Origin of the sequence: Nocardia abscessus NBRC 100374, from assembly GCF_000308455.1 — a bacterium.
GTDB lineage: Bacteria > Actinomycetota > Actinomycetes > Mycobacteriales > Mycobacteriaceae > Nocardia > Nocardia abscessus.
Map to the genome: position 1 here is coordinate 1 of NZ_BAFP01000142.1, position 56,027 is coordinate 56,027.

Sequence of the window (56,027 nt, forward strand, 5' to 3'; positions counted from 1 at the left end):
CGGCGACGGCTACGCCTCGGTCGCCGGGCGCAGCTCGCTGCGTTGCTCGCTCGGCTTCAACGGCACCGACCGCAACGGCAACACGGTGAACATCACCGCGGGCCACTGCAACCCCGACATCCCGTCCGCGGGCAGCGGCAACGCCGCCGGTGTCTACGAGATGAACGGCGAGCGCCTCGGCGCGCAGCTCGGCGTCTTCCAGAAGTCGGTGCTCGGCGAGCAGGACTACTCGATCATCCGGGTCAGCGACCAGGCCAAGGACCGCTTCGCCAACAACGGCGTCCGGGCGCCCGGCGCGGCTCCGATCGCGGTCGACGGCGTGGCGACCCCGGTCGTCGGCGCTCCGGTGTGCAAGTCCGGTGCGCGCACCGGCTTCAGCTGCGGCGTGGTCAACGCCGTCGACCAGACCGTGCAGGTCGGCGACCGGGAACTCACCCAGAGCTTCTCGGCCAACATCTGCGCGCTGCCCGGCGACAGCGGCGGCCCGATCGTCACCGGCCGCCTGGCGCTCGGCATCTCCAGCGCGTCGTCGGTGGCGGACTACCCGATCTGCGAGATCCCGAATCTGATCGGCGCTCTGACGGGTAACGTGCCGCAGCTGTTCGCGCAGCCGGTGCACGTGGTGCTCTCCGACAACCCGGGGCTGCGCGTACGCACCAACTGACAGCAGGAACGCGACAAGGCCGACAGCCGTTGAGCTGTCGGCCTTTTCGCCGTCTCAGGGGCTTTCCACTGCCCTTACGCGGCCCCCTGCGCGGGAAAGGCCGTATGCGGGGCGGTACCGGTCGGGCATGCTGGTCGGCATGTGTTTGGTGTTGATCGGCTGGCGCGCACACCCGGAGTACCGGTTGATCGTGGCGGCCAACCGGGACGAGTTCTATACCCGGCCGACCGAGTCCATGCGCTGGTGGCCGGAAGCGCCCGGTCTGCTGGCCGGACGCGATACCGGTGCCGTCGGCCGTGCCGCGGGCGAGCCTCCCGGCACCTGGCTGGGGCTGAGCACCCACCCGCACGGCGACAATCGCTTCGCCGCGGTCACGAATGTGCGCGATCCCGCCGATCAACGCCTCGACGCTCGTTCCAGGGGCGCGCTACTGATGGACTTCCTGCGCGGAGCCTCCGACCGCGGTCCGGCAGGCGAGTTCCCCGGGCCGGAGAAGTACGTCCTCGACGTCGCCACCGCGCCCGACGACTACAACGGCTACAACCTGGTGGTCTCCGACCTGCGCACGCTGTGGTGGCATTCCAATCGCAGTGCCGCCGAACCACGCGAGTTGTCTCCGGGCTTCCACGGGCTCTCCAACGGCACGTTCGTCACGTCCGGACCTCCTACCCTGGCGGGAGCGAATTTGGCCGCGCCACAGCCCATCTGGCCCAAAGTACGGGCCGGGGTGACGCAACTGCGCGAGGTTGTGCGGACCGAGCCCGGTGCGGTGGACCGCTACTTCGAGGTGCTGGCCGACCGCACCGAAGCCCCCGACGAGCTGTTGCCGCGGACCGGGGTTCCGGACGACATGGAGCGGGCGCTCTCGGCGAGGTTCATCGCGCACACCGTGCACGGCACCAGAGCGAGCACGGTGCTGGTCGTCCGCGAGGACGGGGCGTTCGAGATGGTCGAGCGCTCGTTCGGCAGGCTGGGCGAGGAGCTGGGTGAGGTCGTCGTGCGCGGCCTGCTCGATCTCGCCGGGTAAACGAACGGCGGCCCGCCCTCCGAGGAGAGCGGGCCGCCGATGATCCGACGAGCAGGTCGAAGACTTACTTCGGCTTGTCCGCCCACTTCGTGGTGCCTTCCGGCGCCTGCAGCGTGTTGATCAGGTCGATGCCCGCGACGGCCAGCATCGGGCCACCGACGGCCACCGTGCCGAGGATGCCGCCGATACCCGCGCCCGCGATCGCGGCCGGGATGCAGCCGACACCGAGGAACGGCAGGCCGAGGATGCAGCCGATCACGGCGCCGCCGATGACGCCGATGGCGGTGCCGACGAAGCCGCCGACGGCGGTCGCGATGCCGAACTGGCTGGCGAACTCGTTCTGCGCGCGCTGGTTCTCGATCGGCGAGGCGATCGGCTGCGCGACGACGTTGACCGCGTTGGCCGGCTTGTCCCTGGGGACCTCGACACTCTGGTCAGGCGTGAGTTCGAGGACCGTGGCGTCTTCCTTCACGACCGGCTTCACCGGGACGACGGTCCCGGCGACCTTGAAGGCGATCGGCAGCGTGAGGACCGCGTTGCCCTGCGAGTCCTTGATCCGGTAGACGTCGTCTTCCTTGACGTCCTCGGAGGACTTCGCCAGTTCGAACGTGCCCCCCTTGAGCGTCGTCACGACGGTCTTCTCCACCAGCTTCACCGAGTACCGGATGGGGTCGGCGGCCGGCTCGGCATCGGCATGGGCTGTACCGAGTCCGATGGTCATCGCACCGATGACCATCGCGGCCGCCGCGGTGGTTCTACGGAATTTCATTCAGTTTCCAATCCATCATCAGGTCGTACGTTGCCGCTGGTCCTCAGCACGCGAGAGCTCTATCCAGCAAATCCGGGTGGTCGACTCCGGATCCTCCCCGAGCAGTGTGAAGACGGTCGCAGCTAACAGAACGTCGTGAGCCTAATAGAAGGCCGCGTTTTAAGCGAGATCCCTTATCAGCCATGGGGACTAAGCCAATCCTTACCGACTGGACGGAATGCTTGGACGTTTACGGTGGTGATCGGCCACCCACCAGCGGGATCGGAAGAATTTACTGTGAGATTGATCACAGCTAAATAGGGGGTCAAGCCCCAGCATATGGGGCTATAGCCCAAAAGCCGATCGTACGATGGACATGGTTGTTACTGGCGGGTAACTTACCTCCAGTTAGGATACGAGCGAACCGAGGCGGTAGCCGAACGCAGCCGCACCCGGGGTGCCTCTAAAAGAAAGGTCGCGACATGAATGCCCTGACAGTGACGCTGGGCACGATTGGGGCGGCGCTCAGCCTTCTGTGTTGGGCGTCGTTCATCGGCGGCGTCCGCAATATCGCGCGCGCCATCATGATCGGACAGCCGGCGCCGGACCGTTGGCGGCCCTTCTTCCCGCGCTTCAAGCAGATGATCGTGGAATTTCTCGCGCACACGCGCATGAACAAGTTCCGCACCGTCGGCTGGGCGCACTGGCTGGTGATGATCGGCTTCATCGGCGGCGCCATGCTGTGGTTCGAGGCGTACGGGCAGACGTTCGACCCGGCGTTCCACTGGCCGATCATCGGCAACCTGGCGATCTACCACCTGTGGGACGAGATCCTCGGCATCGGCACCGTGGTCGGCATCCTCGCGCTGATCGTGCTGCGCCAGCTCAACCACCCGCGGTTGCCGGAGCGCCTTTCCCGGTTCAGCGGTTCCAAGTTCGGCCCGGCCTACGTCATCGAGGCGATCGTGCTGCTCGAGGGTCTGGGCATGATCTTCGTGAAGGCGGGCAAGATCGCCGCCTACGGTCACTCCGACCCGGCCACCGACTTCTTCACCATGCAGGTGGCGAAGCTGCTGCCCGCGAACACCACCATGGTGGCGCTGTTCGCCTTCGTGAAGCTGATGTCCGGCATGGCGTTCTTGTACTTCGTCGGCCGCAACGTCACCTGGGGCGTGGCCTGGCACCGCTTCTCGGCGTTCCCGAACATCTACTTCAAGCGGGAGGAAGACGGCGGCGTCGCGCTGGGCCCGGCCAAGCCGATGATGTCGAAGGGCAAGCCGGTCGACATGGAGACCGCCGACCCGGACACCGACACCTTCGGTGCAGGCCGGATCGAGGACTTCTCCTGGAAGGGCTGGCTGGACTTCACCACCTGCACCGAGTGCGGACGCTGCCAGTCGCAGTGCCCCGCCTGGAACACCGGCAAGCCGCTGTCGCCGAAGCTGCTGATCATGTCGCTGCGCGACCACGGCTACGCCAAGGCCCCCTACCTGCTGGCCGGCGGCCGCAAGGATATGGGCGGCGACGAGATCGGCCTGGTCGACGGCGAGGGCAAGCCGGACGAGGCCGAGCTGGCCAAGATCTCCGAAGCCGCCAAAGCCGAGGCGGAGCGCCCGCTGGTGGGTGGCGCGGAGGTCAACGGCATCATCGATCCCGAGGTGCTGTGGAGCTGCACCACCTGTGGCGCGTGCGTCGAGCAGTGCCCGGTGGACATCGAGCACGTCGACCACATCATCGACATGCGCCGCTACCAGGTGCTGATCGAGTCGGAGTTCCCCTCCGAGCTCGCGGGCCTGTTCAAGAACCTGGAGAACAAGGGCAACCCCTGGGGCCAGAACGCCAAGGACCGCCTCAACTGGATCAACGAGCTCGATTTCCAGGTCCCGGTCTTCGGTCAGGATGCCGACAGCTTCGACGGCTACGAGTACCTGTTCTGGGTCGGCTGCGCGGGCGCCTACGAGGATCGCGCCAAGAAGACCACCAAGGCGGTTGCCGAGCTGCTGGCCACCGCGGGGGTGAAGTTCATGGTGCTCGGCGCGGAGGAGACCTGCACCGGTGACTCCGCTCGCCGCGCGGGCAACGAGTTCCTGTTCCAGCAGCTGGCGCAGCAGAACATCGAGCTGCTGAACTCGGTGTTCGAAGGCGTCGAGGATCGCAAGAAGAAGATCGTCGTCACCTGTGCGCACTGCTTCAACGCGTTGAACAACGAGTACCCGCAGGTCGGCGGCAGCTACGAGGTCGTGCACCACACCCAGCTGCTCAACCGCCTGGTGCGGCAGAAGCAGCTGATCCCGGTGGCCTCGGTGTCGCAGAACGTCACCTACCACGACCCCTGCTACCTGGGCAGGCACAACAAGATCTACAACGCGCCGCGTGAGCTGATGGCCGCGTCCGGCTCGAACCTGGTCGAGATGCCGCGTCACGGCGAGCGATCCATGTGCTGTGGCGCCGGTGGCGCGCGGATGTGGATGGAAGAGCAACTCGGCAAGCGCGTCAATATCGACCGGGTGGAAGAGGGATTGAGCACCCTCGCCGCGCCTTCTGGTCGCTCCGCAGGCTCCGCTCCTGGGAAGATCGCCACCGGCTGCCCGTTCTGCCGCGTGATGCTCACCGACGGCGTCACCGCGCGCCAGGAGAAGGGCGAGGGCGAAGGCGTCGAGGTGGTGGACGTCGCGCAGCTGATGCTGGACGCCATCGAACGCGTCGAGCCCGCGGTGCTGACCGAGAACCTGACCGTCATCCAGGAGCCGAAGGCGCCCGTGGCGGAACCCGAGCCGGAGCCCGAACCCGCCCCGGCCGCCGAGGCCCCCGCACCGGCCAAGGCCGCGCCGACCGGTGGCGGTCTGGCCATGAAAGGCCCGGCGAAAGCGCCCGGCGGCGGTCTGGCCATGAAGGGCGCCAGGGCGCCCGGCGGCGGCGGTCTCGGCATGAAGGGCGCCGCCAAGGCGCCCGGCGCGAAGGCTCCGGCCGCGGAACCGGCGGAGGCCGAGGCCACCTCGGCACCTGCCGCTCCGGTCAAGGGTCTCGCCATGAAGGGTCCGGCGAAGGCTCCCGGTGGTCTGGGGATGAAGGGCGCGGCGAAGGCGCCCGGCGCCAAGGCCGCCGCGGCCCCAGCCGCCGAATCCACGGCCGAGGCTCCGGCTGCCGAAGCTCCCGAGGCCAAGCCGGTCAAGGGTCTGGGCATGAAGGGTGGCGCGAAAGCGCCCGGTGGTGGTCTCGCCATGAAGGGCGCGGCCAAGGCGCCCGGCGCCAAGGCTCCGGCAGCGTCCACGGCCCCGGCCGCCGAAGCAGCACCCGCCGCCGAGACGGCTGCGCAACCGGCTGACGCCCAGCCGACCGAGACGAAGCCGACCGTGCCCGCCAAGGGACTGGCCATGAAGTCCGGCTTCAAGCGGCCCGGCCCCAAGGCCCCCGGCAAAGCGGCCCCGGCCCCCGCCGAACCGGCCTCGGACAAGGCTCCCGCTGCGGAAACGCCCGCGGCGTCGGCCGAACCCGCCGCCGAGCCCGACCAGGTCACCAACGGCGCGAACGGTAACGGCGCGGCCGAAGTCGCACCCCCGGCCGCCAAGCCCGGCGGTCTCGGATTCAAGTCCGGTGCGAAGGCGCCGGGCCGGAAGAACTGAATACGAAGCAAGAACTAAGAGCCCGGGTCCTTCAGGACCCGGGCTCTTTCATCGATCGGACATGATCGCCGCCCTCACCGCCCAACGCGATGTCGGCGGGATCGCCGCCCCCGCCGATATCGGCGCACTCGCCCCGACGCTGATCGGGACCGCGCATCTGCTGTTCGCCGACCGGGAGGCAGGCCCGCCCAGGCGCGAAGCGGTCGGCGTAGTCGCCGCGCCGCTCGCAGCAACGGAGGGCAGCGCGGTGGTCGCGTCCTGCGCCGCTACGAGCCGCCCCGGCTGATTCACCTGGGCCGAGTCAGCGGGCGGGCTTCACTACCTGGTCAGCGCCGCGTACCGCGCGAGATGCTCGTCGGGGGAGCCGAATTCGTGCTCGACCACGGTGAGCCGCTTGAAGTAGTGGCCGATGGCCAGCTCCTCGGTCATGCCCATCGCGCCGTGCAGTTGCACGGCGTTCTGCCCGATGAACCGCGCCGCCCTGGCGACGGTGACCTTCGCCGCCGAGACCGCGCGGGCCCGCTCCTCGGCTGGGGCGCCCAGCGAATGGACGGCCAGATGCACCGCCGCGATGGCCTGTTCGAGTTCGATGTACATGTCGACCATGCGGTGCTGCAGTACCTGGAAACTACCGATCGGCTGACCGAACTGCCGGCGCTGCTTGGCGTAGTCGATGGTGTCGGCGAGCACTTTCCGCATGCAGCCGACCGCCTCGGCGCAGATCGCCGCGGTCGCCTCCGCGATGGTCGGCTCGATGACGGTCCAGCCGTCCGACTCCGCGCCGAGCAGCGCGTCGGCGGGCAGGCGCAGGCCGGTGAACACGAGATCGGATGCGGTCCGGTCGTCGATGGTGCGGTAGGAATGCACTTCCACTCCGGGCGGGGGATCGCCCGCGTCGAATTCGAGCTGGAACAGCGAGATGCCCGCCCTGTCCCGTCGTTCACCGGACGTCCGCGCGGTGATCAGCAGGTGGGTGGCCAGCGGGGCGCCGGTCACGACGGTCTTCGCGCCGTCGAGCACCCAGGCGTCGCCGTCCCGGCGGGCGGTGGTCGTCACGTCGTGCAGCGCGTGCCCGGAGGTCGGCTCCAGCGCGGCGAACGCGATGCGCGCGTCGCCGGATACGATCCGCCGCAGCACGGCGTCGGCCTGTGCACCACCGGAACGCTCGAGCAGTCCGGCGCCGATCACGACCGTGTCGACGAACGGCTCGACCACCAGCGCCCGGCCGAGTTCCTCGGCGATCACCATGAGCTCGACCGGGCCGCCGCCGGTGCCGTCCACCCGCTCGGGCAGGGTCGCGCCGAGAATGCCCAGCTCGTCGGCGAAGCCGCGCCAGACGGCGGGCTGCCAGCCGGTCTCCGATTTCGCCGCGGCGCGGCTCTTCTCCAGGTCGTAGCGGGCGCCGAGGTATCCGGCGATCGCGGAGCGGAGCATTTCCTGCTCGTCGGTAAGCGTGAAGTCCATCAGAGCCCCAATGCTGCTTTGGCGAGGATGTTTCGCTGAATCTCGTTGCTGCCCGCGTAGATCGAGCCCGCTCGGTCGTTGAAGTACCGCAGCGGAGCGACGGCCTGCCAGTCCGCGCCACTGTGATAACCGTCGGCAGGCGGCGCGAACTGGGCGATCGGCCCGCCCGGCATCGTGGCGTGCGGCTGGTACACGCGACCGCTCGGACCCGCGGCCTCCAGCGCCAGTTCGGTGAGCTTCTGGCTGAGTTCGGTGGCGAGGATCTTGAGCATGGACGACGCCGGTCCGGCGTTCTTGCCCTGCGCCATCGCGGAAATCGTGCGGAATTCGAGAATTTCCAGCACCTCGGTGCGAATCCGCAGGTCCGCCAGCTTCGCCGCGAACGCGCGGTCGTCGAGCAGTGGATTGCCGTCCGGCCCCGGCTGCCGCGCCGCCGCGGTCGCGATGTCCTGGGCCATGACCTGCAGCCACGGCGCCGCCGCGCCGCCGCGCTCGTGCACCAGCAAATACTTCGCGACGGTCCACCCGTCATCGATCCGACCGAGCACGTTGGCCTTGGGCACCCGCACATTGTCGAAGAAGACCTGGTTCTGCACCTGCTCGCCCGAGGTCATCACCAGCGGCCGGATCTCGACGCCGGGGGAGGTCATGTCGATCAGCAGGAACGTGATGCCCTGCTGTTTCTTGCCGGTGCGTGAGGTGCGCACGAGACAGAAGATCCAATTCGCCTCGGTGGCGTGGGTGGTCCAGATCTTGCTGCCGGTGCACACGAAGTCCTCGCCGTCGTCGACGGCGGCCATGGTGAGCGCGGCCAGGTCCGATCCGGCCTCCGGCTCGGAGTAACCCTGGCAGAAGAAGACCTCGCCGGTGAGGATGCGCGGCAGATAGAACGCCTTCTGCTCTTGCGTGCCGAACGCGATGATCGCGGGCGCCACCATCTTGATGCCCATCGGCGACAGCGCGGGCGCGCCTGCCAGCGCCGATTCCCGCTGGAAGATGTAGTGCTTGGTCAGGCTCCAGTCGCATCCGCCGTGTTCCACCGGCCACGCGGGCGCCGCCCAGCCGCGCTCGTGCAGGATGTGCTGCCACTCCATGCTCGCCTCGTGGTCGGGATACACGCTCGTCGCCAAGCGCCCGGCTCGCCGCAATTCCGGCGTCCGCTTCGCGGCGAGGAACTCACGCACCTCGTCCCGGAACGCCAGATCCCCCGCTGACCAGTCGTATTCCATCTGCCCTCCCAGAGGGTGTGCACCGTTGCTTCGATGGCGAACATCCCGCCACCACGAGACAGAATGTACGGCCGCTTCTCTCAGCGAGTCAAACTGACGTCACGCGCCCGCAGATCCGCTCAGCAGTCCTCGAAGAAGGCTTTCGCGTAGCCCACGGATTGGTAGGCGTAGTCGTATGCCCAGCGGGGGATGGACAGGTTGGGTTCGGGGTCGGTGAAGAGGAGCTCTCCGTCCCAGCACTTGCTCAGGATGTAGCGGGCTCGGGAGATATGGGGAGTGAAGGTGACGACGATGACTCGGCGCCAATTGTGGGTGCGGGCGAGGCGGGCGAGTTCGCGGCCCTCACCTCGGGTGGTGCGCGGCGACGGGTCGAAGCACAGGACCTCGAAGCTGTAGCCGCCGTGACAGATGCGGTTCAGCATGGGGCTGTTCTCATAGGGGTTGGAGAACACCACGCGAGGCGCATACCCCTCGTGGGCCAGCCGCAGACCCAGTTGTTCGCGTCCGTCGTGCGCCCCGCCCAGGACGAGAACGGCATCCGCTCGCGCGGGCGGCTCGGTTCGCGGACGCACATAGACCGGCCACAGCGCGATCGTGGCGACGACGACCGTCAGACCGGCGCCGAGCGCGCTCAGAGCCCACCGATGACGTCGCACCACGCCGATGCTAGCCGGGCGTCACGAACATTCCGCCAGGTCAGCACGCCCGCTCCGGCTATGTCGCCGCATGTACATCTGCTGTTGCCCGGACCCTTGCCTCGCTGACGTGGCGCGGCCATCGGCGGGGCTTACCAATCGATCATGCGATGCACAGTCTTCGGAACCGGGTATCTCGGGGCCACGCACGCGGCGTGCATGGCCGAACTCGGGCACGACGTCATCGGGGTGGACGTGGACCCGGGCAAGGTCGCGAAGCTGTCCGACGGAGTGGTGCCGTTCTACGAACCGGGCCTCGAGGATGTGCTGCGTCGCAACCTCGACGCGGGTCGGTTGCGGTTCACCACTTCCTACGCCGAGGCGGCCGCGCACGCGGACGTGCATTTCCTCGGTGTGGGCACCCCGCAGAAGAAGGGCGAGTACGCCGCCGACCTGAAGTACGTGCACGCGGTGGTGGATACGCTCGCTCCGCTGCTGGAGCGTCCCTCGGTGATCATCGGCAAGTCGACGGTTCCGGTGGGCACGGCGGCCGCGCTCGGAACCCGCGCTCGCGCACTCAGTTCCACCGACGTCGAGGTGGCCTGGAATCCGGAGTTCCTCAGGGAAGGCTGGGCGGTCAAGGACACCTTGCGGCCGGACCGGCTGGTCCTCGGGGTCGACCGCGAGCGCGCGGCCGCCGGATGGGTCGAGGATCTGGTGCGCGAGATCTACGCCGATCTCATCGCCGCCGAGGTCCCGTTCCTGCTGACCGACCTGGCCACAGCGGAATTGGTGAAAGTCTCCGCCAATGCCTTTCTGGCGACCAAGATTTCGTTCATCAACGCGGTGTCGGAGGTCTGCGAGGCCACCGGCGCCGACGTGACCATGCTGGCCGACGCCCTCGGCTACGACGCGCGGATCGGCCGCCGGTTCCTCAACGCGGGCCTGGGTTTCGGCGGCGGATGTCTGCCCAAGGACATTCGCGCGTTCATGGCCCGCTCCGGCGAACTCGGCGCCGACCACGCCGTCGCCTTCCTGCGCGAGGTGGACAACATCAATATGCGCCGCCGGGCGAAGGTGGTGGATATGGCCGCTCGCGCCTGCGGCGGCTCGCTGCTCGGGGCCAATGTCGCGGTGCTCGGCGCGGCGTTCAAACCGGAATCCGACGACGTCCGCGACTCCCCCGCGTTGAACGTGGCCGGCATGATCCAGCTGCACGGGGCAGTGGTGACCGTGTACGACCCCAAGGCACTGGAGAATTCGCGCCGGGTGTTCCCCACCCTGAACTACGCGACCTCGGTCGCCGAGGCGTGTGAGCGCGCCGACGTGGTGCTCGTCCTCACCGAGTGGGACGAATTCACCGCTCTGCGCCCTCGAGACCTGGACCGCGTGGTGCGCGCCCGCTCGATCATCGACGGCCGGAACTGTCTCAATCGTGCCACTTGGAGAGCAGCCGGATGGGTGTACGCGGGACTCGGTACACCGTAGAGTTGCGGAGCGAGGCGGGCTACTGCCAGACAGACGACCAGTCCCTGCCTTAAGCACAGCTGATCGCCGACGGTAGGGTCCGTCCAGCGGGTCTCCGCCGGCGGAGGGCGCAGGCTCGCATGTCGTGAAGTATGAAACGAGATGGGCAGCTGATGAGTTCGGTACTGGGAGTTTCGGTGGGGGCCGGCGCTGTCCGTATGGCGCGACCACACGCCGGTAACCCCCACGGGCATGTCTCCCCGCATTCCTTCGATCTGCAGACCATCCCGGTCCTCGACCAGAGTGTGGAAGAAGTGGCGGCCGAAGCCATCGGAGTCACCCTGGAAGCCACGCCGGGGATCGGCGCCACCGCGATCGCATACCGCAGCGAGCAGCATGCTCGCGCCATTCGCGCGGCCTTGGCCCGCCAACAGGTGACCAATTACGAACTCGTGCCCGAAGTCGCGGCCGCACTCGAGTTCGCGCAGGCCACGGGCGATATCCGGGGTATCTCGTCGCTGGTGGTCTATGACCTCGGCAGCTCGGGCCTGACGGTGAGCGTGGTCGACACGCAGACTCGTGAAGTGCGGCATAGCGAGCGCACCAGCGACATCAGCGGTGACTATCTCGACTCGTTGATTCGTGAGCAGCAGATCGCGTCGGGGCGGATCGCCCACCCGCCGAACGCCGCGGGCCTGGCCGCCCTGGACGCGTTGTGCCGGGAAGCCAAGGAACAGCTGACCACCAACACGGCGGTGGCGCTGCCCAGCGAGCAAGGGCTGGTCCTGCTGGCGCAGGAGAACTTCGAATCGCTCATCATGCTGGCGATCGAGTCGTCGGCGCGGATGGCGCGTGACGTGATCGTGCGCTCGGACCGCCCGGTGCACGGCGTACTGGCCATCGGCGGCTGCGCCCGGATCCCGTTGGTGGCCAAGGTGCTCGAACGCTGGATGGGCGTGCCGGTGGTGGTGCCGGACAGCCCGGAAACCGTGATGGCGCGCGGCGCCGCCCTGTTGGCCAGACCGGTCCGCAAGGAAGCTCCGGCCGCGAGCGCCGCGCTGGACGACGATCTGTCGCCCGCTTGGTTGTCGGCGCCGGCGCAACGCGGCAAACGCGAGATCAGCGGCGCCGTGCTGACGGTCAGCGCGCTGGCCGTGGTCGCCGCGATCGGACTCGGCCTCGGCTACGGACCGCAGGTGCTGGAACGAGATTCGCACACCAGTGAGGGCTCGCCGTCGTTATCTCCGACCACCACGCCGCGTACGACCAGTCTGGATCCGCAGATCGCGGTCGCACCCGGCACGACGGAGTCGCCCGCACACGAATCGGTCGCCGCGCCGCCGCCGAACCGGCGGCAGACCACCAGCGAGACGCCGCCGCCACCCGGCCCGAACACCATTGTGGTGCCCGGCCTCCCGCCGATCGTGGTTCCCACGATCCCGCCGGAGGTCTTCCCCTTCCCCCCGCCGCCACGCTGAAGCTCGAGATGCCCGAGGGGGCGTCTCCCAGCTCATGACGGAATTCAGACCCTGGCGTGCCGGGCGCGGCGCGCAGGCGGCGGCGGACTCGATTCCTTCACCTTGAACGGGCGGGCCAGCATCACCGCGATGCCGGTGGTCAACGGCACCGAGAGCGCCAGCGCGATGCCGCCGACCGCCGAGCGCGTGATCTCGATGGCCACCGCGTCGCCGGTGAGCACGTCGCGGATGGACCGCCCCGCCACGCTGAACAGCAGCAACAGCGGCAGCGCCCCACCGGCGTAGGCGAGCACCAGGGTGTAGACGGTGCTGGCGATGTGGTCGCGCCCCACGCGCATGGCGGCGGCGAAGACTTCGCGCCGCGAGGCCGACTCGTCGAGGGCGGCCAGTTCGAACGCGGCCGATGCCTGGGTGATCGTGACGTCGTTGAGCACGCCGAGCGAACCGATGATGAACCCGGCCAGCAACAGGCCGGTGATGCTGACGTGCTGGATGTAGGTGGCGACGTTCGTGTTCTGTTCCTCGGAGAGCCCGGTGAGGCTCGTCATCTCGATCGTGAGCCAGGACAGCACGGCGGCGAGCAGCATCGAGGTCAGCGTGCCGAGCAACGCCGAACTGGTGCGCAGGTTCACCCCGTGCGCCAGGTACAGCACCGCGTACAGGATCAGGGAGCCCGCGACCAACGCGACCGGGATCGCGGGTTTGCCGTCCAGCAAGGCGGGCAGCAGGAACAGCACCAGGACCGCGAAGGCGAACACCAGGCCCAGCAGCGCGCGGACGCCCCGCCAGCGCGCCACCGCGATGATCACCACCACGAAGGCCACGACGATCAGCGTGAGCGGCAGCCCGCGCGAGTAGTCCTCGAACGAGTACATCGGCGTTCCGCTGGGATCGGTCTGGCGCACCAGCCGCAGCTCGTCACCCGCGCGCAGGTCTGGTTGTCCTGGGCCGGGGGCGATTTCCAGCAGGGTGCGGTTGCCCTTGTGCGGCCCGGACTCGATCGCGATCACGCTGCGCTGACAGGTGTAGGCATTGGAGCGCGGCGGTTCGGGCTTGTCGACGAACACTTTGCCCAGCGACGGACTGCCGCACGGCCCGATGTCCTGCAGAATGACGGTGCCCGCCTCGGTCTGCACCGCGCCGCCGCCCGCGTTCTGCATCGGCAGCGGGATATCGACGTGCTGCTTGCTCGGCCACAGCATGATCGCCGCGATGACGACGGCGACCCCGATCACGGTGAGTAGCCCGATGACCACGCGCGCCGCGGTCGCGCCGATCGCGATCGGTCCCGAGTGATCGTGGTGATGGTGGTGGTCGCTCACCGCGCTCCTACCTGTCAGATGTGTTTCCGCCCGGAGCGAGCCTAAAGGATTTCATTTTCAAGACCCGCGCGGCGGCTACCGAACACAGCAGCGAGTACACGGTCAGAGCGATCCGATCGCAAAAAAAACGGGATTTGGAGGGGGCGGCGGAGAGCAGGGGGATGTCTCCGCCGCCCACAGGGCAGGCGGCCCAGGGGGGTAGGCGGCCTAACCCAAGGCCGGATGTGCCCAGGGGGGGTAGGCAATCCGGCCGGGCACCTAAGTGCCGAGGACCACTGTACACAAAAGTACTTCTTTTGCGCTAGTTAGTCGCCAAACCCGACAGATATCCGTACGGCGAGTTTGTTTCCGGGCTGGAAGCGGGGCGATTATATGGCTTGCAGGTTACCTTCCCACTACTGGCGGTAGCTGGCGAGGAAGTTGCCGAAGCGTTCGATGGCGACCGCGAGATCCCGCGCCCAGGGCAAGGTGACGATCCGGAGATGGTCGTGATGCGGCCAGTTGAAGCCGGTGCCCTGCACCATCAAGATCTTCTCTTGCAGGAGTAGATCCAGGATCAGCTTCGAGTCGTCGTGGATCTCGTACACGTTCGGATCCAGCTTCGGGAACGCGTACAGCGCACCCTTCGGCTTCACACACGACACTCCGGGAATCATGTTCAACCGCTCCCAGGCGACGTCGCGCTGTTCGAGCAACCTGCCGCCGGGCAGGATCAGATCCTCGATGCTCTGATGACCGCCGAGGGCGACCTGAATCGCGTGCTGCGCGGGCACATTCGGACACAACCGCGACGAGGCGAGCAGGTCGATGCCCTCGAGGAAACCGGCCGCGTGTTCCTTGGGGCCGGTGATCGCCAGCCAGCCGGATCGGTAGCCCGCGACGCGGTAGGCCTTGGACAGTCCGTTGAAGGTCAGGCACAGCAGGTCGGGCGCCACGGTGGCCAGCGAGATGTGCTTGGCGTCGTCGTAGAGGATCTTGTCGTAGATCTCGTCGGCGAGCAGCAGCAGCTGATGTTTGCGCGCGAGGTCGGCGAGTTGTTGGAGCACTTCGGCCGAGTACACCGCGCCGGTGGGGTTGTTCGGGTTGATCACCAGCAGCGCTTTGGTCTTGTCGGTGATCTTCGATTCGATGTCGGCGATATCGGGCTGCCAGCCGTTGGCCTCGTCACACAGGTAGTGCACGGGAGTACCGCCCGCCAGGCTGGTCATGGCGGTCCACAGCGGGTAGTCCGGCGCCGGGATCAGCACCTCGTCGCCGTTGTCCAGCAGGGCCTGCATGGTGATCGTGATCAGCTCGGAGACGCCGTTGCCGAGGTAGACGCCGTCCACGTCGAGCTCGGGGAAGCCCGGAACGAGTTCGTAGCGGGTGACGATCGCGCGCCGCGCCGACAGGATGCCCTTGGACTCGGAGTAGCCCTGGGCGTACGGGAGCGCCGCGATGATGTCGCGCATGATCACGTCCGGCGCCTCGAACCCGAACGGCGCGGGATTGCCGATATTGAGCTTGAGAATGCGGTGGCCCTCGGCCTCCAGCCGTGCCGCGTGCGCGTGTACCGGTCCACGGATCTCGTAGACGACGTTCTGCAGCTTCGTGGATTGCTCCAGAACACGCGGGGGGTGGTGCGGATGATGAGGACTCACGCGTCCCATGGTGCCATCCGTCGCAACCGGATAATTCGCGTGTCCGAGCTCGCTACCGAGGTCCGTGCCCACTACGGCGGCTGCGGCGTCGCCGGATGTGACGCGTCACTCAACCAGCCGAGCCGCCCGGCGGGATGCTCTTGGCCGCGGTGGAGCCGCAGAACTCCTCGATCCGCTCGTCCAGTCGGCGGGCCTCGATCGCGTCGCGGAAGGCCGGGGCCGCGATCCGCCTGCGCACACCGGTCAGCCGCTCCTCCAGCTGCGCGATGCGCTTGTCCTCGTCGAGGCCGAGCACCGGTTGCAGCGCCTCGGCCGCGCCGTCCAGACTGCCGTTGATCAGGTGGGCGGCCGCGCAGTCGACCCTGGCCAGGGCTTCCGCGCCGTAGGAGCGCTGGGCGGACGGCCCGTTCGAGTACAGCTCGATGGCCCGCTGCGTGGCGGTGAGCGCGGGCTCGGCCTGACCGAGATGGATGTAGGTGGCGCCCGCGTAGTAGTTGGCTTTGGCGTCGTTGAACCCGAAGACGCCGCCCACCTCGTCGTGCAGTGCGTCGGTGGCGGCGATCTCGCGGGCGTCGTCGGCCGCCCGGACGCAGCGGTCGGTGTCGGCGGCGCTGCCCAGCGCCGACCAGATCCGCGCCTCGATATTGAGCAGTCGCACGTGCGCGGTCGCGGACTCGGCGAACTCCTGCCCGCTCTGGGCGAGCTGGACCGCCCGGCGCGGGCGCTGCGACCAGTACTCGATCAGCGCGTGCATGCCGCGCGTCCAGGCGCGAAGCCCGTTGTGCCCGCACAACTCCGCGTAGGCCCACGCCGCCCGGATCTGCTCGCCCGCCGCGTCGTAGTGGCCGAGATCGGTGCTGGCGTTGGCGAGCAGGCCCGAGAGCGTGCCCGCCAGGAGATACAGATGACCGGTATCGGCGGGCCGCTGATGACCTTCCAGCAGCCGGTACACCCGGCGGCGCACCCGCACCATCTCCACCATCATCGGAACCGGCGGAATGTGCACGTAGTCGTTCGCGATGCGGGTGACATCCGCGTCGAGCTGTTCCAGCGTGCTCGCACCGACATTGGTGCTCTCGGCCTTGCCGGCGTGCTCGCTGGCCTCGTGGGCAGCCGCCATGATCAGATCCCTCTCCGAAATCGCTGCTAACGCAACACCTCTCATCGCACCGGCGTCTATGAGAGCCAAAAGGTCCGCGTCGCTCGAATAATGAACGCGCTCCGGGGCGTCGGCGCGCGCATCGAATTCCGGCGGGACGGCTCGATCGACCACGGGCTGATCGATCAATGCCGCGAACCGTGCCCGCACCACATCATCGGACCTGGCCAGCGAGGTATCCAGAGCGGCTTGGTTGATCGGCCGTGGATGGACCCGGACGCCCCCGGCTTCCCACTTCGAGACCAAGCGTTCGTGCACGCCCAAATGGGCGGCGAATTCCCTGATGCTCATCCGCTTGGCATCGCGAAGGGCGCGGGCCTCTTTGCCTGACCAATGCCTGACCACGGTGCCATCCCTTCCGAACGAACCCCTTCCAGAGTACGAGCGGTTTGTGAGCACGGCCACAACTGAATTGCGTTTTCTATCAAAGGCAGCGGAAGGGCAGCGCAAGGCGGGTAGGCGGGCGATGCCGAATCCGGCGGCGGGCCGCAACCATTGAATCGGAAGGCAAGGAGTTCGCCGTGAATGTCGAAAAACTCAGAACCGTGGACGATTGGGTGGCGTTCTATCGGCACGAGTTCGGGTTGCCGGTCACCGAGCGTGGCGGTTTCGCCATGCTGCCGATCACCGGACGCGTCTGCGTCGTCCACCTGCCGACCGTGCGGGCCGAGAAGGTCCGCGCCGCATTGGAACAACAGGGAACGAGGGGTCCCATGTTGGCCAGGCAGATCCGATGGAGTTTCCTCGCCGAGCCCGACAGCCGACCGGGACCCCAGGTGCTCGAGGTGCTCAATCGGCTGGATATCGGCCTGCCCGCCATCGGCAGCGCCGTGATGTTGCCGACCGGTCTCGGCCGCTGGACCCGGGAAGGGTGCTTCTGGGTCAGCCCGCCGAACCGCGGTGACACGCTTCCACCGCTGTCCGTCATCCTCACTACGGCGCTCGCGGTGGGAGCGGGCGGCGGGGACTGATCACCTCCGCGATCAGTTCCCGCTGCCGTCCGCCGGGTCCGCCTCTGCCCCCACAGTCGACGAGGCGGACCCGGTTCAGCTCAGCGTGATTCGGCGGCGTCGACCGCCGCGGCCGGAACCGGGAAGTTGAGATAGGACCGCGACGGGGTCGGTCCGCGCTGGCCCTGGTACTTCGAGCCCGCCACGGCACTGCCGTACGGATGCTCGGCCGGGCTGGTCAGCCTCAGCAGGCACAACTGGCCGATCTTCATGCCGGGCCACAACGTGATCGGCAGATTCGCCACGTTGGACAGTTCCAGCGTGATGTGCCCGCTGAAACCGGGATCGATGAAACCCGCGGTCGAGTGGGTCAGCAGGCCCAGTCGGCCCAGGCTGGACTTGCCCTCCAACCGTCCGGCCAAGTCGTCCGGCAGCGTGCACACCTCGAGGGTGGAGCCGAGCACGAACTCGCCGGGGTGCAGCACGAACGGCTCGCCCTCGGTCGGCTCGACCAGGCTGGTGAGTTCGTCCTGCCGCTGCGCGGGATCGATGTGGGTATAGCGGGTGTTGTTGAACACCCGGAACATCCGGTCCAGGCGCACGTCGATGCTCGACGGCTGGATCAGGTTCTCCAGCAGCGGCTCGACGCCGAGACGCCCAGCGGCGATCTCCGCGCGGATGTCACGATCGGAAAGCAGCACGCGACGAGCGTAGCGCCTGCTCGGCGGGGCTCCTCAGGCGCACAGTGATAAATAGAGAGCAATATCCTCGCATTCATTCGGGCGGCGGCGCCCGCGATCGAAGGGACGCACCATGACCGAGGGCTCGCTGTTCGACCTGACCGGCCACGTCGCCGTCGTCACCGGAGGCAACTCCGGCATCGGTCTCGGGTTCGCCCGCGGGCTCGCTCGGGCCGGGGCCGATCTGTGCATCGTCGGCCGTAACGCCGAGCGCAACCAGGCCGCCGCCGCCGAATTGAGCGCGTTCGGCGGCCGAGTGCTAGCGCTGAGCTGCGACGTGGGCGAGGAACAGCAGGTGATCGACACCTTCGGCCGCGCGACCGCCGAACTCGGCCGCATCGACTCCTGCTTCGTGAACGCCGGTGTCAGTCAGGGTTTCATCCCGTTCGTGGAGACGGATCTCGCGGAATTCCGCCGGGTCACCTCGCTCAACCTCGACGCCGCGTTCGTGACGCTGCGCGAAGCGGCGAAGGTAATGCTCGCGCAGGGCGAGGGCGGCAGTCTGGTCGCCACCGCGAGCCTCGCCGCCCACCAGGGCGTTCCGCGCGGGCAGTCCTACGCGGCCAGCAAGGCGGGGCTGATCGCCATGGTCAACTCGATCGCGGTGGAGCTGGCCAAGCACGGCATCCGCGCGAACTCGGTGCTGCCCGGTTGGGTCGAGACGCCGATGACCGAGGGAGCCTTCGCCTGGGACCGTTTCCGCGAACGCGTCCACCCGAGGATCCCGGTTCGCCGCTGGGGCCAGCCGAGCGACTTCGAATCCCTCGCCGTCTACCTCGCCAGCCCCACCAGCGCCTACCACACCGGCGACACCCTTCTGATCGACGGCGGCTACAGCAAGTTCTGAGTTTCCGGCATTGCCGTGGCCGCGAGGGCGACCGGCGATCGCACCGGTTCGGGCCAGGGTCACCTCGCGCGGATGGGAAGCGGCTCGGGTTAACACGCGGCGTCCGACATGGGAACGTGGAGGGGTGACCTCCTCTCGCTTCCGGAACGTCATCGGGGTGCTCACCGCGTTGCTGGTGGTGTGCGCCGCAGCCCTCACGGCAGGCGTGGTCGGGGACGGCGGCCCCGGCGGGATCGATCGCGACATCACCACTTGGGCCATCGCCCAGCGCAACGACGTGCTCACCCCGATCGCGGTGGTGGTCAGCTTGCTCGGCGGCACGCTCGCCATGACGGCCTTGGCCACCGCGACCTGCCTCGTGCTGTCCTGGCGGCGGCGCTGGTCGGCCGCGGCGCTCGTCGCACTCACCGGGCTCGGCGGCGGACTGCTGGTCCGCGGCGGCAAGCGGCTGACCGACCGAGACCGCCCGCCCGTCGAGGACCACCTGATCAGCGTCTCCAACCAGGCCTATCCGTCCGGACACGGTATGGGCTCGTTCGTCGTGGTCGGCATCGTCCTGGTGGTCGCGCTCCCCAGCCTGCACGGCCCACTCCTGCGCGCCTGGGCGGCGACCGCCGCCGCGGTATTCGTCGCCGCGGTCGGCCTGTCCCGCGTCTACCTCGGCGTCCACTGGACCACCGACATCCTCGGCGGCTGGTGCTTCGGCGCGCTCTGGCTCATCCTCTGCCTGACCGTGTACCGCTATTTCGTGCCCGCGGACAAGGCGGTGAACGACCACGACCAGCCAGATTTCACCGACGAGGGCAGACAGGCCGCGAGACAGGACCCGTCCGCGCCGGGCGACATCGGTACTTCCTCCGACTACCGGCGGGCATAACTATCGGCGTCGATACCAGCCCTGCCACGGCCTGCCTACGGCCTCGAATGCGATGCAGACTGCTCGCATGATGCGATACCGACTGTTCGGCCGAACCGGTCTGCGTGTGTCCGAACTCGTGCTCGGCACCATGGCGATCAGCGACGTCGATGAATACCGGCGGATTCTGAACGTCTTCTCCGATGCCGGAGGCAACTTCGTCGACACCGCCTCGGCTTACGGCGCGAGCGAGGAAATGCTCGGCACAGTGCTCGATCGCCGCGACCGCTTCGTCATCGGCACCAAGTACACGCTCAGCCGCGACGCGAGCGACCCGAATGCCTCGGGCAACCACCGCAAGAACCTGATCCGATCGCTCGAACAGAGTCTGCGACGGCTGCGCACCGACTACATCGACGTGTACTGGGTGCACGTATGGGACCGGCACACTCCGATCGAGGAGACGGTACGCGCGCTCGATGAGGTTGTGCGCACGGGCAAGGTGCTCTACATCGGCATCTCCGATGCCCCCGCATGGGTTGTGGCCCAGGCCAACACACTTGCCCATTGTCGGAACCAGACACCGTTCGCCGGTTTGCAGGTGCCCTACAACCTGCTGCAACGCGATGTCGAACGCGAACTGCTACCGATGGCCGAAGCGTTCGGGATGAGCGTGACCACCTGGGCACCACTGGCTCGCGGAATCCTCGCCGGCGCGACAGGACGACGCGCCGACCCCGCCCGGTACACCGATCGGGAACGCGCCGCCGCCGCGGCAGTCGACACCGTCGCAGCCGAACTCGGCGTGCCCCCAGCGCACGTGGCGATCGCCTGGGCCAGGCGTCGGTCGCCCACCGTCCTGCCGCTGGTCGGCGTCAGCACCGCGGACCAGCTCACACAAAATCTCGGCGCCGTCGACCTCGCGCTACCGGACGAGGCGGCGGACGCACTCGAGGCGGCCGTCCCGTTCGAACTCGGTTTCCCCGGCGACTTCATCTCCGAATGCGACCGGTCGCCCCATGTCTACGGCGACACCGTGTTGCGCGTCGACAACCACCACCGGCCCAGCGGAATTCTGGGCTGACCGCCGGGCATCCCGATCCGTCCGCGGGTAGTCGACGGTCGGCGCGCCACCTGCTCACCCCGGCATACGGCTCGGGCTGTCCGCCGCGTCCCTATTTGCTGCGGACGACTTCGATCACCCGGAACCCAGGTCTGCCCGCGCCTGCTCAGCGATATCGTTGATGCTGGTTTCCTTCGAGTACTTGTCGATCGCCGCGAGGCCCACAGCCGCGACCCGGCGCCATTCGTCGTCGTCGGTGATTACGCCCGGCCGTTGGTCGAGGTGGTTCTTGACGACCATCAGGGAGGAGTCGGCGGGTTCGAACATCAGTGCGCTCAGCTCGCGGTCCCGGCGGGCGAGGGTGGGGCCCATCTCGCTGCCCACGATCCGCACGGCGGCTTCGGCACGCATATGCGCTCGCAGTGGTTCCTGAAGATCGCTCAGCTCCGAGGCGATGGTGGCGTGGTTGGGCGGGTGGGCCTCCAACGCAGCACGAATCCGACCCAGTTGGGCGGCGAAGTCCATAAAAGACGCGACATAAGCGACATACACTTCGCGGCGATCCTTCCGCACCGCTTGCGCGGCCGTTAACCGCTCCTGCCGGTTCATCTCCGTGCTGCTCACATGGGTGGATGCCCACGCCGATACCCCAGCCGATATCACCGCCGCAGCCACTGCGGTGACCAGCGCATATCGCCCGTTCCGTGTCGCGATTCGCAGACTGCGCTGGAGTTCCGCCAAGTCGAACGAGGACGCCGGCGCCGAAGGTCCGGCCGGCCCGGCGGCCTTTTGAAGCCTCTTCGGCGTAGAGGTCTCGTCATCCATGAGCTCAAATTACGTCGCACGAGGTCTTCGAAGCGGTAGACGCGCAGATAGCCGAGGAAGCGCCGCGATGCCGAGGAGGCAGGCTCGTGAGCGGTCGACGCCGAGGGTGGTGACCGGATGCTCGGTCAGAACGCGGCCCCTCACCGACGAGGACCGGCTCGTTGCGTCTCGGCTTTTTCCTCCAGGAAACGCGCGATTCCAGCCTTCGCGATCTCTTTCGCGCGCCCGATGTCGTCGGTTGTCTCGGAATACGAGCGGATCAGCCAACCTGCGTCGTCGCCCAGCGTGACCCGCAACGTGCCATCGGCTCGGATGACCCGGATGACGGCACGTCCGCCGTCGAATGGCTTGGTCAACCAGTGGTCCATGGCGGGGCCGCTCAGCTCCCAACTGTCGGTGGCGTCGGCCCCGCGAATCCGGGACCACCCGGAATGCTCCATGTCAGCCCGCCATCGCGGTCGACGGATGCGAAGTGCGGGGATGCTCGCCGCTCGCCCTCGGCGGAGCGGGCGCGCCCACTGCTCCCTGCGGACGCTCGGCGACGGTCGCACCGGACGACCACGGACGCAGGCACCGTACGCAGCAGGAATCCGAGGCTTTCCGGGTGATCGGGCGAACCAGCAGCCTCGTCCCGCCGAAGTAGCACGCCATTGTCCAAACGGCGGCGGCGACCGCCGCGACAGTCGTGGCCATCACTGATCAGTCCCGGTCGAGTGGTCATCGGGCATGGATGTTCGGGGCCGCCGCCTGCCGTGTACCTGATCAGCCCAAGCGCGCACGGCAGCGATCACCACCTGCCCCGAGGGGCGAAATGGGTTGCGCGGAGGAACTATCCAGTGACGGATCGACCCAGCTGACGCCGTGGGCGATGGAAGCGCGATGCTCGCTCCGGTCCGTGCGACGTTGACATCCAGACGGAACATCTCGGCGAACAACTTCACATCGCCCAGGTCGATGTCGGGGCGAATCAGGAAGGTCCACCTACCCGACCGTGGGTGCCCCACTATCGGCCCGCCCCCGCTCCCGCGACTCTGCAAGTGAGCCTTCACCGCCTGACCGAGCCGCGTCGGCATCGCGACTCCCCACACGCTGCCCGCGCGAAGAATGATCCGGCCCAACTCGGGTGGATCGATGACGACGGGTAGATCGCAGGTCCGCCGGTAGTACTGACAACGGGACAGTGGGGTGTCCCCGAACGCTCCTTCGTCCATCAGTAGACCTCTGCTCACGTCGATAACGGTGGGTGCGCCGAACGCCGGGATGTGCGCTAGCAACGCCATACCCGCAGGCCACACGGGTCTAGGAGACCACCGAACGATGCGTTCTGGAAGCTTCCTGAACGAATATCAGGAGGTATATGTACCAACTTCAAGTTTGGAGGCAGAATTCAATCCAGAATCCATAGTGAAAGTTAGGAGTGTGAACGATGTCCGCTGAAGCAGGTGCGGGCTCGACCATCCCGCGCCGCCTGCTCGCTCGACAGCTTCGAGCGCTCCGCGACCAGGCACGTATCAGTTCCGAGGCGGCGCGGAACGAGATCGGCGTCTCACAGCAGACCTTCTGGCGCATGGAGACCGGGCAACCCGTAAAGATCAACCGGCTGTTCATCGAGCACCTGTGCAAGATCTACGGGGCTGACGAGAAGACCAAGGCGGCCTTGCTGGCGCTGCGCGATGAAGCTCAGAACAAGAGTTGGTGGCATGCCTACAGTGATGCGATCCCGAAGGACTTCGACTTGTTCGTCGGGCTGGAACAGGACGCTTCGAGTCTTGTGGGATACCAACCCACGCTTCTGCCCGGCCTGCTACAGACCACCGAGTACCGCCAGGCGCTCATTTGGGTGGAACGACCGAACATAAGCACAGCGGACGTAAACCTCCGGCTGGAACTCGCTTCGAGGCGACAGGGCCGCGTCACTTCGACGATCGCCCCGCTCGACTTGGACGTGATCGTGAATGAGGCCGCACTCAGGCATGCCATTGGCGGTGCGGCAGTGATGACCCCCCAACTGCATCACCTGGCAGAGGTCGGCAGTCGTCCCAACGTCTCCGTACGCATCGTTCCGATCGATGCACGAACGCATCCGGGCCTCTTCGTCGGTGCGTTCACAATCCTCGAGTTTCCCCCGCACAAAACGACCCATCTGACCGAGCCGCCGGTGGTGTACGTTGAGGGCTACACAGGGGACCTCTACCTGGAGAAAGGCGAAGAGGTCGCACAGTATCGCAAGGCGTTCAGCGACATTGAACGCTCGGCGTTGAGCAGAGAGCAAAGTCGCAATCTGTTCCTCGAGATTGCAGAGGAGTACTCCCGTGGACGTTGACCTATCCGGCGCTCACTGGTTCAAGAGTCGGCGCAGCGGACCGTCCAAGGATTGCGTGGAGGTCGCGTTCCTCGAAGGGGGCCACGTCGGCATGCGCGACTCCAAGAACCCCTCCAGCCCGGCGCTCGTATTCACTCCCAGCGAGTGGGACGCCTTCACCGCGGGCGTCGCGGCGGGAGAATTCGACCGGCACTAGCCGCCCGAACTGCCCATCCATCCTGGTCACCAGCATCTAGCTGGACTTTTCCCACCCCGCGCGCGGCTCTGCTACAGTCTCGGTTGGCACATCTGCCTCTCGCCGATGTAGTTCAATGGTAGAACTTCTGCTTCCCAAGCAGACAGCGCGGGTTCGATTCCCGTCATCGGCTCCACGAGAAAGGCCCTGGACCGGCACCCGCCGATCCAGGGCCTTTTCGCTACCCGGCCCCTCGTCACGAGTGGCACATGGCGGAGGCGAATCGCGAGAAGACCTCTCCGTCATGTGCCACTCAACGAGGTACCAGGCGGTAGAGGGAGGTTGTTTCCGCGGCGCGGGCGGTGGCGAAGGGGGAGTTCGGGTCGGTGGCTCGGGTGTGGGTGGGGCGGGTGTCGAGTCGGGCGGTGATGTGGAGGCCGGCGGTGGTGATGCGGGCGAGTAGTTCGCTTCGGGTGCGCAGGCCGAGGTGTTCGGGGAGGTCGGAGAGGATCAGCCAGCCTTCGCCGCCGGGGCGCAGGTGGGCGCGCAGGCCGGAGAGGTAGTCGTGCAGCATGGACGAGTTCTCGTCGTAGACACCGCTTTCCAGGGCTGAGGTCGGCGTGCCGGGGAGCCAGGGTGGGTTGCAGACTACGAGGTCGGCCTCGCCGTCCGGGAAGAGAGCCGGGCCGTGCACGTCTACGGACGACAGGCCCAGTCGATCGAGATTGGCGCGGGCGCAAGCCAGTGCGCGAAGGCTGTTGTCCGTGGCGGTGATTCGACTGTAACCGCGGCGGGCCAGGAGGGCGGCGAGTACACCGGTGCCGGTGCCGAGGTCGAAGGCGATGTCGGCCCGTGCGGGTAGTGGCGCGGCGGCGACGAGGTCGACGTACTCGCCGCGGACCGGGGAGAACACGCCGTAGTGCGCATGAATGCGGTCGTCGAGGGCGGGCACGTACACGCCCTTCTCCCGCCACTGCGCCGCACCTAACACACCGAGCAGCCCGGTTAGCGGGATCACCGTGCTCCCCTGCGGCGCGCCATACGCCTCGGTGCACGCTCGCCGCACGTCAGGAGCGCGACGCAAGGCCAGCGAGTGGTCGTCCTCGAGCAGCACGAGCAGCTTGCCGAGCACTTGCGCCCGACGACGCCGCGACGCGCGATAGCGCCGGAACGCTTCGGCCGGGTCGTCGTCCAGCGGAGCCTGCCGCTCTACCCGACGCCCCATCGCACGTAATAGCTGCCGTGCATTGTGGAAGTCACCGCGCCAGAGCAGGCCGGTCCCTGCACGCGCCGACCGGCAAGCCGTGTCGGCGGTCGTCGCGTCGTTCACCACCACGATCGAATCAGGCGCCGACGCGCCGTTTTCGGAATGCCAGCGGGCGGTTCGCAAGGTGTGGTCTTCGGTCCAGGAAACGGTGGACACCGCGTACTCCTCGTGATCGAACGTGCATGGGCACGACGAGCACTTCGCCGCGGAATCGCGAAAACCTGTGCGGTTATCGCACAGGGTCAGTCAAGTTGTCTGCCTACGCCCGCGTCGAAGTGCGCGGGAAGTCACCGAGGACCATGCCGAGCGTCATGACCGGACCTTTCCGTGAGAGACCCTCCGAGTCTCCCACAGCCCTGATCGACGCCGAATTCCGGTCCACGGCGATGACCGGTGCACGGCCGTATGGATCGCGGCCTCGAAACCGTGAACGCGTCCGCTACCTCAAGCCGCCCCGTTGGCCGGTTCGGCGTGCAACCGGCGGAAGCGGCTGCCCTGGAACACCAGGGGGTCGACGTCGGCGCGGGTGGCGATGCGGTGTATGCGCAGGATGACGACGGCGTGGTCGCCCGCCGGGACATGGGCTTCCTGGACGCCTTCGATCCAGGCGGACGCGCCGTCGATGAACACGGCGTCGCCCGAGCCGCGGTGCAGCTGGATATCGCGGAAACGGTCGCCGTCGCGGGTGCCGAGGGAGCGGGCGGCGGCCTGCTGGTCGGTGCCGAGCAGGCTCAGGCCGAGGTGGCTCGCTGCGGCGAGCTTCGGCCACGTGGCCGAGGAGTTCTGCACGCAGAACGAGACCAGGGGCGGGTCGAGCGAGACGGGAACGAACGTGCTCACCGCCAGACCGTGCGGGGTTCCGTCGATTTCGGCGCATACCGCGACCACACCGCTGGGGAAATTCGCGAACGCGCGACGCAGACCGGCTCCGTCGGCGGGAAATTCGAACAGGTCATGCATGATTCGCAGCTTTCGAGCTGTGGGCCAGTGCCTGGGCGACCGAACGCCACCGACCACTGTACCGGTCGATGACGCCGTCCTCGGCGAATGTGCGATCGGACAGGTAGAGCCCGGGCAGCGCGGCGGTGGCCCCGATTTCGACGAGCACGGGCTTCAGCAACAGGTCGGGCGCCAGTGCATGAGCCGGTCCGGCGCCGAGCATCACCGGCGCCGCGAGCACGCCCTCGAGTCCCGTTCCGCCTTCGAACTGTTCGAGGAACAGCTTCAGCAAACCGGTGTAGGTCGCCTTGAAGGTGGGGCTGGCGAAGACCACGAGTTCCGACCCGGCCACGGTGCGCACCGCCTCTGCCACGACCGGGTCACCCCAGCTGAGCAGCCCCGGACCGAACTCGACCAAGTCGATCACGGTGGGCTCCACCTCCGGCCGCAGCCCCCGCGCGACCAGCGTGGCCGCGGTCAGGGTCCGCGAGGCCGGTTTCGGATTTCCGACGACGACAGTGACCGTCATTTCGTCTCCTTTCAGATCACACCGTGCAGCGGCGGCGCGGCGTCGTGCAGCAGGGCCCGGCCGATGTGCTGGTATTTCCAGCGCACCGGGTCGTGCAGGGTGTGCGTACGCGCGTTGCGCCAGAAGTGGTGCAGGTTCAGATCCGCGGCGGCGCTGCGCGTTCCGCCGACCTCGAACAGCGCGGCGGACACGTCGTTGGCGGCGCGGTCGGCCAGCACTTTGGCGGTCGCCACGGCCAGCGACGCCTGGGCGGCGCCGTCGACGCTCGGATCGGTCCTGGTGGCCGCGTCCACCGCCCATCCGGCCGACGAGAGGGTCGCCTCCGCGGCGGTGACCGCGACCGACAACTCACCGAAACGCTGGATCAGCAGCGGGTCGTCCACCGCGTTCGCCACCCCGGCCTCGAACCACGGACGACTTTTCGTGCGCACGAACTCCGTGGCCGCGCTGAGGGCGCCGCGGGCGATGCCGGTGTCGATGGCGGCGTGCAGCAGCTGCGCGAACGCGCCGTAACCGGTCGGCGCGCGCACCGCGCCGGAGCGGGGAATCACCTGGTCGCGGTCGACCAGGACCTCCTCGAAGAACACCGTTCCGCTGCCGGTGGTGCGCTGCCCGAGCCCGTTCCAGTCGTCCACCACGCGCACGCCGGGCGTGTTCGCGGGCAGGTAGGCGATGTACTCGCCGGGCTCGAGGCCACTGTGGCCCTCCGGATCGTCCAGCCGGGTCAGCACCGCGAACAGGTCGGCGAACAGCGATCCGGTGCAGTAGTACTTCACGCCGTCCACGCAGAATCGCTCGCCGACCGGTCGCAACGTGGTGGAGATGTCGGCGACGGTCGCGCCGCCGCGCTCGGACTGCGCGTTGGCGATGCGCCCACCGTCGACCACCCGCCCGAAGTAGCGCCTGCGCTGCCGCTCCGTACCCGCGAGCCGGAGCAGGTTCACATAGACGAAGTGACTGTGCGGAATCTGCGCGATGTTGGGGTCGGCCGTGGCGAGGATTCGCGTCACTTCCGCGACCGCGCTCGGCGGCAGATCCGCGCCACCGTAGGCCGCGGGCACGGTGATCGCGAGCAGACCGCCGGCCGCCAGCCGATCGACCTCCGCGTACGGCAGCGCGCGATCCCGGTCGCGCTGCGCGGCCCCCGGCGCGAATTCCGCCGCGAGCCGCTGCGCGACCGCGAACGCCTGTGCCGCCGAGAGGATGCGATCGGCGGCGACCGCGGTCATCAGTTCACCGCCGCGACAGGCCGCTGCGCGGCTTCCAGCTCACGCACCAGCGGGAGCACCTTCGCGCCGAAATACTCGATCTCCTCCTGGAAGTGCAGGAAGCCGCCGAGGATCAGGTCGACGCCGAGCTGCTTGTAGGCGACGATCCGCTCGGCCACCTGCTCCGGCGTGCCGATCAGCTGGGTGCGGAAACCGTCGTTGTACTGCACCAGGTCTTCGAACGTGGAGTCGGCCCACATACCCTTGCGGTCCTTGGTGGACGGGCCGGCCTGCTGCACCGCGTCGCGGAAGCCCTCGACCGCGGGCTTGTTCGCCTTTTCGATGATCTCCCGCAGGGTGTCGCGGGCTTCGGCCTCGGTGTCGCGGACGATGATGAAGCCGTTGAGCCCGAATCTCACTTCGCGGTCGTGGGCGCGGGCGACGGCGCGCAGGTCGTCGAGCTGCTCGGTGACGCCGTCGAAGTCCTTGCCGTTGGAGAAGTACCAGTCGGCGTAGCGCCCGCCGTTGCGCCGTGCGGCGGTCGAGTTACCGCCTTGGAAGAGTTCGGGATTCGGGCGCTCGGGGGTGTTCAGCGGCTTCGGCTTCAGGGTGAAGTCCCTGATGCGGTAGAAGTCGCCGCCGTAGTCGACGTTGTCCTCGGTCCAGATCTTGCGGATCACCTCGAGGAATTCCGCGCTGCGCCGGTAGCGCTCGTCGTGCTCGAGCCACGGCTCCCCGAGCGCGGTGAATTCACCGGCGAACCAGCCGGAGACGACGTTGATGGCGAACCGGCCGCCCGACAGGTGATCGGCGGTGGCGCCGAACTTGGCCAGCACGGCCGGATGCCACAGTCCGGGATGCACGGCCGCGATGACCTTCAGCCGTTCGGTGGCGCCGAGCAGCGCGAGACTGAACGAGGTCGATTCGTGCTGGTACTCCGCGCCGTAGGAGGCGGTGTAGCGCACCTGGGAGAGCGCGTAGTCGAAGCCGTTGTTCTCCGCGGTCTGCGCGAGCTTCTTGTTGTACTCGAAATCCCAGCTCGTGCGCTGTTCGATTTCGCTGGTGACCAGTCCCCCGCTGACGTTGGGCACCCAGTAGGCGAACCGGATCTGCTCGGCGATCTGCTCCGTGGTCATAGCTGCTCCATGGTTTTCGGGGGGTAGCCGTCGGATCGGAGGCCGGACGCCGCGAATGCGTCCGGCGCTCCTTCCACTCCAGCACCGGCCCCCGGTCGGGACGAGGTTTTGAATCTGTGCGATTCGGATCAGGCGTCGGCGAGGGCAGGCGAGTAGCTCGACCTGCTGAACGTGCCCGCGGGCGCGAACCGGCCGAGCAGCGCGGCGGCGTCCTCACCGGTGACCCGGGTGATGAACTCGGCTGCCGCTTCCGGCGAATCCACCGGCAGGAACGGCTGCGGGCGATGCAGCAGGCCCACCAGCGCCGAGGCGAACGCCGGTTCCACGGCCGCCGCGGCGAAGAAGGCGTTGCCGATCTCGCCCAGCTCGGGATCGCTGAGGAACAGCCTGGTCACCTTGTTGGCCGCGTCGCCGCGCGCGGCCAGGAACGCCGTGTACTGGCGTGCGATCCACGCCTCGTCGAACGGTCCGTCGTGCACGGCGGCCGCCGCGACCAGCCGCTGAGCCTGGATCAAGCCGCTCTGCGCGCCCTGGCCCGCGATCGGGTCGTAGGCGATGGCGGTGTCACCGAGCGCGGCCACCACGTGCCCGCTCGCGGTGCGCCCGACACCGGACCGCACGACCGGACGCACCGCCCCCTTCAACCACGAGTGCGGGTCCTCGGGGATGGTTTTCGTGGCCAGCACCTCCGGCAGATCCCAGTCGATGTAGTCGCGGTAGAGGTCCTGCACGATCCGGTGCGCCGATTCGGCGGAATCCGCGGCGGCGAAACGCTTCTCCCAGTCGCTGCCGGGACGCGCCCAACCGAGGAACGCCCAGCTCGGCCCCGCGTCCTTGTGCAGGTACGGTCCCCACCACCCTTCGCCCTGATCGGCGAGGATGGAGAAGCCACTGTGCGCACCGCCCGCGACGCTGCGATGGGCGAAAACGTTCTCGTCGTGGCCGATTCCGGTCACGGTGACGGTGAGCAGCGAGCGCTGCGGCGCGTCGTACGGGGTGCGCTGCGCGTCGACGAGGAACAGGTCCGACAGACCACCGCGACCGGTCGCGACCAAGGTGAGGTCGTTGGCGGCGGCGATGCCGTCGAGCGTCTCCGGAGTCACCTGCTCGACCACGAACCGGCCGCCGCGCTCCAGGAACGCGGTGAGCCGCTCGTCGGCCTTGAGCCGGGTGTCCACCGCGACGCCGGCGAATCCGTCGAAATGACCGTCGAACTGGATTAATTCGGCGCGGTCAGGACCCGCGATGCGCACGCTCAGGCCGCTGTGCCGGGGCGCACGCGCGGTGTAGCTGTCCAATCCGAGGGCGGCCTCGGCCTGCTGGGTCTCACCGAATTCGAGCGCGGTGCCGGTGGCGGGCACGTCGTCACGCAAGGCGCGCTGATCGCGCTCGCTGTAGAGGGTGACGTCGAAACCGGCGTCGAGAAGTCCTAGCGCCGCAGTGACGCCGGTCTGTCCGGCGCCGATAACCGCGGCCGAACGAGTGGAACGGGATACGGAATGCTGCGATGTCATGCAGGGATGATGCGATGGCCGCATGGTGCGCGCAGAGTGTTGCGATCACCGAGAATCAATGGGCAGACAGCGAATTCCCAGCGCGTACCATTCGGGCCATGTCGTTTGTTGTCGCCGATCTGACCGGAGACCGCACCGAGCAGTACCGACAGCTCGCCGCGCAGGCGCAGGCGCTGGTCACGGGTGAAACCGATCGTATCGCCAACGCCGCCAATCTCTCCGCGTTGGTCTTCCACGCGTTATCCGATGTGAATTGGGTGGGTTTCTATTTCTACGACGGATGGGAACTGGTGGTCGGCCCCTTCCAGGGCAAGCCGGCGTGTGTGCGCATAGCGCTCGGAAAAGGCGTGTGCGGTACCGCCGCGCAAACCGGGGAAACTCAGCTCGTGCCGGATGTCCACGCGTTCGACGGCCATATCGCCTGTGATGCCGACACGCGTTCGGAAATCGTCGTGCCGCTGGTTCGCGACGGTGCGCTCGTCGGGGTCTTCGACCTCGACAGTCCACGCCCCGGTCGCTTCGATGACGTCGATCGCGCGGGTCTGGAAGCGGTCGCCGAGGTATTCCTCGCCGCGAGCTGATCGTTCGCCGCGCTGGAAACCGGACGGCGTCGGCGAAGAGGGCTCCGACGCCGTCCGACGATGTTACGAGTGCACCTCGGCCGTCGCTCCAGGCCGCGCCACCGCCTCCGGCAAGGCGGTCGATCCCGAACCGCCCAACCGATAGCTCGCGCCGCGATGCTCCGGAGGCAACCGGTCACCCGCGCCGAACAGTGCGTTGCGCAGCGTGCCGGGCGCGTACTCCTCGGCGTACGCGCCTCGGGCGGTCAACACCGGAACGACGTGCCGGACGATGTCCTCGAACGTTCCCGGCGTGATCGCGTACGCCACGTTGAAACCGTCCAGATCGGTTTCGGCGGCCCACTCCTGGAGCAGGTCGGCCACCGTCTCGCCGGAGCCGACGAACACCGGGCCCATGCCGCCGATGCCTGCCCACTTACCGATATCGTGGACCGTCCACTCCCTGCCGTCGTCGTCGAATTCCTGGAACGCCGCCACCGCCGACTGGATCGCGTTGCTCTGCACCTGACCGATCGGGGCATCGAGGTCGTAGCGGGACAGATCGATGCCCATCCAGCCGGACATGAACACCAAGCCGCCCTCGACACTGGCGTAGGACAGGTACTCCTCGTGCTTGCGCCGCGCCGCCTCGTCGGTCGCGTCGGTGATGATCGTGGCGAGGGCATAGACGCGCGCCGCGTCACGGGCGCGGCCCGCCGCTTCGAGAGCATCCCTGATCCGGGAAACCGTCTGCGCCAGGACCCGTTTCGAGGGACCGGCGATGAAGATGGCCTCCGCGTTCTCGGCCGCGAACCGCACGCCGCGCGGCGACGCCCCCGCCTGGTAGATCACCGGCGTACGTTGCGGCGACGGCTCCGAGAGGTGGATGCCCGGCACGGTGTAGTGCGTGCCGCGATGACCGATGTGGTGCACCTTGGCCGGGTCCACGTAGACGCCCGCGGCCGCGTCGCGAACCACCGCGTCGTCCTCCCACGAGCCTTCCCACAGCTTGTACAGCACCTCGAGGTACTCGTCGGCCTGGTTGTAGCGCTCGTCGTGGTCCAGTTGGTCGCCCGCGCCGAAATTGCGCGCCGCAGAGGGCAGGTATCCGGTCACCACGTTCCAGCCGAGCCTGCCGTCGGTGAGATGGTCGAGCGTCGACAGCCGCCGCGCGAACGGGTACGGGTGCTCGAATCCGGTGCCGGTGGAAATGCCGAACCCGAGATGCTCGGTGACCGCGGCCATGGCGGAGACCAGCAGCAGCGGGTCGGCCACCGGGATCTGCGCGCCCTGGCGCAGGGCGGCGATGTCGTTGCCGCCGTAGACGTCATAGGTGCCGAGGACGTCGGCGATGAAGATGCCGTCGAAGCGGCCGCGTTCCAGCAGCTTCGCCAGCTCGGTCCAGTAGTCCAGCTCCTTGTAGCGGTGCGACTGGTCCTCCGGATGCCGCCACAGCCCAGGTGACTGATGGGCGACGCAGTTCATGTCGAAGGCGTTGAAGCGGATCCGGCGGGTCACTGCGCGGCCCCCGCCGCCGGTGTGCGCTCGCCCGCGCTCCACGCGAATGGCAGGTCGGCGCCGTTGAGCAGGTGATCGCCGATCGCACGCGCCTTCTGAATCGCCGGGTTGTGCACCGAGATGGTCCGGGCGTTGCGCCAGTGCCGATCCAACCGCAACTGTTCGGAGACCACCGAAGCGCCGCCCACTTCGAACAGCAGCGTCGTGGCGGGCAGCACCAGATCGATGACCGCGAGCTGGGCGCGAGCCGCGGCGAGCTCGGCCGCCACCAAGGCGCTCTCCTCCTGCGCGCCGCTCGTCAGCACCTCGTCGAGCACGTCGGCGACGGCGAGCACACTGGCTTCGGCGGCGAACGCGGCCGCCGACAGCCGCCCGATCACCTGCTGCACCAGCGGGTCGTGCCGGGGCAGATCGGCCGCGGAGTGGGTGTAGCCGCGGGTGCGCGCCGCGACCCAGTCCCGGACGTCGCGTTCGGCGCGCTTGGCGATGCCCGCGAGCACCGAGAGCTGGACCAGTTGCAGGTACGAGGTCGCGTAGGTGGGGCCGGGCGCGCCGTACCCGGGTCCGAGAATCCGATCCTCGGTTACCACCACGTCGGTGAATTCCGTGGTGCCGCTGGCCGTCAGCCGCTGCCCGAAGCCGTCCCAGTCGTCGTGCTGACGCACCCCCTCGGCGTTCGCGTCCACCAGCACCCCGACGCGCTCGCCGTCGCGGTCGGCCGCGGCCAGGATGTAGTCCGCGTACAGCGACCCCGTGCTGTAGTACTTCACGCCGTTGAGCAGCCACCGGCCGCCGTCCTCGGTCAGCGTGGTGCGGTAGCGGTCCACCGCGCCGACGCCCGGTTCGGTGATCGCGTTGCCCACCAGCGTGCCTTCGGACACCGCGCGCAGCCAGCGCTCCCGCTCCGGTCCCCGCTCCGCCGGCAACTGGTCCTCGACGAACGAGAAGTGCACGCGCAACGCCTGTGGCAGGTTCGACTCGGCCGCGGCGAGTTCGATGAGCAGCCGGAAAAGCTGCCGGACGGTGACGCCGTACCCACCGAACTCGACCGGAACGCGCAGCGCGCCGAACTTCGCCGCGCGCAGCAGGCCGACCTCGTCGTACGGCAGGGAGCGATCGATTTCCCGCGCTACGGCGCCCTGGGCGATCCGGTCGAAGATCGGGCCGAAGATCGCATCCAGTTCGGAGTCGGTAGTGGATTTCGCCTCGGTGGTCGTCATCAGCCCACGATCGCGCACCCCGGCCCGGGGCTCACGGGTTGCGCGCAGCGCGATCGAAATGAGGACCGCAGCTTCCGGTCGCGCTACCGGGCCGGTCGCTCAATGCTGTTCGGTTCGGCTCTCGGAGGCCGGTGCGAGCCCGGCGAGGTTCTGCAGCAGAGCGAGTGCGCCGGGGTGGTCGTCCGGGTCGAGAACCTCGAACAGGATGCGCTGGACCTCATCGGCTTTCGGGAGCAGCTGCGCGTACTCACGGCGTCCGGTGCGGGTGAGGGCGATCCGTCGTTCCCGCTTGTCGGCGGGGTTGACGGATCGCTTGATCAGATTCTTACGTTCCAGCGAAGCGGCCGCTTGCGCCATCGTAGAGGTGTCGGTCCGGACGCGGACGGATATCTCGCGCTGCGGCGAGGGCCCGTCGGTGTAGACGACATTGAGAATGGCGAACTGGATCGGCGTGATCGAGTCACCCACGGTGGCATGCCAGATGGAATTGTGCCGCTGGTAGAGCAGCCTGATCAGGTGTCCCGGCGTCGCCGCGAAGACGTGCGGCGCCGGTGCCGAGGTGAGTGACTCCATTCGCTGATTAGACCACGGCCACACCGCAAGGCGGTTTGGATCGGTCGTTTGACCAGTACGGCTTCCCGTCCACTGACGCTCGGCCAATAGTACGTTTACGGACTATCTGGACTCTACGTTGCGCGCTCGAAATCTGTTGTTGCACAGTATTTTTGATCGACTTAGCGACGTATCGCGGCCGACCCCCTAACGTTTTGGGGTTGCCACCCCTGATCGAGCAGGGGTACTGTTCGGAATCGATCGAACTGACGCTTCCAGGTCTGAACCGGAAGCCGAAAGCACCACATAGTCGCTGTGCGACTGTGCCGCATAGATCGATTCTCGGGGGGAATGAGGGGTGGCATACCAATTTATCCGACGTGCCCTGCTCGATGAATGCGTACCGCGCATTCACGGGTAATTACGGTCCGACTTACTGCCGTCGGCAGGCTCCGCCGATCCGAATGGACGAGCGGCGGAAAAGCATCGCATTTATCGGTCTTTCGCGCCCGCACAACCGCGCGCCTCCAAATCAGCACAGGAACTGAGCATGACGACCATGAGCACCACCCGGGTCGAAGCACTCGAGCCGAATCTACGCATCCACCCCCCGCAGGCAGCCACCACACCGAAGTTGCTCGGAGTGGCCACCGCCAACCCACCTGATCGCTACAGCCAGCGCGAACTCATCGATCTGCTGAAGATCACCGACCCCAAGATCCGTGGCGTCTTCCTCAACGGCGGTATCGAGCAACGACATCTGACCCTGCCTCCACGTGGCGACGACGGCGAATTCCGCGTCGAGACGCAAGCCGAACTCCTGGAGAAACACCGCAGCCAGGGCGTGCGCACCGGCGCCGACGCGATGCGCCGGTGCCTGCGCGACCTCGGCCGCGACCTGCACGACGTGCGCTACCTGGTGGCCGTCACCACCACCGGATTCCTGACCCCCGGATTCAGCGCGCTCCTGATCAACGAGGTGGGCCTGGATCCGGATACCGCCCGGCTGGACGTCGTCGGCATGGGCTGCAACGCCGGGCTCAACGGCCTTGCGGCCGTGGCGAACTGGGCCGCCGCCCATCCGGGCGAACTCGCGCTGCTCGTCTGCTCCGAGGCCTGCTCAGCGGCCTACGTTTTCGACGGAACGATGCGCACCGCCGTGGTGAACAGCCTTTTCGGCGACGGTGCGGCCGCGCTGGCAGTACAGGCGGGCGACGACCCCGGGTCCCCTGAGCGGTCGAGGTCGAGCCTCGCGCCCACGCTGTTGACCACCAGCAGCTACATGATCCGGCACGCGGTCGGCGCCATGCGCTACGACTGGGACGAGGAAGCGGGAAAGTTCAGCTTCTATCTAGACAAAGAAGTGCCCTACGAGGTCGGCGCGCACGCGGAGATCGTGATCGACAAGTTGTTGCGCGGTACGGGTCTGCGGCGCAAGGACATCGCGCACTGGACCGTGCACTCGGGTGGCAAGAAGGTCATCGACGCTGTCAAGATCAACCTGGGCCTGACCTCGTACGATCTGCGCCACACCACGGGGGTGATGCGCGATTTCGGCAACCTGTCCAGTGGCTCGTTCCTCTTCTCCTATCACCGGCTGCTCACCGAAGGCCGAGTCCGTCCCGGCGACTACGGCGTCCTCATGACGATGGGCCCGGGTTCGCAGATCGAAAGCGCTCTACTCCGCTTCTGACTCACATCGATCGAAAGACACAGGGGGAACGATGACTACATCCAACGGGTCCGGCACGAACGTCCTGGCCACGGTGATACCGGCCGGTCAACCGCTGTCTACCGAGCTGATCGACGCGGTGACGGCGATCGCCCTGCGCGCCGAAGACGCCCCACGCGACCGGCCACACGGTGTCGTCCTGTACATCTCCGGCCCGGAAGCGGGGCAGAGTTTCTCGTGGCCGGGCGCCGTGGATATCGGCACCGTCGGCAAGTGGGAAGCCGCCTTGCGACGGCTGGAACAGGCGCCGGCGCCGATCGTCGCCGCCATCGACGGAGACGCCTACGGTCCCGCGGCCGAACTGCTGCTCGTCGCCGACTACCGGATACTGCGTTCCGGGTCGGTTCTCGGATTCGCCACCTCCGACGGAGGCAGCTGGCCGGCAATGGCGCTGCATCGACTGGTCGCCCAGCACGGTGCGGGGCTCGCCAGGACACTCGCGATACAGGGCCGCAGCCTGTCGGCATCCCAAGCGTTGGAGCACGGCTTGGTGGACGCGGTGATCGACGACGACGCCGAAGCCGAAACCCGCGCGGTCCAAGCAGGTCTGGCCCTGTTCGAGGCGACCGTCGGGACGGAGATCGCCATCAGCAGGCGTCTGGTCCTGGACGCGGCGGTCACCCGATTCGAAGACGCGCTGGGCGCGCATCTGGCTGCCTCCGACCGAGCACTGCGGCGACTCGGGAGCGCGCTGTGACCACACTGCCGCAGTTCATCGGCGACCTCGAATACGACCGGGCCGCACTTCAGGCCGCCGCCGCCGAATGCGGGCGCGTCCTGGACGCACTCGCCCCCGTCGCGGACCGCGACGACGCCCAGGCCGCACGAGCCGCGCAAGCCCTCGACACTGTGCGAGCCCTCCGGCGGGCGTTCTTGCGCACGCATCTGTCCGCCGTGTACCTCGCCGCCACCCACAACCTGCGTGCTTCGCCACGGTTGGCCGAGCTCGCCGCCGCGGTCACTGCCGAGTTCCCCGGCCTGCTCCCCGAGCCCGGTCAGCTCGCCGCCGACGCCGCGGCGGCGCAGGCGCACAAGGAAGGCTGGGAGATCGACCAGGGGATCTTCTTCCACGCGGTGTTCTCCGACCCGATCGCGGGCAACCATTTGCTCGACGCGATGCGCAGGCCGACCAGTCGCGCACAGGCACTGCTGCCGGACTTCGAGCGCACCGGCCGGATCACGCTGCCCGCGGCGACGCTGACCCGCTCCGGCCACACCGCGACCATCACGATCACCAACACGCACTGCCTCAACGCCGAGGACAACCAGCACGTCGCCGACATGGAGACCGCGGTCGACCTGGTACTGCTCGACCAGCGGTCCGAGGTCGGCGTCGTACGCGGCGGCGAGATGACCCACCCGCGCTACCGCGGCAAACGGGTGTTCAGCGCGGGCATCAACCTCACCGAACTGCACCAGGGCAAGATCTCCTACGTCGAATTCCTGCTCGGCCGGGAGACCGGATACCTCGCCAAGATCCTGCGGGGCCTGTCCACGGTCGACGATTCCGGCGATTGGCCCCCGCGGCTGCACACGAAACCGTGGATCGCCGCGGTGGACACCTTCGCGATCGGCGGCGGGGCACAACTGCTGCTCGTCTTCGACCGCGTGATCGCCGCCGCCGACAGCTACTTCAGCCTCCCGGCGGCGCAGGAAGGAATCGTGCCCGGCGCGGGCAATCTCCGGCTCGGGCGTGGCTCGACGTACCGGCTGTCGCGCGATGTGATTCTGTGGGGCAGGCGGATCCACGCCACCGAACCCGACGCGCGATATGTCTTCGACAGCGTCGTCGAACCCGACGCGATGGACGTCGAAATCGACCGCGCTGCCGAGCGACTCGCCGCCGACGCGGTGGTCGCCAACAAACACATGCTCGTCACCGCCGAGGAACCGCAGGACACGTTCCGCGCCTATCTGGCCGAATTCGCCCTGCATCAGGCGCTGCGGCTGTACGGCGTGGACGTGCTGGCGAAGGTGGGCCGGTTCAGCGCGGGAGCGCGCCGGTGACCGCGCTGCCGGAGCCGGCAACGGTCGTCTACCGCAAGCATGGGCGCGTCGCCACCGTCGAACTCGATCGCCCGGAAGTATTGAACGCGATGAATTGGCGCATGCACGCCGAACTCGCGCAGGTATGGGACGACATCGAACGTGACGAGGAAATCTGGGTGGCCGTGCTCAGCGGCCGCGGCGGCCGCGCGTTCTCGGTCGGCCAGGATCTGAAGGAACTGTCCCAGCGCATCGCCCACGGCGACGGATACTCCACGTTCGGCAGCGCGGGCAAACCCGGGCACCCGCGGATCACCGATCGGTTCGGCTTCGCCAAGCCGCTGATCGCCAAAGTGGCCGGGTACGCGCTCGGCGGCGGTTTCGAGCTCGCTCTCGCCTGCGACATCGTGATCGCCGCCGACAACGCCGAGTTCGGGCTCACCGAAGCCAGACTCGGCTTGATCCCGGGTGCGGGAGGAGTCTTCCGGTTGCCGCGGCAGGCGCCCTATCGGATCGCGCTGGGCCATCTGCTCACCGGTCGCCGGATGACCGCGGCCCGCGCCGCCGAGCTCGGCCTCGTCAACGAAGTGGTTCCCGCCGGGGACCTCGACGCGTGCACCGATGCCTGGGTCGCCGACATCCTCGCCTGCGCGCCGCTGTCGGTACGGGCCATCAAGGAGGCCGCGGCCGCGGCCCTGACCATGCCACTGCCCGAGGCGTTCACCGCGCGATACCACTGGGAGACCCTGCGCGCCGGCTCCGCCGACGCCCGCGAAGGGCCACGCGCGTTCACCGAGAAACGACCACCGATCTGGACCGGCCGCTGAGCCGCGTCACGACCGGGTGCAGACCTATCGAGAAACGAAAGGGCCATGACATCTACACCGCCCCGCAGGCTGGGCCGCGACATCATCTTCGACTATCTGCGTGACGTCGGCACCGAATACGCCTTCGGTGTTCCCGGCACGCACGAGATTCCATTGCTGGACGGCACGACCATTCCCGAAAACGGCGTCGAGTACGTGCCGTGCCTGCACGAGAACATCGCGCTCGGCGCGGCCATGGGCTATGCCCGGATGTCGGGGCGCCCCGGCGCGGCGATCGTCCACATCACCCCGGGCACGGCCAACATCATCGGCAACCTGTTCAACGCCTATCGATCCAACATCCCGCTCATCGTGTTCTGCGGGCAGCAGCACAGCGAGCTGCTGATCCAGGAACCGATTCTGGCCTCCGACCTGGTCCACACCGCCGAGCAGTACACGAAGTGGGCCCACGAGATCCGCAGTGTCGACGAAATGCCGCTGGTGTTGCAGCGCGCTTTCAAAGAACTCCTGGTTCCGCCGTTCCGGCCGGTATTCGTCTCGTTGCCGTGGAACTTCCTGCTCGAAGCGCCCGCCCAGCAGGAGCCGGGGCGGGTGACGCGCATCGCGCACGCGGTAGCCGCCGACCCGTCCGGTGTCACCGACGCCGCGCACCAGCTGGCGAACGCGAAGAAGCCGGTGGTGCTCGTCGGGGACGGGGTAGGCGAGGCGGACGCGTGGCCGGAGATCGAGCGCCTGGCCACTGCGCTCGGCGCGGCGGTGTACTCGGAGAACCAGGCCAGCCGGATGAACTATCCGAACGATCTGCCGCACTGGCAGGGCGAACTCGTGCCCACCCAGGACGGGGTGCACATGCAGCTCGCCGATTTCGACACCATCTTCCAGGTCGGCGTGAATTCCCAGGCACAGATCCTGGTGTTCCGCTGGGAGAAGGGCCCGATCATCCCGTCCGCGCTCACACAGGTGACACTGCACAACGATCCGTGGGAGATCGGAAAGAATTCCTATGCCACGGTCGGTGTGCTCGGCGACATCAAACGCAGTCTGCCGCTGATCATCGATGCCGTCGTGGGTCACGCCGCGTATGACGAAGCCGCGGCGGCACAGCGCAATCGGCGGCTCCTGGAGCTCGACGCCCGGCGCGACAAGGCGTTCACCGAGGCAGGAGCCACCGTCTCCGGCCACGAGCCCGCGATTCCGGACTACATCGTGCCGATGAAGCTGGCCGAAGTGCAGAAAACGCTCGACAAGCCGCTGACCGTGATCAACGAGGACTTCGCGATCTCGGCGGCGATCCAGAAGGCGATCGCCTACGACGCACCCGACGCCTACTTCTGTACTTCCGGCGGTTCCCTCGGGTTCTCGCTGCCCGCGTCGATCGGCATCGCCCTAGCCGTGGGCAAGCGCCGCTACGTCGTGACCATTGTCGGCGATGGTTCGGCCCTGTTTCACACCAATTCGTGGTGGACGACCAGCAAATTGGCGCTGCCCGTGCTGTATCTGGTGATGAACAATCACGAGTACAAGACCCTCATGACCGGTCTTACCGCCCTCGGGCAGATCTACGGCTGGCAGCCGACCAGCGACGCCTGGTACCTGCGGTTGGGCCGGCCTACCCAGGACTTCGCGGAGATCGCCGACACCTTCGATATCGACGGCGAAGTGGTGACCAGGACCGCGAAACTCACCGATGCGCTGCGGCGCGGGTTCAAGGTCCTCGACAAGGGCGAGCCCTACGTGATCGACATCCGTATCGCCTCGGCGTCCGCGCCACCGATCGACATGCTGCTGGCCGAGAACCCGGACGTCGACCCGGTTCTGATCGAGCGACTCCAGTCCATGGGCCCGCCGTGATCGACCGGACCGTCCAGCTGCGCCCGAGCGCCCGCTTCCTGAGCGGGCGCACCGCACACGGAGAAAGGGAAACATGACCGAGGCAAGCCGGCATTCCTTGCGACTGAATCGCCGCACGCTGCTCGGCAGCGCCGCTGTCGCCGCGCTCGGCGCAGCGGGAATCGGAGGATTCTTGTTCACCGAGAGCGTCGTCGGGCCGTGGCGGCTGACGGCGCGCAGATTGGTGGACCGCCTGCAGGACACCGCGGGCGGCTCCTTCCCCGGTTGCCGGCGCAACCACGCCAAAGGGCTCGCCGTCGCCGGGTACTTCGAAAGCAATGGCAACGGCGTCGAACTGTCGAAGGCATCGGTATTCCGAGCGGGGCGCTACCGGCTCGACGGCCGGTTCTCCCTCGCCGGGGGTAACCCGCACATGCCCGACGCGCCGACCGCACCCCGCGGGCTGGGGCTGCGGCTGTTCCTACCCGGCGGGGAGCAGTGGCGGATGGCGATGATCAACGTCCCCGTCTTTCTCGATGCGACCCCCCAGGACTTCTACGACCGCACGCTCGCTTTCGCGCCGGATCCGGCTACCGGCAAGCCCGACCCCGCCGCGATGAGCCGATACGTCGCATCGCGCCCGAAGACCGCCGCCGCGCTGAGCATCATCGAACAGGGCGCTCCATCACCGACTTTCGCGGACACCGCGTTCTTCGGGCTGAACGCCTTCGAGTTCTCCGACGCTCGCGGCGACACCGTACCGGTGCGGTGGCGACTGGTACCGGACGATCCTCCTCGACTCGCGCCGCCCGCGACCGGCGAGAACGCGCTCTTCGACGGTCTGATCGCCGCCATGCGGACAGCGCCGCTGCGCTGGAAGTTCCTGGTGGTAGTGGGCGAGCGCGGCGTCGACCCCACCGACGACGCCACCAAGGCATGGCCGCCCGATAGGCGTGAAGTCCAGGTCGGCACCGTTGTGCTGGAACAGGTGAACACCGAATCCGGGCACAACGTGCAGAACGTGAACTTCGATCCACTCGTGCTGCCCGACGGCATCGCACCGTCCGATGATCCGCTCCTGCAGGCTCGCGCGGCGGCATACGCCGAGTCCTTCCGCCGCCGTGCGGGTGAAGCGAAGCCCACCGGAGCCGTCGTGGTGAGGGAGGTCTGACCTGATGGCGCTCACCGAACGCACCGCCGACACCACCCGGTTCGGCGTCACCGCACGAATCCTGCATTGGACGATGGCGGCCTCGATCGTGACGATGATCGGCATCGGCGCGGCGATGGTCGGCTACCTCGGCCCTTACAGCCGGTTGCTGTCCTGGCACAAGACCATCGGGCTGATCATTCTGCTGCTGGCGGTCGTCCGTCTCGTCTACCGCCTCCGGCACCGGCCGCCACCGCAGATCGAAACCATGGGTAGACCCGAACGGCTCGTCGCTACCGGATCGGAGATCCTGATGTACGCGCTGTTCCTGGCGCAACCACTCGTCGGATGGGCACTGGTGTCGGCCTCCGGGATCCCCATCCAGATCCTGGCGGGGCTGCGTGTCCCGGCGATCGCACCGGCCGATCCCGAGCTGTACGCCACGTTGCGGACGCTGCACAGCGTGCTCGCCTACCTGCTGTTGTTCGCGCTGGTGGCCCACGTCTGCGCGGTCGCTTTCCACACAGTGGTCCTGCGCGACAAACTACTTCGCCGCATGACCTTCCCGACCTCGCAACGATAGATGAGCAACCCGGCCGGCCAAGGAATCGTGCTCGTCGGTACGACTTTGCGTGCCCCTTTGACCTGTGTGGGACCGCTGATACCGGTGATCACCGGCGACACCGGGCTATCGGACACCCACGCGGGGCTGCTCACGGCCCTGCCCCTGCTGATCTTCGCGGTCGTCCCCGTGGCGGTGCTGCGAACCGTCCATCATGGACTCGACCGGCTCGTGCGGCTGGCGCTGGTCGCGATGCTGGTGGGGCTGTTGGTTCGCTCGGCGCCGGGCCAGCTGTGGCTTTTCACCGGGACGGTGGTGCTCGCGATAGCGATCGGGTTCGCGAATGTGCTGCTGCCCGCGATCGTGCGGGACAGCGTCTCCTCCGCGCGGGTCACGGCGGTCACCGGCGCCTGGGTGGCCGGGATGTGTGCCGCGGCTGCGGTCTCGTCCGGGATCGCGGTTCCGCTGGCCGATCTGCTGCCCGGCGGGTGGCGCACCGCGCTGGCCTCGGCAACGCTGCTGGTCGTGGTGGCCTTGCTGGTGTGGCGGATGCGCGAGGGCCCGGTACCGGAGCCGGCGCTCACCGTCCGCCGGGTGTCGATGCCGTGGCGTTCGCCCTTGGCCTGGCAGGTCAGCGCGTTCATGGGCTTGCAGGCGTTGGGGTTCTACACGACGCTCGCCTGGCTGCCCACCGTGCTCCAGGACAACGGCGTGACCGCCGAAACCGCCGGTTGGTCGCTGTTCGCGTTCCAGATCCTCGGTCTGCTCATGATCAACACGATGCCGTGGCTCGTCCGTACCACCGCGGCGAAACGCCGCCTCGCCGTCGCCGCCTCGGCGCTCGCCGCCGTGGGCTTTTTGCTGCTCGCCGTCGACTCCGACTCGGCTCCCCTGGCCATCCTGCTGCTCGGCATAGGCGCCGGTGCCAGCTTGGCCCTGGCCATGGCATTTCAAAGCGAACGCGCCGGCGATGCCATCCAAGCGGCCGCGCTGGCCGCGATGGCGCAGACCGTCGGGTTCGCCATGGCCGCTCTCGGCCCACCCCTCCTGGGCATCCTGCACAGCCAGACGAGCGGCTGGGCAGTAGCCCTGTGCGTGCTCACCGCGCTGACACTGCTACAGGCAGGCGCCGCGGCCGGAGCCGGGCGGCCCCACCTCGTTCGATCGCGGTGGTGAAACAGGCCACACCCCATCACGTCGGCGGGTGCTGTCTCGTCCTCTGATCGAAGACATCCATCTGCCACGGAGTACCTCATGCGATTCGAATTCCGGTTCCGCCGCCTGACCCTCGGGCTCGCCGCCACACTGACCACGCTGTTCGCGCAGGCGATTCCGGTCGCCTCCGCCTGGGAGCCGCCGAGGTCGGCCCCACCCTCGCAGTACCTGATGCGCGTCGAATCCAGGTATGTCGAAACGGATCTCGCTCGGTTCCACTACACGGTCTCGGGTAGCGGATCACCCGTCGTCCTGATCGCCGGTGGCGGCCTGTGGGGGTACTCCTGGCGGGAGGTGGCCCCCGCGCTCGCCCAGCAGCACACCGTCTACGCGGTCGACCTGCCCAGCCAGGGCTACACCGAATTGCACGACGCCGGTTTCGCCTTCGACCTGCCCGCCATGGCGGACGCCATCGCGACCTTCCTCGACGCCGTCGGCTTGGAGCGCACCGCGCTGGTCGGGCACTCGTGGGGTGGGGCCTGGAGCCTGTACTTCGCCGAACAGCATCCGGAACGCGTCGAGCGGCTCGCGCTCCTGGACTCCCCCGGCCTGGATGCCGAAAAAGCCCCGGTCACACCACTGTTCAAGACGCCAGTGATCGGTGAACTGGCCACCGATCACATGACCCGGTCCCTCTACGCCGGCAGCATCCGCGGCACGTTCACCAACCAGGATCTCGTCACCGACGAACTGATCGACGAGTTCTACCAGCCGTTCTCTCGGCCGGCCAACCGTAACGGCTTCCTGGCCCTGTGGCGAAACCTCGACTACCGCCTCACCGACGCCGGATTGCACCAGGTGACCGCACCCACCCTGGTGCTCTGGGGCGGCGACGACCAGTGGCTGCCGTCCTCACAGGCAACCCGACTGGCCGACCGCATCCCCCGCGCGCAAGCGGTCATCCTGCCCGGCTGCGGCCACACGGTGCACGAGGACTGCCCCGCCGCGACCATCCCCCGGATCACGACCTTCCTGAACTGATCACACGAACGAGAGCAGCCTCGCATCCAGAGCCCGTGTCCGATCAGCCACAGGCATGGTCGGTTCGGACAGCGCCGCCATGTTCGACGCGGCGCCCCGCGTTCTACCCGGCGAGCTACAGCTCGGGCAGACCTGAGCCGAGCCGAATGCCAGGTGATGCGGTCGCGCCGCACCCGGCGATGTGGTTTCCAGAGGTGGGAAAGGGGATCCCGGATGGTCGTGCTGGAACGTTAGCGTGGGGATCTCCGCCCCAACGGGGGTGGTGATCCGCCTCTGGCGGCGGGTCAGTGGATGTGGCGCGAAGGCAAGGTGTGGATGTCGATACACGAGGAGCGGACTGCGCAACGGCAGTTCGCGTTGCAGGTCTATCAGGAAATGATGAAGGCCGGCGCGACCCGCGTGTCCTATGACCCGGATGAGTTCGTCATCCGATACGACGGCGACATGGTGCTCAATCTGAGCAACATCTTCCAGCAGGTGCGGGATTCCTCCGCCGAGGAACGACGAGCTGAGGTGGAGCGGTTCGTCACCGCGATGCTCGCTCCGGCTCCGACACTGTCGAGCTGGGACGAGGTCCGTCCGCTGTTGCGACCCGTTCTGCGGCCCTGCACGTACTTGCTCGAAGATTCCGTTTCCCGGTTGCGGCGGCCGGCTTTTCCGTTCATCGACGAGATGGTCGCAATCGATGAGCCGGGCCGGATCCGACTTCCGTCGCAACAGCAGCTGGTCGAATGGGGCGTGGACGCGGAGGAGGTGTTCGACGCCGCGCGGCAGAATCTCGCGGAAACGGTCATCACCACCGAGTTCGATGACGATGCCATAGTCCGCATCGTCGTCGACGACTCGAGCTATCTCCCGTCGTGGCTGCTGCTCCCGGGCTGGCTGGCGGCGTGCACCAGCAGCTACCGGCACCGGCCGGTGGCGTTCATTCCGGATCAGACGTCGTTGATCGTCGCTCCAGGCGAGCCGGAACTGCTCGAGCACCTGTATCAGACCGTGGAGCAGGAAGTCCGTGAAGCCGACCGCCCCCTGTCACCGCAGGCCTACACCGTCGACGACAACGGGATGGTGGTCCCACTGGATCGGGCGATCACCGGACCGTTGCCGCCCGCCGTCGCCCGCGCCCGCACGCTGCTGGCCTGCACGGGATACGGAGCGCAGCGGGAGTGGCTGGAGAGCAAGTACGACCTCGCCGGGGACTTCGACGATGACGAGTCCGCGTCTCTCTTCTTCGCCGACATCATGGTGCGGCAAGAGGAGGAGGATAGTTCGCCGCAGATGGTGACGGTGTGGGGCGAAGGGGTGCACACCTCGCTGCCCGAGGCGGATTACATCGCTTTCGTCCGTGAGGACATGGAACAGACACTCTGGGTTCCGTTCGAGACCGCGGTCGAGATCACCGGCATCACGACGATCCCCGGGCTTCGCCCGACTCGATACCGTGCGGTCGACTGGCCCGACCACATTGCCTGGTCCCGCCTTTCGGAGGCGGCTGTGCCGATCGAACCGGTACACCGAAGCTGAGACGAGGTAACCGATGTCGGTGCCCGCCGCTACAGTCGCGGCGTGACTGGTTCGCGGTACTCGTTCACGGCGGAAGTGTGGGAACACCAAGGGGATGCCGCCTGGCACTTCGTCTCGCTGCCCGAGGACGTGGCCGATGAGATCGAGGAGCGGTACGCGCATCGTTCGGGTGGATTCGGCGCGGTGCGGGTGCACGTGGTCGTCGGCGGCAGCCGGTGGTCCACTTCACTGTTCCCGGACAAGTCGCGGTCGACCTATGTGCTGCCGGTCAAGAAGGCGGTGCGGGTCGCGGAGGGGCTGGAGGCGGGCTCGGCTGCGCGAATCGAGCTCACCGTCGCACTGTGAGGTGCGAATCCGCGCCGACATCGAACCACTTCGCTGGACGCACGCGCGTCGATTCGGGATTCAGTACTCGACCGAGCGCCCCGGAGGCGGGAACCATCCCGCGGCGGCACTGCGCTTGCTCGCGCTGCGCTTGACCGCCACCACCACGATCACGAGCACACCGAGCACCACGCCACCGAAACCGAGGGCGAGTGCACCGAGCAGGGTGCCCACGAACGACGAACCGAGGCCTCGGCCGACGGCGACCGTCACCTCGGAGCTACCGGCCGTGGTGACGCGGTAGGCGCCCGGTTCGACGGCATCGAACGAGAACCCGGCCCGTCCCTCGTGCTTGCCGAAGGAATAGGTGACGGAGGCGTCGTACTTCCGCAAGTCCACATGCTTGCCGGCCGGATCGAGCACCCGGAGGTTGACCGTGCCGGAGGTGCCCCGTGACGACGCACCCGGATACTCGAAGTACACGGTGTAGCCGCCGGACTCCGCCAAGCTCACCACGCCGGAGCCGGGCACCCTGACCCGCTGGAAATCATCGATCCGGCCCGAGGTCTGCAGGAAACCGACGGCCCCGAGCACGATCCCGCCGATGATCCCGAGGGCGATCAGCGCGCCACCCAGTACGAACCAGCGGCCGGAGGGAGTGATCGGTTGCGGTGTCTGCGATCCCATCGGATCAGGCGACGTCGGGAAAGGCGGCTGTGACACGGTCGAATCCTCGGCTTCTGGTCGACTCCCGCGTCGACGTAGCGACAGCGTACGGTCTGCTCCGCCGCCCCGCTACGCGAATCGTCGACTACCCGGCCGGGACCGCCGTGCACCGGCGACCGCCTGCGCTCAGCGCGGCTGGGCCGCCGACATGCACTCGCCGGCGATGCGACCGCTGGCGGCGCGCGCCTTGTCCGCGTCTTCCTTGGTCATCCCCAGCGTCTCCTGGTTGGGAGCCTTGGTGTCATACTCGTCGCTGATCATGATCCGCAGTCCGGCCTGCGAGATTCCCTGGTCGACGAACACCTTCGCGGCGCAGTCGGCCAGTTGCTTGTTCTTGAGGCCCTTGTCCTGCAACGACTTGGCGAGATCGGCCTGCGTCACCGTGGGCGCCGCCGTGTCCTTGTCGCTGCCGCATGCCGCGAGCACCGGCAGCGCGATCAGCGCCGCGGCGATCATGCAGATCCGCACCTGACTCCTCTTCCTCGACTGACCACCGTCGGTGGCGTGGCCACCATAATGCCGTGCGGCGTCCAGCGGTAGTCGTTCCGGGCCTCAGGCACGGGATACGTTGCGACACAGCAATTCACGGGGGCCCGATCTCAGAGGTCCATCGCGGCGCGCAACGCGGTGTCGAGCCGCTCCAGGGTTTCGGTGTCCACCACATCGACGCGCTCGGCCAGCCACCCGCGGAAGATGCGCCCGATGTTCCCGGCATGCACCCAGCCGTGTTCCTTCACCGGAACCGCGAGGATGTCCTGCGGATCGTCCTCGATGACCTCGGCCGCGATCAGCCAAGGGCGCGGCGATTCGTTGATGCCGTCACTGCTGATGAGCACGACCGTTCGGCGACGCGGCGAACCATGCGGGTTGTAGATCCACAGTTCACCCCGACGCACGCATCGCCTCCTCGGCGGCCGCCAGCTCGGCCGCGTCGGCGGCGGCCTCGGCGGTCACATCCGATACCGGACCGACCCCGGTGCGCACGGCTTCCCGTCGCGCGGCCTTCGATATCCACGCCGACGGCGACATCCCCGCGCGAGCCGCCGCCTGCTCGGCGAATGACCAGGCGGCTTCATCCAGCGAAAGGGTGACCTTACGCGTTGCCATACCAATTATCGTACCGGCGCGAGCGCCTGCGGCGCCAGCCCTCGGCCCACCCGCCACGCCACCTGCGTGATCCCAACTGATGACAGGTGACTGCTGTTAGGGTTGGCCCATGACGACGTTGCACCATCACCGCGTCGGTGCGGGCGAGCCGCTCGTGCTGGTCCACGGCGTCGGAAGCCGGTGGCAGGTGTGGGAGCCGATCATCGACACCCTGGCGGCGTCGTACGACGTGATCGCGGTCGATCTGCCCGGCTTCGGCGGATCGACGCACCCGCTGGCGCACACCACGGTGCCCCACCTCACCGAGGCGCTCGCCGAATTCCTCGCTGCGCAAGGGATCGAGCGGCCGCACCTGGCGGGTAATTCGATGGGCGGGCTGATCACACTCGAACTGGGCGCTCGCGGGCTGGCTCGCTCCGTCACCGCCTACTCGCCGATCGGGTTCTGGGACACCGCGGGTCGCGTCTGGTGCCAGCAGTCGCTGGGCAAGTCACGGGCGCTCGCGCGCCTGCTGCGACCCGCCCTGCCCGCCGTCCTCGGCACCGCCGCGGGCCGGACCGCCTTCCTCTCGCTGATCTTCGGCAAGCCGTGGGCGCTGGACAAGAAGATGGCGCTGGACACCGCCATCGGCGCGGCGGACTCGGCCGGATTCGAGGAGGCGCTCGCCTCGTTCACCGACGTCCGGCTGCCGGAAACCGGCGCTCTCGCCGACATTCCGGTGACGATCGCCTGGGGCACCCGCGACATTCTGCTGACCTACGCGACCCAGAGCCGTAAGGCGCGCAACGCGCTGCCGCACGCCGAGCACGTCACGCTGCACGGCAGCGGGCACACACCGTTCTTCGACGACCCGGCCGGCTGCGCCCAGGTCTTGCTCGAGACGATCGCCCGCACGCGGTAGGCGTCCGCCCGGTTCAGCGCGCGGGCGGATCGAGCAACGTGTCCGCGGACGCTGTGCCGAGCAGGACGCGTACGGCGTTGCCCCATCGGTGCCGAAGGATCTGAGTCCGGCTCGCGTCTCCGGTGAGCAGCACCCGCAGGGCCAGGCCGGTCATGATCTCGATGGTGAACTCGGTGATCGTCGGAACCCGTGGGTCGTCCGGGAATTCGCGGCGGAAGCTGTCGCGGATGCTGGTGTGCATCAGTTCGAACAGGCGAACCTCCAGCGGCAGGAACGCCGCGCGCAGTTCCGGGTCGGTGCGGGCGCCGACCCACATCTCCAACGCCGCCCAGAACGACGGCCCGCTGAGCATGCGCATGGTCAGCTCGACGGCCGTCTCCAACCGGTCCGCCTGGTCGGGGATCGCCTCGAATTCGCTGGTCAGCTGATCGAATCGGCGCTGCGCCACGTGCTCGACGGCACCGGCCAGCAGGTCGGCCCTGGTCGGGAAGTAGTGCTGCAACGTCCCGCGCGGCACGCCTGCCCGTTTCTGCACCTCGAGCGTGGTTGTGCCCGCGTAACCAACCTCGACCAGGCTCTCCACCGCCGCGTCCAGCAGCCGCGTGCGCATGCGCTCTCTGCGCTGCGCCTGCGGCTGCCGGACCGGTCGCGGCACGCCCCTCAGCGTCCCTGCCACTTCGGCTCGCGCTTCTGCGCGAACGCCAGCGCGCCCTCGGCGGCGTCCTTGGACAGCAGCGCGGGCAGGGCGATCTCACCCTGCTTCGCGAAGGCCTCCGCCACCGGCCAATCCGGCGACTCGTCGATGATGCGCTTGCTCGCGGCCACCGCCAGCGGTGCGGCAGCGGCGATCTCTGCCGCGAGTTCGAGCGCCGCCGACAACGCCGCACCCGGCTCGGTGACCCGGTTGACCAAGCCGAGCTGATAGAGCCGCTCGGCGCCGATACGCCCGCCGGTCAGCGCGAGTTCGGCGGCCGTGCTGCGCGGCAGCCGCTGGGTCAGCCGCAGCACGCCACCGCCCGCCGCCACCAGACCGCGCTTGACCTCGGGGATGCCGAACTGCGCGTCGCGGGCGGCGACGATGAGGTCGCCCGACAGCGCCAGCTCGAAACCACCGGCCAGCGCGAAGCCCTCGACCGCGGAGATCATCGGTTTCGCCGGAGGCTCGGCCGAGATACCGAGCGGACCGCGGCGCTGCGTCATCGGCATCTCGCCTTTCGACGCGGCGACCAGATCCATACCGGCGCTGAATGTTCCGCCCGCACCGGTGAGCACGAGCACGCGCGCGGCGTCGTCGGCCTCGAACTCGTCGATGGCGGCCTCGATGGCCTGCGCGGTGGCCAGATTGATCGCGTTGCGCGCCTCCGGACGGTTGACCGTCAGCACGGTGATCGCGTCGCGCCGCTCGACAAGGACGAAGTCGGGCCTGTCCGCCTCGGTCATTTGACGCTCCTCTCGGTGAGCAGGGTGAACGAGTCCGCGGCGATCTCGGCGTCCGCGCCGAGCGGATCGCCCGCGGTGAACGCCGCGAGGGTGCCGGCATCCGACGCCCGGACCAGTATGCGGGTCCCCGCCGGTGTCAAGGCGCTCACCACAACGGCTTCCGGCTCGTCGGCACGGTCCGGCGCAGGAGCCTTGCGGTAGGCGACGGTGTACGCCTCGACCGAGGCGGGACCGGTGTACCCGGGCGCCGGTTCGCGCCGGGCCCGCGGCACCTCCGCTTCGACCGCGCGGAACAGCCGCTCGGGTGGCCTGGCCGAGTACACGCCGACGCCGTGCTTGGTGCTGTACCAGCCGAGCGCCGTCGCCAGGCCGTAGGCGCCCGGGTCCGAGCGCAGGATGCCGGACAGCGTCGCGATCGAATGGGTCGTGTAGTTGTTGCCCGGTCCGCCCGCGAAGGTCAGTCCGCCGGTGACCGACAGCGGCCGTGCCGGATCGTCGATCGGCAGGCCGAGTTCCTCGGCGGCGATCTGCACCGCGACCGGGAAGCAGGAGTAGAGGTCGATGTGGGCGACGTCGTCTATCGCGATCCCGGCCGCACCGAGCGCCGCGTTCCCCGCCGCCGCGATGGCAGGCGAGCGGGACATGTCCATACGCTCGGAGACGAACCACTCGTCGGTCGCGGTGGCGCCGCCATGCGGGAACACCCACCGGTCGCGCGGCACTCCCGCGGCGTCGGCGGCCGCCGCGCTGCACAGGATCAGACCGGCGCCCAGGTCGACGGTCAAGTTCGCGACCATCAGCTTCGGATACGGCGTGGAGACCATTCGGTTGGCGGGCGCTGGTGTCACGAGGGCGGCGGCGGTGTGCGGGACGGGCTGCCACGCATACGGATTGCGTGCCGCGATCTGCGACAGCCGCGCCCACAGTGCACCGATCCGCTCCCGGTGCGCCGCCTCGCTCGACCCGAGCCTGCGGCGCAACGCCGTCTCCATGAGCGCGTAGAAATACACCGGACCCCATAGACCGGCGGCATTCTCCATGTCCGAGTTCGGCCCCCTATCGGAGCCGATGACCTCGTCGGGGGCCACGTCCTCCGCCTGCTCCGGCCAGTCCACCGCCGCGCCGGTGCGGGTAGCGGCGTTCCAGGAGGACACCGCTTCGGCTCCGGTGAGCAGTGCGACGTCCGAGCGGCCGTCGGCGATGGCCTGCGCGACGGTGTTGAGCAGCCGCTGCGGTGCGTCGCCGCCGAAGCGCACCGACTGCACGGTCCTGCTCGGGGTGGCGCCCAAATCGGCGGCGACGAGCGCGCCCAAGTCACCGTAGGGACGGCTGACCGGGGCGACGGCGGCGACCAGGTCGGCCGATCGCAGCAAACGGTCACCGACACCGCTGTCGGCGCCCGCCCGGCGCAGGGACTCGGCGGCGAGTTGGACCGGGCCGGGCAAACCGGGCTCATCCGGTCGATGTACGACCTGCCCGGCACCGACGAGCACCGGCGTCCTCGGGTCCATTCCGGCTGGCAGCATGCGTCCTCCGCTCCATAACCGTCAACGTTGACGGTAACTTGAGTCCGATTAGAGCAGAGCCCGAGTGATCGGGCAACAGCGCGCATCCGGGAACTGACTCGCGAGTAAGATTCGCGCATGGGCACCAACATCGCACTGCGGTTCGACGACCACCGCGCGTACGTCACGCTCGACCGGCCGGACAAGCACAACGGCCTGACCGTCGACATGCTCAGCGGATTGATTGCCAGCGCCCGGACCATAGCCCGCCGCAGCGATGTGCGCGCGGTCATCCTGTCCGGCAACGGACCCAGCTTCAGCAGTGGCCTGGACATCGCTGCGGCAATCAGCGATCCACTGGCTATCGTGCGGAACTTCGTGCCGCGGCCCTGGCGCGGCACCAACGCCTTCCAAGAGGCGTGCTGGGCTTGGCGCCGCCTGCCCGTGCCGGTCATCGCCGCGGTCCACGGACGCTGCTACGGCGGCGGCCTCCAGCTCGCGCTCGCCGCGGACTTCCGTTTCGCGACCCCCGACGCCGAGTTCTCCGTCATGGAGACCAAGCACGGCCTCGTCCCCGACATGACCGGCGCCGCGACGCTGTCCAGGCTGATCGGGATCGACAAAGCCCTCCTGCTCACGATGACCGCGGACACCGTCGACGCGGCCTACGCCGCGAAGATCGGCCTGGTCACCGAACTGGCGGCAGACCCCGTCGCCGAGGCCGAGAAACTCGCCGACCACCTCGCGACACGATCGCCGCATGCTGTCGCCGCCGCCAAGCGACTGTTCGAGAAGTCGTGGCAGGCATCCGCTCGGCGAACCTTTGCCGTGGAACGCGCGACCCCAGCTACCGCTGATCCTCCGCAAAGCGCTCGGCCGTACCGAAGATAGATAGCTGGAAATTCGCCAGTCTTGGACATAAGCCCTCCGCCGACCGGTTCCGCTGCTAACATTTGCACGATTTGCCAGCCAGTCGACTAGTGGTGCACGGCACACTGCGAAGGGTCTGTGTATCGCGGGAAGTCCGTGGTTCGCACCGCTCTCGGGAAGAAACCGGAGGGCTCACAGACAGTGATCAAGACCGCATCCTTCCTACTACTCTCGGCGCTGGCGGGTGTCTCGGCCTTGCTCGTCACGGCGACTACCCCCGCCATCGCCAACCCGAACGCCATCAATCCGATTCCAGTGCTCAACGGAACCACAGGGTTACCCAATCTGCTCGGCCGCACCAAGGCGGTCTTCCAGGTGACCGGCATGGCCAGCCCGAACAACACCCAGACCTATAACGTCCTCGGCACCGATCTCGGCATCATGTGGGACAACGGGCACGGCGAAATGCTCACCGCTTTCGGTGACACCGCGGGCGTCGGCTTCCCGAATCTCCTCTCGGGCAGCATGTGGTCCTGGCGCAGCAATATCCTCCTGCGCAGCCACACCACGGATCCCGCCGAGGGAATCTTCTTCGACAGCGTGGTGCGCGATGTGTTCGGTCAGGCGCGCGACCTGATTCCCAGCCCGAAGATTCCGTTCCTGGAGATCAGCCGGATTCCCACCGCGGGCATCGCGGTCGACGGCGTGCAGTACATGAGCCTGATGTCGGTGAAGACCTGGGACGACGTCGGTCAGTGGAGCACCAACTTCTCCGGCCTCGCCGTCTCCGGAGACAACGGCGAGACCTGGGCCGAACTGCCCGAAACACGGCGGACCAACGAGGGCGGGAATGCCAACTTCCAGATGAACGCGTTTCTCGCGGACGGCGGATACATCTACGAATACGGCACCCGATCCGGACGCAATAACACCGCGCACGTGGCCCGGGTGCGCGGACCGGACATCGGGAATCTCGCCGAGTACGAATACTGGGACGGCCGCGCTTGGCGAAAGAACGACGTCAATGCCGCCGCGCCGATCATGTGGGGCGTCGGCGAACTGTCGGTGATGTACAACGCTTATCTCGGACAATACATTTCACTCACCACCGATCGATTCAATTCCGTGGTGATGCGGCGCGCTTCCTCCCCGGTCGGCCCGTGGAGCGATCCGGAAGTACTGATCGATACCAGGGAATTGCCCACCGCCTACGCGCCTTCGATCTTTCCGTACCAGACAGGGCGTGATCTGTACTTCCTCACGACGGTGCACAGCCAGTACAACGTCGTGCTCATGCGTACGACGCTGTAGCCCGCGGCGACGATCCGGCGCGGCGCTTGACCTCAATAATGGTTGATGTATGAGGCTGAGCCGCGTTGGATCGTTCACGTTCACGGGAGGCACCATGCTCAGCACCACCGCCGACGTCCGCGCCTGGCTGCGCGACAACGCCGTCGCGATCGACAGCTCCGATCCGGATGCTCCGGGCGCCGAGCTCGACACCTTGATCGCGCGGCTCGGGGCCGCCGGTGTGGTGGGGCTGGGTGAGTCGACGCGGTTCTCCCGGCAGACCTTCGGTGTGCGGGAGCGGATATTCCGCGGGCTCGTCGAACGGCATGGCTTCCGCGCCTTGGCGATTCAGGACAGCGCACGTTCCGGCGAGCGCTGGGACCGGTTCGTCACCACAGGTGAAAGCGACCCGGAAACAGTGCTCGCCGGCGCCTGGCGCCCGTGGCGTACCGAGGAATCGGTGGCCACGCTGCGTTGGATCCGCGGATACAACCTGGCGCATCCGGAAGACCCGGTGCGCATCTTCGGCGTCGAACCGCCCCATGCCGAGCCGAGCGACTACGACGCGGTGCTGGACTATGTGCGCCGCGCGGCCCCAGACCGGTTCGCCGCGATCGAGGCACACCTCGCGCCGATCCGCACCGCGCACCAAGTCGACGAGCACGTCCAGCGCCACCAGGGCATCCATCCCGGCCGCCCGTTCGCCGAGCACGCCGAAGACGCCCTGACGCTGCTCGCGCAATTGCCGGACACGAAGGAGCGCGCCACGGCGTTCACCCATGCCCGCCTGATCCTCGACTTCCACCGGCACAGCGTCGCCGGCCAGGGGTTCGCCCGCGACGAACGGCCTTCCGCCGAGACCGTGCTGCGGTGGCGGCGCTCGACCGGCGCCAAGATCGTCTACTGGGATGGGCTTGCGCACACCACCAATCTTCCGATCGTCTACGACACGGCCGAATTCCGCGGTGCGGGAAGTCATCTGCGTACCGGCCTGGGCGACGGATACCTGTCCGTCGGCATCGGCTTCCACCACGGCGACCTCGGTATGGCCGTGGCCCCCGGCCCGCAGCCGGACCTGGTGGACGCCGCGCTGGGCGAGGTCGACCTGCCCGCGTACTACGTGGACCTGCGCGCCGAGGCGCCGGAGCCGGTGCGCGACTGGCTCGACGGGCCCGCCGAATTGCGCACCATCAGCGGCGTCTACGACCCGGCCGCGGACGCCACGGCGAAGGTCCGCCTCACCTCGCTCGCCGACGCCTTCGACGTGCTGATCCACGTGCGCGAGACCACGCCGGTGCACTGGCTGTCGCAGGTATCGGCCTAACTCGAGCAACCCCCGGGGTCGCGGGCCACGCGATCAATAGACTCGAAACATGGAT

The 56,027-nt window shown here is 67.9% G+C and carries 55 protein-coding genes and 1 tRNA gene (1 of these 56 running past the window's edge); 30 read left to right on the plus strand and 26 right to left on the minus strand.

All coding sequences use genetic code 11. The annotated features are described in order from the left end of the window. On the plus strand, positions 1-664 hold a 664-nt coding region (locus tag ON19_RS29175; protein WP_043699847.1), incomplete at its 5' end, for a S1 family peptidase. A gap of 139 nt (positions 665-803) precedes the next feature. Continuing rightward, entirely contained in the window at positions 804-1,691 is an 888-nt protein-coding gene (locus tag ON19_RS29180) for an NRDE family protein (protein WP_043699971.1), read from the plus strand. A 64-nt stretch (positions 1,692-1,755) separates the two neighbouring features. On the opposite strand, the gene ON19_RS29185 is transcribed toward ON19_RS29180, so the two are convergent. Then, the gene (locus ON19_RS29185) at positions 1,756-2,460 is read right to left on the minus strand and encodes a DUF8020 domain-containing protein (RefSeq protein WP_043699849.1); all 705 of its coding nucleotides are present in this window, start codon (positions 2,458-2,460) and stop codon (positions 1,756-1,758) included. A gap of 461 nt (positions 2,461-2,921) precedes the next feature. Between ON19_RS29185 and ON19_RS29190 the strand changes: the two genes are divergently transcribed. Beyond that, positions 2,922-6,062 carry a (Fe-S)-binding protein gene (locus ON19_RS29190; RefSeq protein WP_043699850.1) on the plus strand — a complete coding sequence of 1,047 codons (3,141 nt, stop codon included), beginning with the start codon at positions 2,922-2,924 and terminating at the stop codon, positions 6,060-6,062. A 61-nt stretch (positions 6,063-6,123) separates the two neighbouring features. Next, positions 6,124-6,348: a hypothetical protein gene (locus tag ON19_RS43380; protein WP_051169408.1), complete on the plus strand. Its 225-nt coding sequence runs from the start codon at positions 6,124-6,126 to the stop codon at positions 6,346-6,348. 32 nt (positions 6,349-6,380) lie between these two features. Here the strand turns inward: ON19_RS43380 and ON19_RS29200 are convergent, their stop codons facing one another. From ON19_RS29200 to ON19_RS29210, 3 genes are all read right to left on the minus strand, one after another. Beyond that, on the minus strand, positions 6,381-7,526 hold the full coding sequence (locus ON19_RS29200; protein WP_043699853.1) for an acyl-CoA dehydrogenase family protein: 1,146 nt from the start codon (positions 7,524-7,526) through the stop codon (positions 6,381-6,383). Beyond that, positions 7,526-8,755: an acyl-CoA dehydrogenase family protein gene (locus tag ON19_RS29205; protein WP_043699855.1), complete on the minus strand. Its 1,230-nt coding sequence runs from the start codon at positions 8,753-8,755 to the stop codon at positions 7,526-7,528. The genes ON19_RS29200 and ON19_RS29205 overlap by 1 nt, the downstream gene beginning before the upstream one ends. Before the next feature lie 119 nt (positions 8,756-8,874). Continuing rightward, positions 8,875-9,411, minus strand: a complete 537-nt coding sequence (locus ON19_RS29210) for a YdcF family protein (RefSeq protein WP_043699977.1) — start codon at positions 9,409-9,411, stop codon at positions 8,875-8,877. Positions 9,412-9,555: 144 nt separating this feature from the next. Here ON19_RS29210 and ON19_RS29215 point away from each other — a divergent pair, with 144 nt between their 5' ends. Beyond that, positions 9,556-10,878, plus strand: a complete 1,323-nt coding sequence (locus tag ON19_RS29215; RefSeq protein ID WP_043699857.1) for a UDP-glucose dehydrogenase family protein — start codon at positions 9,556-9,558, stop codon at positions 10,876-10,878. Between the two features lie 152 nt (positions 10,879-11,030). Continuing rightward, positions 11,031-12,335 (plus strand): DUF7159 family protein, encoded by a 1,305-nt coding sequence (locus tag ON19_RS29220; RefSeq protein WP_063709506.1) that lies wholly within the window; start codon positions 11,031-11,033, stop codon positions 12,333-12,335. 44 nt (positions 12,336-12,379) lie between these two features. On the opposite strand, the gene ON19_RS29225 is transcribed toward ON19_RS29220, so the two are convergent. The 3 genes from ON19_RS29225 to ON19_RS29235 form a co-directional block, all read right to left on the minus strand. Continuing rightward, on the minus strand, positions 12,380-13,657 hold the full coding sequence (locus ON19_RS29225) for a YibE/F family protein (RefSeq protein WP_043699862.1): 1,278 nt from the start codon (positions 13,655-13,657) through the stop codon (positions 12,380-12,382). A gap of 395 nt (positions 13,658-14,052) precedes the next feature. Then, the gene (locus ON19_RS29230) at positions 14,053-15,306 is read right to left on the minus strand and encodes a pyridoxal phosphate-dependent aminotransferase (protein WP_043699980.1); all 1,254 of its coding nucleotides are present in this window, start codon (positions 15,304-15,306) and stop codon (positions 14,053-14,055) included. 100 nt (positions 15,307-15,406) lie between these two features. Next, positions 15,407-16,747: a helix-turn-helix domain-containing protein gene (locus ON19_RS29235; protein WP_083899696.1), complete on the minus strand. Its 1,341-nt coding sequence runs from the start codon at positions 16,745-16,747 to the stop codon at positions 15,407-15,409. A 230-nt stretch (positions 16,748-16,977) separates the two neighbouring features. Here ON19_RS29235 and ON19_RS29240 point away from each other — a divergent pair, with 230 nt between their 5' ends. Further along, on the plus strand, positions 16,978-17,427 hold the full coding sequence (locus ON19_RS29240) for a hypothetical protein (protein WP_043699868.1): 450 nt from the start codon (positions 16,978-16,980) through the stop codon (positions 17,425-17,427). An 80-nt stretch (positions 17,428-17,507) separates the two neighbouring features. On the opposite strand, the gene dcd is transcribed toward ON19_RS29240, so the two are convergent. Beyond that, positions 17,508-18,107, minus strand: a complete 600-nt coding sequence (dcd, locus tag ON19_RS29245) for a dCTP deaminase (protein ID WP_043699871.1) — start codon at positions 18,105-18,107, stop codon at positions 17,508-17,510. Positions 18,108-18,219: 112 nt separating this feature from the next. Here dcd and ON19_RS29250 point away from each other — a divergent pair, with 112 nt between their 5' ends. The 3 genes from ON19_RS29250 to ON19_RS29260 all read left to right on the plus strand — a co-directional run bounded on the left by ON19_RS29250 (position 18,220) and on the right by ON19_RS29260 (position 20,933). Continuing rightward, positions 18,220-18,993: an SDR family NAD(P)-dependent oxidoreductase gene (locus ON19_RS29250; RefSeq protein ID WP_043699874.1), complete on the plus strand. Its 774-nt coding sequence runs from the start codon at positions 18,220-18,222 to the stop codon at positions 18,991-18,993. A 124-nt stretch (positions 18,994-19,117) separates the two neighbouring features. Continuing rightward, positions 19,118-19,870: a phosphatase PAP2 family protein gene (locus ON19_RS29255; protein WP_051169409.1), complete on the plus strand. Its 753-nt coding sequence runs from the start codon at positions 19,118-19,120 to the stop codon at positions 19,868-19,870. Positions 19,871-19,937: 67 nt separating this feature from the next. Continuing rightward, entirely contained in the window at positions 19,938-20,933 is a 996-nt protein-coding gene (locus ON19_RS29260) for an aldo/keto reductase (RefSeq protein ID WP_227954511.1), read from the plus strand. A 114-nt stretch (positions 20,934-21,047) separates the two neighbouring features. On the opposite strand, the gene ON19_RS29265 is transcribed toward ON19_RS29260, so the two are convergent. Next, on the minus strand, positions 21,048-21,737 hold the full coding sequence (locus ON19_RS29265) for a hypothetical protein (protein WP_157229883.1): 690 nt from the start codon (positions 21,735-21,737) through the stop codon (positions 21,048-21,050). Positions 21,738-21,877: 140 nt separating this feature from the next. Continuing rightward, entirely contained in the window at positions 21,878-22,177 is a 300-nt protein-coding gene (locus ON19_RS29275) for a hypothetical protein (protein WP_043699882.1), read from the minus strand. A gap of 986 nt (positions 22,178-23,163) precedes the next feature. Here ON19_RS29275 and ON19_RS29290 point away from each other — a divergent pair. From ON19_RS29290 to ON19_RS29300, 3 genes are all read left to right on the plus strand, one after another. Beyond that, positions 23,164-24,060, plus strand: a complete 897-nt coding sequence (locus tag ON19_RS29290; RefSeq protein ID WP_043699890.1) for a helix-turn-helix domain-containing protein — start codon at positions 23,164-23,166, stop codon at positions 24,058-24,060. Beyond that, on the plus strand, positions 24,050-24,256 hold the full coding sequence (locus ON19_RS29295) for a DUF397 domain-containing protein (RefSeq protein ID WP_043699893.1): 207 nt from the start codon (positions 24,050-24,052) through the stop codon (positions 24,254-24,256). The genes ON19_RS29290 and ON19_RS29295 overlap by 11 nt, the downstream gene beginning before the upstream one ends. 101 nt (positions 24,257-24,357) lie before the next feature. Next, a tRNA-Gly gene (locus tag ON19_RS29300) sits at positions 24,358-24,431 on the plus strand. Positions 24,432-24,548: 117 nt separating this feature from the next. Here ON19_RS29300 and ON19_RS29305 read toward each other — a convergent pair. The 6 genes from ON19_RS29305 to ON19_RS29330 form a co-directional block, all read right to left on the minus strand. Then, positions 24,549-25,658, minus strand: a complete 1,110-nt coding sequence (locus ON19_RS29305; protein WP_043699896.1) for a methyltransferase — start codon at positions 25,656-25,658, stop codon at positions 24,549-24,551. 288 nt (positions 25,659-25,946) lie between these two features. Then, a complete protein-coding gene (locus ON19_RS29310) occupies positions 25,947-26,462 on the minus strand; it encodes a flavin reductase family protein (RefSeq protein ID WP_043699899.1) in 516 nt (171 codons plus the stop codon). Continuing rightward, a complete protein-coding gene (locus ON19_RS29315) occupies positions 26,455-26,970 on the minus strand; it encodes an NADPH-dependent FMN reductase (RefSeq protein ID WP_043699901.1) in 516 nt (171 codons plus the stop codon). The genes ON19_RS29310 and ON19_RS29315 overlap by 8 nt, the downstream gene beginning before the upstream one ends. A gap of 11 nt (positions 26,971-26,981) precedes the next feature. After that, positions 26,982-28,199, minus strand: coding sequence for an SfnB family sulfur acquisition oxidoreductase (locus tag ON19_RS29320; RefSeq protein WP_043699904.1), 1,218 nt, complete (start codon positions 28,197-28,199; stop codon positions 26,982-26,984). After that, positions 28,199-29,314: a dimethylsulfone monooxygenase SfnG gene (sfnG, locus tag ON19_RS29325; protein ID WP_043699906.1), complete on the minus strand. Its 1,116-nt coding sequence runs from the start codon at positions 29,312-29,314 to the stop codon at positions 28,199-28,201. The genes ON19_RS29320 and sfnG overlap by 1 nt, the downstream gene beginning before the upstream one ends. Positions 29,315-29,442: 128 nt before the next feature. Further along, positions 29,443-30,828: a styrene monooxygenase/indole monooxygenase family protein gene (locus ON19_RS29330; protein ID WP_043699908.1), complete on the minus strand. Its 1,386-nt coding sequence runs from the start codon at positions 30,826-30,828 to the stop codon at positions 29,443-29,445. 98 nt (positions 30,829-30,926) lie between these two features. On the opposite strand from ON19_RS29330, the gene ON19_RS29335 reads away from it, so the two are divergent. After that, the gene (locus ON19_RS29335) at positions 30,927-31,409 is read left to right on the plus strand and encodes a free L-methionine (R)-S-oxide reductase MsrC (protein ID WP_043699911.1); all 483 of its coding nucleotides are present in this window, start codon (positions 30,927-30,929) and stop codon (positions 31,407-31,409) included. Between the two features lie 63 nt (positions 31,410-31,472). Here the strand turns inward: ON19_RS29335 and ON19_RS29340 are convergent, their stop codons facing one another. From ON19_RS29340 to ON19_RS39255, 3 genes are all read right to left on the minus strand, one after another. Beyond that, positions 31,473-32,906: an LLM class flavin-dependent oxidoreductase gene (locus tag ON19_RS29340; protein WP_043699990.1), complete on the minus strand. Its 1,434-nt coding sequence runs from the start codon at positions 32,904-32,906 to the stop codon at positions 31,473-31,475. After that, positions 32,903-34,126 (minus strand): acyl-CoA dehydrogenase family protein, encoded by a 1,224-nt coding sequence (locus ON19_RS29345; RefSeq protein WP_043699993.1) that lies wholly within the window; start codon positions 34,124-34,126, stop codon positions 32,903-32,905. The genes ON19_RS29340 and ON19_RS29345 overlap by 4 nt, the downstream gene beginning before the upstream one ends. 99 nt (positions 34,127-34,225) lie before the next feature. Then, entirely contained in the window at positions 34,226-34,699 is a 474-nt protein-coding gene (locus tag ON19_RS39255; protein WP_051169410.1) for a MarR family winged helix-turn-helix transcriptional regulator, read from the minus strand. 529 nt (positions 34,700-35,228) lie between these two features. Between ON19_RS39255 and dpgA the strand changes: the two genes are divergently transcribed. The 11 genes from dpgA (at position 35,229) to ON19_RS29405 (ending at position 46,830) form a co-directional block, all read left to right on the plus strand. After that, complete coding sequence (gene dpgA, locus ON19_RS29355; protein WP_043699914.1) at positions 35,229-36,371, plus strand: 3,5-dihydroxyphenylacetyl-CoA synthase DpgA; 1,143 nt, start codon at positions 35,229-35,231, stop codon at positions 36,369-36,371. Between the two features lie 31 nt (positions 36,372-36,402). Further along, a complete protein-coding gene (dpgB, locus tag ON19_RS29360) occupies positions 36,403-37,107 on the plus strand; it encodes an enoyl-CoA-hydratase DpgB (protein WP_051169411.1) in 705 nt (234 codons plus the stop codon). After that, positions 37,104-38,417 carry a (3,5-dihydroxyphenyl)acetyl-CoA 1,2-dioxygenase DpgC gene (dpgC, locus tag ON19_RS29365; RefSeq protein WP_051169412.1) on the plus strand — a complete coding sequence of 438 codons (1,314 nt, stop codon included), beginning with the start codon at positions 37,104-37,106 and terminating at the stop codon, positions 38,415-38,417. Before dpgB ends, dpgC begins: the two co-directional genes overlap by 4 nt. Beyond that, entirely contained in the window at positions 38,414-39,223 is an 810-nt protein-coding gene (gene dpgD, locus ON19_RS29370; protein ID WP_218006490.1) for an enoyl-CoA-hydratase DpgD, read from the plus strand. Before dpgC ends, dpgD begins: the two co-directional genes overlap by 4 nt. A gap of 45 nt (positions 39,224-39,268) precedes the next feature. Further along, positions 39,269-41,074 carry a thiamine pyrophosphate-binding protein gene (locus ON19_RS29375; RefSeq protein WP_043699916.1) on the plus strand — a complete coding sequence of 602 codons (1,806 nt, stop codon included), beginning with the start codon at positions 39,269-39,271 and terminating at the stop codon, positions 41,072-41,074. 73 nt (positions 41,075-41,147) lie between these two features. After that, positions 41,148-42,224: a catalase family peroxidase gene (locus ON19_RS29380; protein ID WP_043699920.1), complete on the plus strand. Its 1,077-nt coding sequence runs from the start codon at positions 41,148-41,150 to the stop codon at positions 42,222-42,224. A 4-nt stretch (positions 42,225-42,228) separates the two neighbouring features. Further along, a complete protein-coding gene (locus ON19_RS29385) occupies positions 42,229-42,786 on the plus strand; it encodes a cytochrome b (RefSeq protein WP_043699922.1) in 558 nt (185 codons plus the stop codon). Continuing rightward, the gene (locus ON19_RS29390) at positions 42,787-43,941 is read left to right on the plus strand and encodes an MFS transporter (protein ID WP_043699925.1); all 1,155 of its coding nucleotides are present in this window, start codon (positions 42,787-42,789) and stop codon (positions 43,939-43,941) included. 78 nt (positions 43,942-44,019) lie between these two features. Further along, positions 44,020-44,961, plus strand: a complete 942-nt coding sequence (locus tag ON19_RS29395; protein ID WP_043699928.1) for an alpha/beta fold hydrolase — start codon at positions 44,020-44,022, stop codon at positions 44,959-44,961. 315 nt (positions 44,962-45,276) lie between these two features. Continuing rightward, positions 45,277-46,485, plus strand: coding sequence for a DUF1444 domain-containing protein (locus ON19_RS29400; RefSeq protein ID WP_157229884.1), 1,209 nt, complete (start codon positions 45,277-45,279; stop codon positions 46,483-46,485). Positions 46,486-46,527: 42 nt separating this feature from the next. After that, entirely contained in the window at positions 46,528-46,830 is a 303-nt protein-coding gene (locus ON19_RS29405; RefSeq protein ID WP_043699934.1) for a DUF1905 domain-containing protein, read from the plus strand. A gap of 60 nt (positions 46,831-46,890) precedes the next feature. On the opposite strand, the gene ON19_RS29410 is transcribed toward ON19_RS29405, so the two are convergent. From ON19_RS29410 to ON19_RS29425, 4 genes are all read right to left on the minus strand, one after another. Beyond that, a complete protein-coding gene (locus ON19_RS29410) occupies positions 46,891-47,496 on the minus strand; it encodes a hypothetical protein (RefSeq protein ID WP_043699937.1) in 606 nt (201 codons plus the stop codon). 165 nt (positions 47,497-47,661) lie between these two features. After that, the gene (locus ON19_RS29415; RefSeq protein ID WP_220136065.1) at positions 47,662-47,991 is read right to left on the minus strand and encodes a hypothetical protein; all 330 of its coding nucleotides are present in this window, start codon (positions 47,989-47,991) and stop codon (positions 47,662-47,664) included. A gap of 143 nt (positions 47,992-48,134) precedes the next feature. Then, the gene (locus ON19_RS29420; RefSeq protein WP_043699943.1) at positions 48,135-48,431 is read right to left on the minus strand and encodes a hypothetical protein; all 297 of its coding nucleotides are present in this window, start codon (positions 48,429-48,431) and stop codon (positions 48,135-48,137) included. Beyond that, positions 48,418-48,642: a hypothetical protein gene (locus ON19_RS29425; protein WP_043699946.1), complete on the minus strand. Its 225-nt coding sequence runs from the start codon at positions 48,640-48,642 to the stop codon at positions 48,418-48,420. The genes ON19_RS29420 and ON19_RS29425 overlap by 14 nt, the downstream gene beginning before the upstream one ends. A gap of 109 nt (positions 48,643-48,751) precedes the next feature. Between ON19_RS29425 and ON19_RS29430 the strand changes: the two genes are divergently transcribed. Then, a complete protein-coding gene (locus ON19_RS29430; protein WP_043699949.1) occupies positions 48,752-49,543 on the plus strand; it encodes an alpha/beta fold hydrolase in 792 nt (263 codons plus the stop codon). A 13-nt stretch (positions 49,544-49,556) separates the two neighbouring features. On the opposite strand, the gene ON19_RS29435 is transcribed toward ON19_RS29430, so the two are convergent. The 3 genes from ON19_RS29435 to ON19_RS29445 are packed head-to-tail and all read right to left on the minus strand — an operon-like array spanning position 49,557 to position 52,509. After that, on the minus strand, positions 49,557-50,198 hold the full coding sequence (locus ON19_RS29435) for a TetR/AcrR family transcriptional regulator (protein ID WP_043699952.1): 642 nt from the start codon (positions 50,196-50,198) through the stop codon (positions 49,557-49,559). A 5-nt stretch (positions 50,199-50,203) separates the two neighbouring features. Beyond that, positions 50,204-50,983, minus strand: a complete 780-nt coding sequence (locus ON19_RS29440) for a crotonase/enoyl-CoA hydratase family protein (protein WP_043699956.1) — start codon at positions 50,981-50,983, stop codon at positions 50,204-50,206. Further along, complete coding sequence (locus ON19_RS29445; protein ID WP_043699958.1) at positions 50,980-52,509, minus strand: acetyl-CoA acetyltransferase; 1,530 nt, start codon at positions 52,507-52,509, stop codon at positions 50,980-50,982. Before ON19_RS29445 ends, ON19_RS29440 begins: the two co-directional genes overlap by 4 nt. Positions 52,510-52,626: 117 nt before the next feature. On the opposite strand from ON19_RS29445, the gene ON19_RS29450 reads away from it, so the two are divergent. The 4 genes from ON19_RS29450 to ON19_RS29465 all read left to right on the plus strand — a co-directional run. Then, complete coding sequence (locus ON19_RS29450; protein WP_083899697.1) at positions 52,627-53,379, plus strand: crotonase/enoyl-CoA hydratase family protein; 753 nt, start codon at positions 52,627-52,629, stop codon at positions 53,377-53,379. A 183-nt stretch (positions 53,380-53,562) separates the two neighbouring features. Next, positions 53,563-54,669 carry a glycoside hydrolase family 183 protein gene (locus tag ON19_RS29455; protein ID WP_043700009.1) on the plus strand — a complete coding sequence of 369 codons (1,107 nt, stop codon included), beginning with the start codon at positions 53,563-53,565 and terminating at the stop codon, positions 54,667-54,669. A 94-nt stretch (positions 54,670-54,763) separates the two neighbouring features. After that, positions 54,764-55,972 carry an erythromycin esterase family protein gene (locus ON19_RS29460; protein ID WP_043699960.1) on the plus strand — a complete coding sequence of 403 codons (1,209 nt, stop codon included), beginning with the start codon at positions 54,764-54,766 and terminating at the stop codon, positions 55,970-55,972. A gap of 49 nt (positions 55,973-56,021) precedes the next feature. Next, positions 56,022-56,027 carry the start of a class I SAM-dependent methyltransferase gene (locus tag ON19_RS29465; RefSeq protein ID WP_043699964.1) on the plus strand. It continues 669 nt past the right edge of the window, so the window shows 6 of its 675 coding nt (coding positions 1-6); the start codon lies at positions 56,022-56,024; its stop codon lies beyond the right edge, outside the window.

What these genes read in the sequence shown, in the direction of transcription:
- ON19_RS29275 (WP_043699882.1), bottom strand. Translation starts at nt 22,177, where the DNA reads ATGGAGCATTCCGGGTGGTCCCGGATTCGCGGGGCCGACGCCACCGAC.
- ON19_RS29180 (WP_043699971.1), top strand. Translation starts at nt 804, where the DNA reads ATGTGTTTGGTGTTGATCGGCTGGCGCGCACACCCGGAGTACCGGTTG.
- ON19_RS29330 (WP_043699908.1), bottom strand. Translation starts at nt 30,828, where the DNA reads ATGACATCGCAGCATTCCGTATCCCGTTCCACTCGTTCGGCCGCGGTT.
- dpgA (WP_043699914.1), top strand. Translation starts at nt 35,229, where the DNA reads ATGACGACCATGAGCACCACCCGGGTCGAAGCACTCGAGCCGAATCTA.
- ON19_RS29375 (WP_043699916.1), top strand. Translation starts at nt 39,269, where the DNA reads ATGACATCTACACCGCCCCGCAGGCTGGGCCGCGACATCATCTTCGAC.
- sfnG (WP_043699906.1), bottom strand. Translation starts at nt 29,314, where the DNA reads ATGACCACGGAGCAGATCGCCGAGCAGATCCGGTTCGCCTACTGGGTG.
- dpgB (WP_051169411.1), top strand. Translation starts at nt 36,403, where the DNA reads ATGACTACATCCAACGGGTCCGGCACGAACGTCCTGGCCACGGTGATA.
- ON19_RS29200 (WP_043699853.1), bottom strand. Translation starts at nt 7,526, where the DNA reads ATGGACTTCACGCTTACCGACGAGCAGGAAATGCTCCGCTCCGCGATC.
- ON19_RS29425 (WP_043699946.1), bottom strand. Translation starts at nt 48,642, where the DNA reads ATGGCAACGCGTAAGGTCACCCTTTCGCTGGATGAAGCCGCCTGGTCA.
- ON19_RS29265 (WP_157229883.1), bottom strand. Translation starts at nt 21,737, where the DNA reads ATGGATGACGAGACCTCTACGCCGAAGAGGCTTCAAAAGGCCGCCGGG.
- ON19_RS29215 (WP_043699857.1), top strand. Translation starts at nt 9,556, where the DNA reads ATGCGATGCACAGTCTTCGGAACCGGGTATCTCGGGGCCACGCACGCG.
- ON19_RS39255 (WP_051169410.1), bottom strand. Translation starts at nt 34,699, where the DNA reads ATGGAGTCACTCACCTCGGCACCGGCGCCGCACGTCTTCGCGGCGACG.
- ON19_RS29315 (WP_043699901.1), bottom strand. Translation starts at nt 26,970, where the DNA reads ATGACGGTCACTGTCGTCGTCGGAAATCCGAAACCGGCCTCGCGGACC.
- ON19_RS29235 (WP_083899696.1), bottom strand. Translation starts at nt 16,747, where the DNA reads ATGAGCATCAGGGAATTCGCCGCCCATTTGGGCGTGCACGAACGCTTG.
- ON19_RS29450 (WP_083899697.1), top strand. Translation starts at nt 52,627, where the DNA reads ATGGGCACCAACATCGCACTGCGGTTCGACGACCACCGCGCGTACGTC.
- ON19_RS29220 (WP_063709506.1), top strand. Translation starts at nt 11,031, where the DNA reads ATGAGTTCGGTACTGGGAGTTTCGGTGGGGGCCGGCGCTGTCCGTATG.
- ON19_RS29260 (WP_227954511.1), top strand. Translation starts at nt 19,938, where the DNA reads ATGATGCGATACCGACTGTTCGGCCGAACCGGTCTGCGTGTGTCCGAA.
- ON19_RS29410 (WP_043699937.1), bottom strand. Translation starts at nt 47,496, where the DNA reads ATGGGATCGCAGACACCGCAACCGATCACTCCCTCCGGCCGCTGGTTC.
- ON19_RS29320 (WP_043699904.1), bottom strand. Translation starts at nt 28,199, where the DNA reads ATGACCGCGGTCGCCGCCGATCGCATCCTCTCGGCGGCACAGGCGTTC.
- ON19_RS29380 (WP_043699920.1), top strand. Translation starts at nt 41,148, where the DNA reads ATGACCGAGGCAAGCCGGCATTCCTTGCGACTGAATCGCCGCACGCTG.
- ON19_RS29290 (WP_043699890.1), top strand. Translation starts at nt 23,164, where the DNA reads ATGTCCGCTGAAGCAGGTGCGGGCTCGACCATCCCGCGCCGCCTGCTC.
- ON19_RS29345 (WP_043699993.1), bottom strand. Translation starts at nt 34,126, where the DNA reads ATGACGACCACCGAGGCGAAATCCACTACCGACTCCGAACTGGATGCG.
- ON19_RS29250 (WP_043699874.1), top strand. Translation starts at nt 18,220, where the DNA reads ATGACCGAGGGCTCGCTGTTCGACCTGACCGGCCACGTCGCCGTCGTC.
- ON19_RS29385 (WP_043699922.1), top strand. Translation starts at nt 42,229, where the DNA reads ATGGCGCTCACCGAACGCACCGCCGACACCACCCGGTTCGGCGTCACC.
- ON19_RS29400 (WP_157229884.1), top strand. Translation starts at nt 45,277, where the DNA reads ATGTCGATACACGAGGAGCGGACTGCGCAACGGCAGTTCGCGTTGCAG.
- ON19_RS29390 (WP_043699925.1), top strand. Translation starts at nt 42,787, where the DNA reads ATGAGCAACCCGGCCGGCCAAGGAATCGTGCTCGTCGGTACGACTTTG.
- ON19_RS29205 (WP_043699855.1), bottom strand. Translation starts at nt 8,755, where the DNA reads ATGGAATACGACTGGTCAGCGGGGGATCTGGCGTTCCGGGACGAGGTG.
- ON19_RS29310 (WP_043699899.1), bottom strand. Translation starts at nt 26,462, where the DNA reads ATGCATGACCTGTTCGAATTTCCCGCCGACGGAGCCGGTCTGCGTCGC.
- ON19_RS29440 (WP_043699956.1), bottom strand. Translation starts at nt 50,983, where the DNA reads ATGACCGAGGCGGACAGGCCCGACTTCGTCCTTGTCGAGCGGCGCGAC.
- ON19_RS43380 (WP_051169408.1), top strand. Translation starts at nt 6,124, where the DNA reads ATGATCGCCGCCCTCACCGCCCAACGCGATGTCGGCGGGATCGCCGCC.
- ON19_RS29395 (WP_043699928.1), top strand. Translation starts at nt 44,020, where the DNA reads ATGCGATTCGAATTCCGGTTCCGCCGCCTGACCCTCGGGCTCGCCGCC.
- ON19_RS29445 (WP_043699958.1), bottom strand. Translation starts at nt 52,509, where the DNA reads ATGCTGCCAGCCGGAATGGACCCGAGGACGCCGGTGCTCGTCGGTGCC.
- ON19_RS29190 (WP_043699850.1), top strand. Translation starts at nt 2,922, where the DNA reads ATGAATGCCCTGACAGTGACGCTGGGCACGATTGGGGCGGCGCTCAGC.
- ON19_RS29230 (WP_043699980.1), bottom strand. Translation starts at nt 15,306, where the DNA reads ATGGGACGCGTGAGTCCTCATCATCCGCACCACCCCCCGCGTGTTCTG.
- ON19_RS29460 (WP_043699960.1), top strand. Translation starts at nt 54,764, where the DNA reads ATGCTCAGCACCACCGCCGACGTCCGCGCCTGGCTGCGCGACAACGCC.
- ON19_RS29430 (WP_043699949.1), top strand. Translation starts at nt 48,752, where the DNA reads ATGACGACGTTGCACCATCACCGCGTCGGTGCGGGCGAGCCGCTCGTG.
- ON19_RS29185 (WP_043699849.1), bottom strand. Translation starts at nt 2,460, where the DNA reads ATGAAATTCCGTAGAACCACCGCGGCGGCCGCGATGGTCATCGGTGCG.
- ON19_RS29415 (WP_220136065.1), bottom strand. Translation starts at nt 47,991, where the DNA reads ATGATCGCCGCGGCGCTGATCGCGCTGCCGGTGCTCGCGGCATGCGGC.
- ON19_RS29335 (WP_043699911.1), top strand. Translation starts at nt 30,927, where the DNA reads ATGTCGTTTGTTGTCGCCGATCTGACCGGAGACCGCACCGAGCAGTAC.